62 protein-coding genes (2 of these 62 running past the window's edge) are annotated in these 54,878 nt (G+C 67.0%); 24 read left to right on the forward strand and 38 right to left on the reverse strand.

Annotation, left to right across the window (positions count from 1 at the left end; genetic code table 11):
* On the forward strand, positions 1-714 hold the 3' portion of the coding sequence (locus ACZYZ7_RS01965; protein WP_450068907.1) for a FadR/GntR family transcriptional regulator. The gene continues 75 nt to the left of window position 1, outside the view; 714 of the gene's 789 nt are visible here — the last part of the coding sequence; its start codon lies beyond the left edge, outside the window; its stop codon occupies positions 712-714.
* A 69-nt stretch (positions 715-783) separates the two neighbouring features.
* Here ACZYZ7_RS01965 and ACZYZ7_RS01970 read toward each other — a convergent pair whose 3' ends face one another.
* From ACZYZ7_RS01970 to ACZYZ7_RS01990, 5 genes are all read right to left on the reverse strand, one after another.
* On the reverse strand, positions 784-2,031 hold the full coding sequence (locus tag ACZYZ7_RS01970; protein WP_450068908.1) for a sulfotransferase family protein: 1,248 nt from the start codon (positions 2,029-2,031) through the stop codon (positions 784-786).
* A complete protein-coding gene (locus ACZYZ7_RS01975; protein WP_463740090.1) occupies positions 2,028-3,104 on the reverse strand; it encodes a DUF1214 domain-containing protein in 1,077 nt (358 codons plus the stop codon). The genes ACZYZ7_RS01970 and ACZYZ7_RS01975 overlap by 4 nt, the downstream gene beginning before the upstream one ends.
* Positions 3,101-3,655, reverse strand: a complete 555-nt coding sequence (locus ACZYZ7_RS01980; protein WP_450068910.1) for a TetR/AcrR family transcriptional regulator — start codon at positions 3,653-3,655, stop codon at positions 3,101-3,103. The genes ACZYZ7_RS01975 and ACZYZ7_RS01980 overlap by 4 nt, the downstream gene beginning before the upstream one ends.
* 232 nt (positions 3,656-3,887) lie before the next feature.
* On the reverse strand, positions 3,888-4,169 hold the full coding sequence (locus ACZYZ7_RS01985) for a hypothetical protein (protein WP_463740091.1): 282 nt from the start codon (positions 4,167-4,169) through the stop codon (positions 3,888-3,890).
* A 324-nt stretch (positions 4,170-4,493) separates the two neighbouring features.
* Positions 4,494-5,360, reverse strand: a complete 867-nt coding sequence (locus ACZYZ7_RS01990) for a hypothetical protein (protein WP_463740092.1) — start codon at positions 5,358-5,360, stop codon at positions 4,494-4,496.
* 102 nt (positions 5,361-5,462) lie between these two features.
* Between ACZYZ7_RS01990 and ACZYZ7_RS01995 the strand changes: the two genes are divergently transcribed.
* From ACZYZ7_RS01995 to ACZYZ7_RS02015, 5 genes are all read left to right on the forward strand, one after another.
* Entirely contained in the window at positions 5,463-6,323 is an 861-nt protein-coding gene (locus ACZYZ7_RS01995; protein WP_463740093.1) for a hypothetical protein, read from the forward strand.
* A gap of 116 nt (positions 6,324-6,439) precedes the next feature.
* On the forward strand, positions 6,440-7,192 hold the full coding sequence (thyX, locus tag ACZYZ7_RS02000; protein WP_135453791.1) for an FAD-dependent thymidylate synthase: 753 nt from the start codon (positions 6,440-6,442) through the stop codon (positions 7,190-7,192).
* 22 nt (positions 7,193-7,214) lie between these two features.
* Positions 7,215-8,117, forward strand: coding sequence for a 4-hydroxy-tetrahydrodipicolinate synthase (gene dapA / locus ACZYZ7_RS02005; protein WP_135453792.1), 903 nt, complete (start codon positions 7,215-7,217; stop codon positions 8,115-8,117).
* A complete protein-coding gene (locus tag ACZYZ7_RS02010) occupies positions 8,117-9,793 on the forward strand; it encodes a ribonuclease J (RefSeq protein ID WP_463740094.1) in 1,677 nt (558 codons plus the stop codon). Before dapA ends, ACZYZ7_RS02010 begins: the two co-directional genes overlap by 1 nt.
* Before the next feature lie 47 nt (positions 9,794-9,840).
* The gene (locus ACZYZ7_RS02015; RefSeq protein WP_463740095.1) at positions 9,841-10,515 is read left to right on the forward strand and encodes a hypothetical protein; all 675 of its coding nucleotides are present in this window, start codon (positions 9,841-9,843) and stop codon (positions 10,513-10,515) included.
* On the opposite strand, the gene ACZYZ7_RS02020 is transcribed toward ACZYZ7_RS02015, so the two are convergent.
* Together ACZYZ7_RS02020 and ACZYZ7_RS02025 are read right to left on the reverse strand one after the other, a co-directional pair.
* Entirely contained in the window at positions 10,501-10,938 is a 438-nt protein-coding gene (locus ACZYZ7_RS02020; RefSeq protein WP_463740096.1) for a hypothetical protein, read from the reverse strand. The genes ACZYZ7_RS02015 and ACZYZ7_RS02020 overlap by 15 nt on opposite strands.
* Positions 10,938-11,561 carry a helix-turn-helix transcriptional regulator gene (locus ACZYZ7_RS02025; protein WP_463740097.1) on the reverse strand — a complete coding sequence of 208 codons (624 nt, stop codon included), beginning with the start codon at positions 11,559-11,561 and terminating at the stop codon, positions 10,938-10,940. The genes ACZYZ7_RS02020 and ACZYZ7_RS02025 overlap by 1 nt, the downstream gene beginning before the upstream one ends.
* Positions 11,562-11,633: 72 nt before the next feature.
* On the opposite strand from ACZYZ7_RS02025, the gene ACZYZ7_RS02030 reads away from it, so the two are divergent.
* The gene (locus ACZYZ7_RS02030) at positions 11,634-12,041 is read left to right on the forward strand and encodes a group III truncated hemoglobin (RefSeq protein WP_135453797.1); all 408 of its coding nucleotides are present in this window, start codon (positions 11,634-11,636) and stop codon (positions 12,039-12,041) included.
* Here the strand turns inward: ACZYZ7_RS02030 and ACZYZ7_RS02035 are convergent.
* The 3 genes from ACZYZ7_RS02035 to ACZYZ7_RS02045 are packed head-to-tail and all read right to left on the reverse strand — an operon-like array spanning position 12,038 to position 14,045.
* Positions 12,038-12,907, reverse strand: coding sequence for an SAM-dependent methyltransferase (locus tag ACZYZ7_RS02035; protein ID WP_463740098.1), 870 nt, complete (start codon positions 12,905-12,907; stop codon positions 12,038-12,040). The two genes, ACZYZ7_RS02030 and ACZYZ7_RS02035, sit on opposite strands and share 4 nt — an antisense overlap.
* Complete coding sequence (locus ACZYZ7_RS02040; RefSeq protein ID WP_450068919.1) at positions 12,904-13,731, reverse strand: mycofactocin-coupled SDR family oxidoreductase; 828 nt, start codon at positions 13,729-13,731, stop codon at positions 12,904-12,906. The genes ACZYZ7_RS02035 and ACZYZ7_RS02040 overlap by 4 nt, the downstream gene beginning before the upstream one ends.
* Positions 13,731-14,045, reverse strand: a complete 315-nt coding sequence (locus ACZYZ7_RS02045; RefSeq protein ID WP_135453800.1) for a putative quinol monooxygenase — start codon at positions 14,043-14,045, stop codon at positions 13,731-13,733. The genes ACZYZ7_RS02040 and ACZYZ7_RS02045 overlap by 1 nt, the downstream gene beginning before the upstream one ends.
* 159 nt (positions 14,046-14,204) lie before the next feature.
* On the opposite strand from ACZYZ7_RS02045, the gene ACZYZ7_RS02050 reads away from it, so the two are divergent.
* On the forward strand, positions 14,205-16,787 hold the full coding sequence (locus tag ACZYZ7_RS02050; RefSeq protein ID WP_463740099.1) for a DNA translocase FtsK: 2,583 nt from the start codon (positions 14,205-14,207) through the stop codon (positions 16,785-16,787).
* A 34-nt stretch (positions 16,788-16,821) separates the two neighbouring features.
* Here the strand turns inward: ACZYZ7_RS02050 and ACZYZ7_RS02055 are convergent, their stop codons facing one another.
* Together ACZYZ7_RS02055 and ACZYZ7_RS02060 are read right to left on the reverse strand one after the other, a co-directional pair.
* Entirely contained in the window at positions 16,822-17,439 is a 618-nt protein-coding gene (locus ACZYZ7_RS02055; protein ID WP_463740100.1) for a hypothetical protein, read from the reverse strand.
* Between the two features lie 28 nt (positions 17,440-17,467).
* Complete coding sequence (locus tag ACZYZ7_RS02060) at positions 17,468-17,989, reverse strand: amino-acid N-acetyltransferase (RefSeq protein ID WP_210115505.1); 522 nt, start codon at positions 17,987-17,989, stop codon at positions 17,468-17,470.
* 42 nt (positions 17,990-18,031) lie between these two features.
* On the opposite strand from ACZYZ7_RS02060, the gene pgsA reads away from it, so the two are divergent.
* The 5 genes from pgsA (at position 18,032) to pspM (ending at position 21,401) form a co-directional block, all read left to right on the forward strand.
* Complete coding sequence (gene pgsA, locus ACZYZ7_RS02065; protein ID WP_135453803.1) at positions 18,032-18,637, forward strand: CDP-diacylglycerol--glycerol-3-phosphate 3-phosphatidyltransferase; 606 nt, start codon at positions 18,032-18,034, stop codon at positions 18,635-18,637.
* Positions 18,615-19,103, forward strand: a complete 489-nt coding sequence (locus ACZYZ7_RS02070; protein ID WP_090425257.1) for a CinA family protein — start codon at positions 18,615-18,617, stop codon at positions 19,101-19,103. The genes pgsA and ACZYZ7_RS02070 overlap by 23 nt, the downstream gene beginning before the upstream one ends.
* Before the next feature lie 98 nt (positions 19,104-19,201).
* Positions 19,202-19,543: a transcriptional regulator ClgR gene (gene clgR, locus ACZYZ7_RS02075; RefSeq protein WP_135453804.1), complete on the forward strand. Its 342-nt coding sequence runs from the start codon at positions 19,202-19,204 to the stop codon at positions 19,541-19,543.
* 203 nt (positions 19,544-19,746) lie between these two features.
* Complete coding sequence (pspA, locus tag ACZYZ7_RS02080) at positions 19,747-20,562, forward strand: phage shock protein PspA (protein ID WP_135453805.1); 816 nt, start codon at positions 19,747-19,749, stop codon at positions 20,560-20,562.
* A 20-nt stretch (positions 20,563-20,582) separates the two neighbouring features.
* A complete protein-coding gene (gene pspM / locus ACZYZ7_RS02085; protein WP_450068922.1) occupies positions 20,583-21,401 on the forward strand; it encodes a phage shock envelope stress response protein PspM in 819 nt (272 codons plus the stop codon).
* A gap of 7 nt (positions 21,402-21,408) precedes the next feature.
* Here pspM and ACZYZ7_RS02090 read toward each other — a convergent pair whose 3' ends face one another.
* Positions 21,409-21,843: a limonene-1,2-epoxide hydrolase family protein gene (locus ACZYZ7_RS02090; protein ID WP_135453807.1), complete on the reverse strand. Its 435-nt coding sequence runs from the start codon at positions 21,841-21,843 to the stop codon at positions 21,409-21,411.
* Between the two features lie 41 nt (positions 21,844-21,884).
* On the opposite strand from ACZYZ7_RS02090, the gene ACZYZ7_RS02095 reads away from it, so the two are divergent.
* The 3 genes from ACZYZ7_RS02095 to ACZYZ7_RS02105 are packed head-to-tail and all read left to right on the forward strand — an operon-like array spanning position 21,885 to position 23,516.
* On the forward strand, positions 21,885-23,057 hold the full coding sequence (locus ACZYZ7_RS02095) for a glycosyltransferase (protein WP_135453808.1): 1,173 nt from the start codon (positions 21,885-21,887) through the stop codon (positions 23,055-23,057).
* 9 nt (positions 23,058-23,066) lie between these two features.
* Positions 23,067-23,261, forward strand: coding sequence for a DUF3046 domain-containing protein (locus ACZYZ7_RS02100; protein WP_135453809.1), 195 nt, complete (start codon positions 23,067-23,069; stop codon positions 23,259-23,261).
* A gap of 51 nt (positions 23,262-23,312) precedes the next feature.
* Positions 23,313-23,516: a hypothetical protein gene (locus ACZYZ7_RS02105; RefSeq protein WP_135453810.1), complete on the forward strand. Its 204-nt coding sequence runs from the start codon at positions 23,313-23,315 to the stop codon at positions 23,514-23,516.
* Between the two features lie 10 nt (positions 23,517-23,526).
* On the opposite strand, the gene hypD is transcribed toward ACZYZ7_RS02105, so the two are convergent.
* The 18 genes from hypD to ACZYZ7_RS02195 all read right to left on the reverse strand — a co-directional run bounded on the left by hypD (position 23,527) and on the right by ACZYZ7_RS02195 (position 39,138).
* Positions 23,527-24,651 (reverse strand): hydrogenase formation protein HypD, encoded by a 1,125-nt coding sequence (gene hypD / locus ACZYZ7_RS02110; RefSeq protein ID WP_450068923.1) that lies wholly within the window; start codon positions 24,649-24,651, stop codon positions 23,527-23,529.
* A gap of 17 nt (positions 24,652-24,668) precedes the next feature.
* On the reverse strand, positions 24,669-24,941 hold the full coding sequence (locus ACZYZ7_RS02115) for a HypC/HybG/HupF family hydrogenase formation chaperone (protein ID WP_450068924.1): 273 nt from the start codon (positions 24,939-24,941) through the stop codon (positions 24,669-24,671).
* Positions 24,942-24,958: 17 nt separating this feature from the next.
* Positions 24,959-26,059 carry a hydrogenase expression/formation protein HypE gene (gene hypE, locus ACZYZ7_RS02120; RefSeq protein ID WP_135453813.1) on the reverse strand — a complete coding sequence of 367 codons (1,101 nt, stop codon included), beginning with the start codon at positions 26,057-26,059 and terminating at the stop codon, positions 24,959-24,961.
* Complete coding sequence (locus ACZYZ7_RS02125) at positions 26,056-26,730, reverse strand: D-sedoheptulose-7-phosphate isomerase (protein WP_450068925.1); 675 nt, start codon at positions 26,728-26,730, stop codon at positions 26,056-26,058. Before ACZYZ7_RS02125 ends, hypE begins: the two co-directional genes overlap by 4 nt.
* 4 nt (positions 26,731-26,734) lie before the next feature.
* Positions 26,735-27,496, reverse strand: a complete 762-nt coding sequence (locus ACZYZ7_RS02130; RefSeq protein WP_450068926.1) for a phosphoheptose isomerase family protein — start codon at positions 27,494-27,496, stop codon at positions 26,735-26,737.
* Entirely contained in the window at positions 27,493-28,242 is a 750-nt protein-coding gene (locus ACZYZ7_RS02135; RefSeq protein ID WP_450068927.1) for a DUF6390 family protein, read from the reverse strand. The genes ACZYZ7_RS02130 and ACZYZ7_RS02135 overlap by 4 nt, the downstream gene beginning before the upstream one ends.
* Positions 28,243-28,246: 4 nt before the next feature.
* Entirely contained in the window at positions 28,247-30,544 is a 2,298-nt protein-coding gene (gene hypF, locus ACZYZ7_RS02140) for a carbamoyltransferase HypF (protein ID WP_450068928.1), read from the reverse strand.
* Positions 30,541-30,795: a HypC/HybG/HupF family hydrogenase formation chaperone gene (locus tag ACZYZ7_RS02145; RefSeq protein ID WP_135453818.1), complete on the reverse strand. Its 255-nt coding sequence runs from the start codon at positions 30,793-30,795 to the stop codon at positions 30,541-30,543. The genes hypF and ACZYZ7_RS02145 overlap by 4 nt, the downstream gene beginning before the upstream one ends.
* Before the next feature lie 3 nt (positions 30,796-30,798).
* Positions 30,799-31,281, reverse strand: coding sequence for a hydrogenase maturation protease (locus ACZYZ7_RS02150; protein ID WP_450069252.1), 483 nt, complete (start codon positions 31,279-31,281; stop codon positions 30,799-30,801).
* Positions 31,282-31,294: 13 nt separating this feature from the next.
* Positions 31,295-31,414, reverse strand: a complete 120-nt coding sequence (locus ACZYZ7_RS02155) for a DUF6893 family small protein (RefSeq protein WP_135453820.1) — start codon at positions 31,412-31,414, stop codon at positions 31,295-31,297.
* A 12-nt stretch (positions 31,415-31,426) separates the two neighbouring features.
* Positions 31,427-32,746 carry a hypothetical protein gene (locus ACZYZ7_RS02160; RefSeq protein ID WP_450068929.1) on the reverse strand — a complete coding sequence of 440 codons (1,320 nt, stop codon included), beginning with the start codon at positions 32,744-32,746 and terminating at the stop codon, positions 31,427-31,429.
* Entirely contained in the window at positions 32,743-33,414 is a 672-nt protein-coding gene (locus ACZYZ7_RS02165) for a DUF6084 family protein (RefSeq protein WP_463740101.1), read from the reverse strand. The genes ACZYZ7_RS02160 and ACZYZ7_RS02165 overlap by 4 nt, the downstream gene beginning before the upstream one ends.
* A complete protein-coding gene (locus ACZYZ7_RS02170) occupies positions 33,411-34,043 on the reverse strand; it encodes a DUF5947 family protein (RefSeq protein WP_135453823.1) in 633 nt (210 codons plus the stop codon). The genes ACZYZ7_RS02165 and ACZYZ7_RS02170 overlap by 4 nt, the downstream gene beginning before the upstream one ends.
* Positions 34,040-34,954, reverse strand: a complete 915-nt coding sequence (locus ACZYZ7_RS02175) for a NifU family protein (protein WP_135453824.1) — start codon at positions 34,952-34,954, stop codon at positions 34,040-34,042. Before ACZYZ7_RS02175 ends, ACZYZ7_RS02170 begins: the two co-directional genes overlap by 4 nt.
* A gap of 3 nt (positions 34,955-34,957) precedes the next feature.
* A complete protein-coding gene (locus tag ACZYZ7_RS02180; RefSeq protein WP_450068931.1) occupies positions 34,958-36,754 on the reverse strand; it encodes a nickel-dependent hydrogenase large subunit in 1,797 nt (598 codons plus the stop codon).
* A 103-nt stretch (positions 36,755-36,857) separates the two neighbouring features.
* On the reverse strand, positions 36,858-37,913 hold the full coding sequence (locus tag ACZYZ7_RS02185; protein ID WP_450068932.1) for an NADH-quinone oxidoreductase subunit B family protein: 1,056 nt from the start codon (positions 37,911-37,913) through the stop codon (positions 36,858-36,860).
* Between the two features lie 87 nt (positions 37,914-38,000).
* Entirely contained in the window at positions 38,001-38,807 is an 807-nt protein-coding gene (gene hypB, locus ACZYZ7_RS02190; protein WP_463740102.1) for a hydrogenase nickel incorporation protein HypB, read from the reverse strand.
* A 1-nt stretch (position 38,808) separates the two neighbouring features.
* The gene (locus ACZYZ7_RS02195) at positions 38,809-39,138 is read right to left on the reverse strand and encodes a hydrogenase maturation nickel metallochaperone HypA/HybF (protein ID WP_450068934.1); all 330 of its coding nucleotides are present in this window, start codon (positions 39,136-39,138) and stop codon (positions 38,809-38,811) included.
* Positions 39,139-39,347: 209 nt separating this feature from the next.
* Between ACZYZ7_RS02195 and recA the strand changes: the two genes are divergently transcribed.
* Positions 39,348-40,403 (forward strand): recombinase RecA, encoded by a 1,056-nt coding sequence (gene recA, locus ACZYZ7_RS02200; protein ID WP_135453829.1) that lies wholly within the window; start codon positions 39,348-39,350, stop codon positions 40,401-40,403.
* Positions 40,372-40,935, forward strand: a complete 564-nt coding sequence (recX, locus tag ACZYZ7_RS02205) for a recombination regulator RecX (RefSeq protein WP_135453830.1) — start codon at positions 40,372-40,374, stop codon at positions 40,933-40,935. Before recA ends, recX begins: the two co-directional genes overlap by 32 nt.
* A 27-nt stretch (positions 40,936-40,962) precedes the next feature.
* Here the strand turns inward: recX and ACZYZ7_RS02210 are convergent, their stop codons facing one another.
* From ACZYZ7_RS02210 to ACZYZ7_RS02225, 4 genes are read right to left on the reverse strand one after another with little or no spacing between them, the layout of a single operon-like run.
* Positions 40,963-41,856, reverse strand: coding sequence for an amino acid ABC transporter permease (locus ACZYZ7_RS02210; protein ID WP_135453831.1), 894 nt, complete (start codon positions 41,854-41,856; stop codon positions 40,963-40,965).
* Positions 41,856-42,536 (reverse strand): amino acid ABC transporter permease, encoded by a 681-nt coding sequence (locus ACZYZ7_RS02215; RefSeq protein WP_135453832.1) that lies wholly within the window; start codon positions 42,534-42,536, stop codon positions 41,856-41,858. The genes ACZYZ7_RS02210 and ACZYZ7_RS02215 overlap by 1 nt, the downstream gene beginning before the upstream one ends.
* A 21-nt stretch (positions 42,537-42,557) precedes the next feature.
* Positions 42,558-43,370, reverse strand: coding sequence for a glutamate ABC transporter substrate-binding protein (locus ACZYZ7_RS02220; RefSeq protein ID WP_135453833.1), 813 nt, complete (start codon positions 43,368-43,370; stop codon positions 42,558-42,560).
* Between the two features lie 24 nt (positions 43,371-43,394).
* The gene (locus ACZYZ7_RS02225; protein WP_167858105.1) at positions 43,395-44,123 is read right to left on the reverse strand and encodes an amino acid ABC transporter ATP-binding protein; all 729 of its coding nucleotides are present in this window, start codon (positions 44,121-44,123) and stop codon (positions 43,395-43,397) included.
* Positions 44,124-44,281: 158 nt separating this feature from the next.
* On the opposite strand from ACZYZ7_RS02225, the gene miaB reads away from it, so the two are divergent.
* A complete protein-coding gene (gene miaB / locus ACZYZ7_RS02230) occupies positions 44,282-45,835 on the forward strand; it encodes a tRNA (N6-isopentenyl adenosine(37)-C2)-methylthiotransferase MiaB (protein ID WP_450069253.1) in 1,554 nt (517 codons plus the stop codon).
* Positions 45,823-46,500, forward strand: a complete 678-nt coding sequence (locus ACZYZ7_RS02235; protein ID WP_450068935.1) for an Rv2732c family membrane protein — start codon at positions 45,823-45,825, stop codon at positions 46,498-46,500. Before miaB ends, ACZYZ7_RS02235 begins: the two co-directional genes overlap by 13 nt.
* Here the strand turns inward: ACZYZ7_RS02235 and ACZYZ7_RS02240 are convergent.
* Entirely contained in the window at positions 46,497-47,852 is a 1,356-nt protein-coding gene (locus ACZYZ7_RS02240; protein WP_135453836.1) for a DUF349 domain-containing protein, read from the reverse strand. The two genes, ACZYZ7_RS02235 and ACZYZ7_RS02240, sit on opposite strands and share 4 nt — an antisense overlap.
* Positions 47,853-48,089: 237 nt before the next feature.
* On the opposite strand from ACZYZ7_RS02240, the gene ACZYZ7_RS02245 reads away from it, so the two are divergent.
* Genes ACZYZ7_RS02245 through hflX form a run of 4 tightly spaced genes read left to right on the forward strand, consistent with a single transcriptional unit; the run spans position 48,090 to position 52,007 of the window.
* On the forward strand, positions 48,090-48,776 hold the full coding sequence (locus tag ACZYZ7_RS02245) for a class III extradiol ring-cleavage dioxygenase family protein (RefSeq protein ID WP_450068936.1): 687 nt from the start codon (positions 48,090-48,092) through the stop codon (positions 48,774-48,776).
* Entirely contained in the window at positions 48,773-49,681 is a 909-nt protein-coding gene (miaA, locus tag ACZYZ7_RS02250; RefSeq protein WP_450068937.1) for a tRNA (adenosine(37)-N6)-dimethylallyltransferase MiaA, read from the forward strand. Before ACZYZ7_RS02245 ends, miaA begins: the two co-directional genes overlap by 4 nt.
* Before the next feature lie 4 nt (positions 49,682-49,685).
* Positions 49,686-50,552: a diaminopimelate epimerase gene (gene dapF, locus ACZYZ7_RS02255; protein ID WP_135453839.1), complete on the forward strand. Its 867-nt coding sequence runs from the start codon at positions 49,686-49,688 to the stop codon at positions 50,550-50,552.
* Positions 50,553-50,597: 45 nt separating this feature from the next.
* Positions 50,598-52,007 carry a GTPase HflX gene (gene hflX / locus ACZYZ7_RS02260; protein ID WP_450068938.1) on the forward strand — a complete coding sequence of 470 codons (1,410 nt, stop codon included), beginning with the start codon at positions 50,598-50,600 and terminating at the stop codon, positions 52,005-52,007.
* 19 nt (positions 52,008-52,026) lie between these two features.
* Here the strand turns inward: hflX and ACZYZ7_RS02265 are convergent, their stop codons facing one another.
* Both ACZYZ7_RS02265 and ACZYZ7_RS02270 read right to left on the reverse strand, forming a co-directional pair.
* Entirely contained in the window at positions 52,027-53,556 is a 1,530-nt protein-coding gene (locus ACZYZ7_RS02265) for a PE-PPE domain-containing protein (protein WP_450068939.1), read from the reverse strand.
* Between the two features lie 108 nt (positions 53,557-53,664).
* On the reverse strand, positions 53,665-54,878 hold the 3' portion of the coding sequence (locus ACZYZ7_RS02270; RefSeq protein WP_450068940.1) for a molybdopterin-dependent oxidoreductase. The gene runs 1,075 nt beyond the window's last position; 1,214 of the gene's 2,289 nt are visible here — the last part of the coding sequence; its start codon lies beyond the right edge, outside the window; the stop codon is at positions 53,665-53,667.

Below are 54,878 nucleotides of genomic sequence, written 5' to 3' on the forward strand. Positions count from 1 at the left end.
TCGTCGCGGGTGGATGAAATCACCGACCGTCTCGTCACCGCAGTGGCGATCGGCGAATACCTGCCCGGCTCCCGCCTGCCATCGGAACGGGAGCTCGCCGCGTCGCTGCGGGTCGGCCGGATGACCGTACGCGCGGCCCTGGCCAGGCTGGTTGAGCTGGGCTTGGTGGAGACCCGGCGCAGCGGCCGCGGCGGCGGCACCTATGTTCTGCAGCAGTGGCCGGAGTCGTCGACCGCCGCAGTCGGGCGCACCCTGACCACGCGGCTCGATGAACTACGGGACCGCTGCGATGCCATCTGCCGAATCCACGGTGCGGTATGCCGTGCGGCCGCGGAGGCCCGAACGGACCGTGACCTCGTGGTGCTGAGGGAACGGCTCGAGGCCTACCGCTACGCGGAGAGCGGTCTGGCCGCCCAGCAGGCGGACAGCGCGTTGCACCTGGCGATCATGGACGCGGCCGGCAATACCGTGCTCAAACAGATGCTGCTCGAGTTGGAAGCCTCCGTGAGCATCGCCGCACCGGCCCACATGTGGGGTGAATCGGCGACCATGCGCCAGATGGAGCTACGGGCGCTGAGCGAGCATGAACAGCTGATCGATGCGATCGCCGAGCGTCGCGGGGACGACGCCGAAGCACTGGCACGCGCACACCTGGCGATCGACTTCGAACACATTTCGGCCGCGATGCGGCGCGCCGGAGGCCTGGCCGACTGACGGTCGGCCAGGTTCGGCGGTCGAGGCATTGACGGCCTGTGTACAGGTCCCGACTGTGGCTAGGGTGTCCTAGCCGAGGAACCGCTCGCGGTAGTCCCGGAATCGCTCGGCCAGGGCGGCCGGATCGAGTTGAAGGTTCGCAGCGTCGTAGATGACCCCGCCGTAGCGTCCGCGCGGGTGTTCGGTGAGGAAGTCGCTCATCGCCGCACGCACGTCGTCACCGAATGGCCGGTCGGCGAGTCGGTAGATGTCGGCCAGCGTGCCCTGCTCGTCTGCCATGAACTCGTCGAATCGGACGTCGATGGACTGTCCGGCGGGCAGCGCGTCGCGATCGCGGATGCAGCCCGCGAGCAGATCGTCGATGCGCTGCAGCCAGTGCCCGGTTATCTTAGCCACATCGGGCTGCGTCACGGCCATCCGCATGGCGTAGCAGATCATGGTCATCATCGACAGCGTCACATCAACTGGATCACGGTGTGTGACAATGAAAGTCGCGTCCGGGAACGTCGCGGCCAGTGTCGGGAACTGTTCCAGATGCTGCGGTGACTTGAGTACCCAGCGGGTTCCGCCGCGGAGCCATTGCATCGCCTGCAGGCTGCGCTTGACGTACGCGTATGACGGCGCCTGGTCGTGTGCCTTGTAGTGGGCAGTGAAACTCGGCACGTAATAGGCGGTTTCGAACAGCATGCCGGAGATGTCGTTGGCCAGGAGCTGGATCTCCTCGTGGGCATGCTCGACGGTCATGTCGTGCATCCGGCGGAACTCCGGTATCGAGGTGTTCACCAATTCCAGGCCGGCCGCGCAGCGATCCCGACGCGGTGCCGGTGTGTCCTCGCCGGGGCCGGGCACCGGTTCGAGGCTCTCCCAGTAGGGCAGATAGCGCAGTGCAGGGTCGGCGGCGAGCAGGTTGTGTAGATGCGTGGTGCCGGTACGGGGCAGACCGCAGATGATGATCGGCCGTTCGATCGCGACGTCCTCGATCTCGGGGTGGTCGGTGATCAGCGCCTCCAACCGCAGCCGGTTGACCAGGTTGCCCACCAGCTGCTCGAACACGATCCCCACGCCCGTATCGGACAGACCCGCTTCGTCACGCAATGCGGTACACAGCACGTCGAGACGTTCCCGGAACGCCGGGTCGCCGAAATCGTCCAGCCCGGACCGCTCGGTTGCAGCCGTAAGCAACGCGTTCGGGTTGAGGTCCAGGTTCGCGCCGTAGGCGGCGAGTCCATCGCGAATCGGCTGGGCGGCCGGGGGATACACCGGGTTTGCCAGGTCGTCGAACCGGATCGGTGCCGGACGCTGCACGTCGGTGGTCACAGGGCACCGACCTCGGCCACGTGGACGACGCGGCACTGCGGCTGCGCGGGAGTCTCCTCGGGCAGGAACCAGCGCAGCCACATCAGGCCCGTGGAGCGCCCAGCCGTCGAGACCCAGTTCGGGTGGCCCGGGTCCTTCTCGCTGACGACGATCCGCCAGGACCCGTCCGATTCGTAGGTGACGTGTGCGCCGTTGATGGTGACACGCTCGTGGGTGTAGTCGAAGGTGTGCAGGAACGGATTCCACAAGCAGAGGTTCCAGAACACGCACTCCGGTGAGGTGCCCTCGATGATCAGGGCCTGATCCGACGTCAGATCGTAGGAGCCCATGGCGTATGCCGCATCGCCGGCGGACCACCCGTAGGCATTCTGGGGGACCGGGAACGGCGGGTGCAGCTGGTTGGCGGGCTCCACCTTGGTGGGCAGGAAGGAAACCTGTTCCTGCAGCCAGTTCTTCGCGTAGCGGAAGCGGCGGGCCAGCTCCGCGGCACTGTCCGAGCGCCGGGCGGGCGGATTGACCGTCTCGATCCGCCACTCCGGCCGGCGTTCGGTCGCGGAATCGTTCATATAGTTACGGGTCAAAGCGAATTCGGCGTCGGCATCCAGTTTGAGCCAGGCACCCGGGTGGGGGTCGGGGCTCATAATGAACTCGAAGTTCCCATCCTCGTCGAATTCCAGGTCGCGATTGTTGATGGTGCCGACGATGCGGTCGCTGTAGCGGCCCTCACCCGGCCCGCCGTAGACGGTCATCGACATGTACACCGCGTCGCCGCGGTTACCGGTGACGCGGTAGGTGCGGGCCGGATTCAGCGGGGCGAGCTGATAGAAGGCGTCCGCGTTGTCACCGCCCCATTTGAGATACGGGCTGGTGGCGTCGACCAGGATCGGCTTGTCGCGGTCGCCCCACACGTAGGCGTCGACGCTGACCCGCAGCACGCTGAACGCCAGGCGGTACCCGTCGAGCAGGTCGGGTTCGCTCAGCGCGGGTTCGGCGGTGAGCAACTTCTGCTCGATGGCGCGCACCGCGTCGAGAAGCCCGTTGAACGCCTCCGACAGTTCGGCCTTGTCGGTCATGGTTGGTCCTTCCTTGGTGGGTGGATACGTCCTGCTCCCTCGATCAGCAAGGAGCACAATCGATCTGCGGTGTCGTCGACGTCGATGTCCGGTTCCATGTGGGCGGTGTAGAACGCGGTGCCGATCAACGCTTGATAGACCATGTCGACGTCGACATCGGGGCGGATCCGGCCCTGCTCCACGCCGGACTCGACCAGGGATCGGAAGGCGCCCTTGGTCCGCTCGTCGAGCACTTGCTGGGTCCGGATGTGCAATTCCGGGTCGCGGCGACGTTCGGTGAGGATGCCGAGCGCGGCGGCCTCGACCACGGGATCACGCCAGAAGGTGAGCACCGCAGAGATGAAGCCACGCAGGTCGGTCTCGAAATCTTCGGAGACCGGGAGAAGTTCACCGCCGGGTGGCAGGCCGAAGGCGGCGTCAAAGACCAGATGGGTCTTCGACGGCCAACGCCGGTAGATGGTAGGCCGGCTGACGCCGGCCTCGCGGGCGATGGCCTCGATGGACAGCTGGTCATAGCCGTCACGTGCCAGCAGGCGACGGGTGGCGCTCATGATGTCGTGCTGAGTTTGTGGATCACGCGGCCGCCCCGGGCCTGTGAGTGAGGACACACGATTAAGTTACGATACGTCACGTAATTAGGTCAAGAGGCGAATTTGGTGCTCGGTGCTCGCCGTTTCCGACACCTGGGTGGTGGTCGTCGTCGAACAACAACCCCAGGGTCGAAAACGATGCGGAGCGGAGGGTGCGGTCTGGTCAGGTTCTGCAGGTTGCGGATCAGGCGGATCAGATCATCTGCAGTGCTGCGATATAGAGATCGGTCGAGGCGAACGCGCTGGTGGGCTTGATGCGTTTGTGGGAGACGCCGCCGAGTCGCCGCTCGGAGAAGATGATGCGACCATCCGGGCTGAACCCGATCTCCAGTTCGGTCGCCACGCCTGTTGCGCTGAGCAGAGGGTGTTCCCACACCATGGTGCGGTACTCGGCATTCGGGCCGCTGTCGAAGATCAGGTCCCAGTCTTTCTCGTTGGCGCGTTCTCGGACCAGATCAAACATTTCGTAGTGCACGGTCGTTCCTCTCATGATCACTTTCGGTTCGGTATTGCGGAGATGCGGTGCGCTGCAGGGACATCGAGTGAGCCCTCAGCTTCGTTCAATCTCGGTCGGTGGTCTGTCCGCCGATCGGCCCGCAGCCCGGACCAACTCCGGATCCGCCGATCGGGGGACAGATGGGGACGAAATGATCGCTGCCCCTCGATCAGCGACCATTCCGTCGGTCGGGGGTGAGCCGGTGTCCGGGGAACAGGACAGTAAAGAGGAAGGGTCCGACAAGTTCGGATCAGGTCGTCACGGCCGGCGCGTGGAGGTCGTGACCAGGGAGTCCAGCGACCTTCAGGAACTCTTCGCGCGCTCGTACTCGGCGGCGCCGGAGACGGCGAGCGCCACGGCGCCGGCAACGGCCGCGATGAAGGCGATGGCCACCAGCCAGCCGAACCCCGGTCGTGAAACGTCGCCCAGCAGCACCACGCCGACGATGCCGGGGATCACGGTTTCGCCCACCACCAATGCCGCTGCCACCCCGTTCACCGAGCCGACCTGCAGGGCAACGGTGAACAGATAGAACCCGCCGAGGCCGGCGACCAGAATTGCCCACAGCGCCGGGTCGGCGATCAACACACCCACGTTCAGGGGCTCGAGTCCGTCGACGACGCGCACCGCGACCGCCATCGCCCCGTAGAGCACCCCGGCGATCAGGCCGGCGGGCACCGCAGCGTTCCTGCCGAGGAGTCGGACCAGCGTGGCGCCCAGGCCAAGGATGATCGCCGACACCACCAGGACACCCCAATGCAGGATCGCACCGGGATCACGGTCGCCCAGATGCCCGGCGGTGGCCCCCAGGATGCACAGCGCCACAAGGACTATGGCGATCGCGGCCCAGTCACGCCGCAGTAGCCGGACGTGGAGCGCAAAAATGCTCAGCACGGCGGTCACGACGAGGTTGGCGCTGATGATCGTCTGCGACAGGAACAGTGGGATCAACCGCGCCGATACCAGGCTGCCCACGAAACCCAGAAGGTCGAGCGCCATACCCGCGATGAAGATCGGTGCGAGCATCGCGGTGACGGTCGACCGCAGGGTGGGGCCGTTCTCCGCGGTGTCGGCCGCCGCGCCGGAATGTCCCGCGGCATACGACTGCAGAACCGATGCTGTTCCATAACCCACGCAGGCGAGGAGCGCGGCGGCCACACCGATCAGCACCGCGAACCGTCCTGGTGTGCCGGTGCGAACGCGTCAGCGCGGGACATCTGGCGATTGTAGGAGGTGCGAGCTCACCGCCTTGGCCGGTAATACGCTCCGAGGGTGCAGATCCGTGGATTTCTATCGGCGCGATTCCGCCGGAGTTCGTTGACGTTCGGTGCGATCGCGACGACGGCCGCTGTGTCCGGGGCCGCAGTGCTCAGCGGCTGCACACCAGAGCATTCCGCCCCCGAGGTGCCGACGACGACCTCGGCCGGTGCCACCAGGACGACGGAACCACAGGCTTTGCCGGCCTGTGCCACCGTGTCGATCTCCTTCGAACCGGCGTTGGATGCCCAAAACATCCGCTGCGCACTGACTCTCGATGATCATTCGACCATCACCGTGTCCAGTGACCCGGCGTGGTCGTTCAGCCTGCAGAACGGGGGCAAAACCGTCCAGGAGTTCCGCGAACCCACCGACAAGATCGGCCAGACCGGGGTGGCCGCGCTGCTGCAGGACATCGACCAGAGCGGCACCCCGGTCCTGTTGGTGGTCACCGGACGTGGTGGCACGGGTGGTGAACCCATGGCGGTGTGGCGACAGACCGGCCAGTCCGCGCACTTTGCGCGGGCCGGCGAACTGTTCGGATTTCGGCAGTTCTATCGAACGCCCGAAGGGTTCTTCGGCAACTACGCCCATTCCGGCGCGGGCGCGGGAACCGTCACCCTGTACCGGTGGGACGCCGACACTCTCGCCGAGGCTGTCGCACTGGACGTTCAGGTCCCGGAGTGGCCCAAGAGACCCGACGACACCCGTGAGTGGATCCGCAACGGGAACGTTGATTGCACGCTCGACAACGACGACTATCCGCCAGGTGCCCTGGCCACCCGGACGGCCTCGATGAAGGCCGCCGGTGTCGACCCGGCGACCGCCGCACAGCAGTTCTGCACCCAACCGTGGGTCGCGACCATCTACCGATGAGTGCTCGTTTCACCAATTTTCTGCCGCGGGGACGTGAATCCGGCCGAGCAACAGCCAGGCGTGGAAGTCGGCGCGGTGGTGAGGAGCCCCCGAAGGCTCGACAGTAGGGTGGGCGAGTGGCCGAGATCGCGCCGCTGCGCGTGCAGCTGATCGCCAAGACGGAATTCCAGGCACCGCCTGAGGTGCCGTGGAGCACCGACGCCGACGGTGGGCCTGCACTCACCGAGTTCGCCGGCCGGGCCTGCTACCAGAGCTGGTCGAAGCCCAACCCGAGGACGGCGACCAACGCGAGCTACATCCGCCACATCATCGACGTCGGGCACTTCTCGGTACTCGAACACGCTTCGGTGTCCTTCTACATCAGCGGTATCTCCCGATCGGCCACCCACGAACTGATCCGGCACCGGCATTTCTCGTACTCACAGCTCTCGCAGCGCTACGTACCCGAGAACGACGCCGAGGTGGTGGTGCCGCCGGGGTTCGAGGGCGACCCCGAGCTGGTGGAGATCTTCACCGCGGCCGCGGACGCCAGCCGCGCCACCTACACCGAACTGCTGGCTCGCCTGGAAGCCAAGTTCGCCGATCAACCGAACGCTGTTTTGCGTCGCAAGCAGGCCAGACAGGCCGCGCGGGCGGTGCTTCCCAACGCCACCGAGACCCGGATCGTGGTCACGGGCAACTACCGCGCCTGGCGCCATTTCATCGCGATGCGGGCCAGCGAACACGCTGATGTGGAGATCCGCAGGCTCGCAATCGCCTGCCTGCGTGAGCTCGTCGAAGCGGCTCCGGCGGTGTTCTCCGATTTCGAGATTTCGACGCTTGCGGATGGTAGTGAGGTGGCAACGTCGCCTCTGGCCACAGAGGCTTGAGACCACCGGGTAATCTTGGCGCGTGAGTACGAGCGGAATCGATGTAACGGCGCAGTTGGGCACGGTGTTGACCGCAATGGTTACGCCGTTCAAGCCCGACGGCTCGCTCGATCTCGATGCGGCCGCTCAGCTGGCCAATCACCTGATCGACGCCGGCTGTGACGGCCTGGTGCTCTCCGGTACCACCGGCGAATCGCCGACCACCACCGATGACGAGAAGCTCGCGCTGCTGCGCACCGTGCTGGAGGCAGTCGGGGACCGGGCCCGCATCATCGCCGGCGCGGGCAGCTATGACACCGCCCACAGCGTGCACCTGGCCAAGGCCTGCGCCGCCGAGGGGGCACACGGCCTGCTCGTGGTGACGCCGTACTACTCACGGCCCCCGCAGGCCGGTCTGATCGCGCACTTCACCGCCGTCGCCGACGCCACCGATCTGCCGAACCTGCTCTACGACATCCCGCCGCGGTCCTCCATTCCCATCGCCTGGGAGACCATCCACGCCCTGGCCGCGCACCCGAACATCGTGGGCGTCAAAGACGCCAAGGGTGACCTGCACGGTGGCGGCCAGATCATCGCCGAGACCGGGTTGGTGTACTACTCGGGCGACGACGCCCTGAACCTGCCCTGGTTGGCCATGGGTGCCGTCGGCTTCGTCAGCGTCTGGGGTCACCTGGCCGCCGGCCAGTTGCGGGACATGTTGACCGCGTTCAACTCTGGCGATATCGCCACTGCCCGCAAGATCAACGTCTCGTTGGCCCCGCTGGCTGCCGCCCAGGCCCGCCTCGGTGGGGTGACGATGTCCAAGGAAGGCCTACGGTTGCAGGGATTCGATGCTGGTCAGCCACGACTGCCGCAGATCCCGGCGTCCCCGGCCGAGATCGAGGCGCTGGCCGTCGATATGCGTGCGGCTGCGGTGTTGCGATAGTGAGCACCGAACTCGCGCCCCCCAAGCCACTGGCCCCCGGCGGTCTGCGAGTTACCGCGCTGGGTGGAATCAGCGAAATCGGCCGCAACATGACGGTCTTCGAGCACCTGGGCAGATTGCTCATCGTGGACTGCGGGGTGCTCTTCCCCGGGCATGACGAGCCCGGCGTCGACCTGATCCTGCCGGATCTGCGCCACGTCGAGGACCGTCTCGACGATGTCGAAGCGCTCGTCGTCACCCATGCCCACGAGGACCACATCGGGGCGATTCCGTTCCTGCTCAAGCTGCGTCCGGACATCCCGGTGGTCGGCTCGAAGTTCACCATTGCGCTGATCCGCGAGAAGTGCCGTGAACACCGGATCAAGCCGGTGTGCGTCGAGGTCGCCGAGCGGCAGAGCAGCCAGCACGGCGTCTTCGAATGCGAGTACTTCGCCGTCAATCACTCGATTCCGGGGTGTCTGGCCGTCGCGATCCACACCGGTGCCGGCACCGTGCTGCACACCGGCGACATCAAGCTCGACCAGCAGCCGCTCGACGGCCGCCCGACAGACCTGCCGGGCATGTCGCGGCTCGGGGACGCCGGTGTCGACCTGTTCCTTTGCGACTCGACCAATTCCGAACACCCGGGTGTCAGCCCGTCCGAGAGTGAGGTCGGCCCGACGCTGCACCGGCTGATCCGCGGTGCCGAGGGCCGGGTAATCGTGGCCTGCTTCGCATCGAATGTCGATCGCGTACAACAGATCACAGATGCGGCGGTGGCGCTGGGTCGGAAGGTTTCGTACGTCGGACGCTCGATGGTGCGCAACATGGGCATCGCCCGCGAGCTGGGCTACCTGAAGGTCGACGACACCGACATCCTCGACATCGGCGCGGCCGAGATGATGCCGCCCGAGAAGGTCGTCCTGATCACCACCGGTACCCAAGGTGAGCCGATGGCCGCACTGTCCCGGATGTCGCGGGGCGAGCATCGCAGCATCACGCTGACCGCCGGCGATCTGATCATCCTGTCCTCGTCGCTGATCCCGGGCAACGAGGAAGCGGTCTACGGTGTCATCGACGCACTGGCCAAGATCGGCGCCCGTGTGGTCACCAATGCCCAAGCGCGCGTGCATGTTTCCGGCCACGCGTACGCGGGGGAGCTGCTGTTCCTCTACAACGGGGTACGTCCCCGCAACGTGATGCCGGTGCACGGCACCTGGCGGCACATGCGCGCCAACGCGGCACTGGCCGCGAGCACCGGGGTTCCGCCGGAGAACATCGTGCTGGCCGAGAACGGTGTCAGTGTGGACCTGGTGGCCGGTAAGGCCTCGATCTCCGGTGCGGTGACGGTCGGCAAGATGTTCGTTGACGGGCTGATCACCGGCGATGTCGGGGACGCCACCCTTGGTGAACGCCTGATCCTGTCTTCGGGTTTCGTGGCGGTGACGGTAGTCGTCCACCGCGAGACCGGAAAGCCCGCCGCGCCGGCCCATCTGTATTCGCGCGGATTCTCCGAGGACCCGAAAGCGCTGGAGCCGGTCGCCCGCAACGTCGAGCGGGAGCTGGAAAGCCTTGCTGCCGACAACATCACGGACCCGACCCGCATCGCGCAGGCGATCCGGCGCACGGTGGGCAAGTGGGTGGGGGAGACCTACCGTCGCCAGCCGATGATCGTGCCGACGGTCATCGAGATCTAGCCAAATTGGTGCACCGAGCGACTCGGCGGTGCAGTTAGATTGGCATGGTGAGCCGACCAGCGCCTGAGGTGCCATTCGGGCGACGCCGTCCGATTCCGCCGTTCAGCTCGGTGGACGAAGCAAAGCGTGCGGTGGAGTACCCGTTCTTTCTTCGATATCTGCTCGTCGTCGGAGGCTTCCTGTTCGCGGTGGTTTTCTCGTGGGCGGTGTATTCGCTCGTTGTCCGGGAGCGCGGACCCAGTACCACCGTCACCGTCGTGTTCGTGGTGGCGCTCGTCGCTGTCGTCGTGGGGTCGAAGCTCATGCCGTCCATCCTGGCGCGTCGCTTCTACGACCGGGTGACGCGGGGCGGACTCCTGTGCGACGTGTACCCGGCCGGTTTTCCCGACGGCAAGGTCGCAATTCTGATCGACGCACGGCTGCCCGATGCGCAGGCGGCTTACGTGCACGATGCGATCGTCTCGTGGCTCGGGCGGTTGGCGTCGGATCCGGCGGCCCGTATGCAGGCCGGCGACCTGTTCGCCGACGGTCCGATCCGCAGTGCCGACGAGCTCGCGGGCCCGGGCGCCAGGGGTGGATTTCTCGTGGCGCGGGACAAGAATCCGTCCGAGGGCTGGCGTCTCATTCTTCCCGAGGCGAGTCCGCGCGACCCGCACCGGCCGTACTCGAATGGTCTTGTGGTTCAGGTCAAGACGCCGAGCCTGGAGTCAGCCGGCAAGTAGCAGAATCCCGCCGGTCGGCAGGGCGATCACTTTGATGAGTTCGAACGCCACATAGACATAGTGCGCCTGTGAACGCCCCGCCGGCTCTTCGCCCGGGGCGACGGCGAGTACGGCGTTGGAGCGCTGAGTCAGCTTGGGACGCACGGCAATCAGTTGAACGGCGAGCGCCACGATGGCAATCGCGAAGACCGTGATCGCCGCTACGGACGGGCGGTGCAGGGCGAGGGTCACGATGATGGCGACGGCGAACGCGGTTTCCACCGTGTTCAATGCACGGAAAACCATGCGCCCGATGCCGAGTCCGATCTGCAGCGTCACGCCCGGTGCCCGGAACTTCAGCGGCGCCTCGATGAACGAGATCGCCAGCACCATGCCCAGCCAGCAGAAGGTCACGGCGACCGCGACAGCCAGACCGGCGTTCATCATGAATCTCCTTTCGGCCCCAGGTGGGCCACGCACAGATCCGGTTCGACGAACGCGTCGAGTCGCTCGACCGCAACCGGTGCCTGCCAGCTTTCCAACGCCCCCTGCATCAACCCCAGGTGGATCGGGCACACAACCGAGGCGCGGGTCTGGGCCAATTCGAGAAATGGGCAGTGGCGCAACCGGAGTTGATCATTCTCGGGTGGCTCCGGCGCGAAACCGATGTCATCGAGTGTCTGTACCAGGGCGTCAACGGGGGAGTCGATCGCCGGGCGCGGCATCGTGCGTCCCCAGGCACGCCCCATCTCCCGGGCTTTGGCGGCGGGGTCGTCGTCGGAAGCCAATCCATTGGCCAGGATCTCGGCGAGCATCTGGTAATGGGTGGGTCCGGTCGGGTCCATCCGGCGCACCGCCCGGTACAGCTGCGGGGGCCGCCCGGGGCTGCGGTGGTGAGGTTGGACACGTTCCACCTGCCCGCCGGCCTCGAGGTGCTCCAGGTGAAACCGCACGGTGTTGGTGTGAACGTCGAGTCGGGCGGCGATCTGCGCGCTCGTCATCGGCGTTGCAGAGGCCTTCAACGTGCTCAGCACGTCGACTCGGCGCTTCCCGATCGCGGGGATCATCGCTAGAGTTTATACAACAGGAGATTGTAGAAACTAGGGCGACGCGCGACCGGCCCGGAAGGGATCAGTCCGATGTCTGAAGACCTGGCAGGCCGCGAGGATGTCGAGCTGCTGCTGTGGCGCTTCTACAGCAACGCGCTGTCGGATCCGGTGCTCGCCGAACCGTTCTCCGAGCTGCGCGCCAAGGGCCTGCGATCCCATCTGCCTGTCATGTGCGATTTCTGGGAGACCGTGCTGTTCCGCGCCGGGCTCTACCACGGCAGCGCCCTGATCGTGCACCGTGAACTGCACGCCCGTCATCCGTTGTCGGCGCAACATTTCGTGCGCTGGCTGACCCTGTGGACCGACACCGTCGACGAGCTGTTCTCAGGTCCGTATGCCGAGCGGGCCAAGCTGCAGGCCGGCCGCATCGCCAAGGCCATGCATCGGCGACTGGCCGGTGTCGATGCCGCGGAACTCGACGCGCTGGTTGCCTGCTAGCGCTTTTCGGCGAAAGCCGTCCATTCCACCTGTGAGGCGGTCAGCTTCCGGCCGGCGGGTGAAATGTAGTGCGAGGTGAGGTACTCGGGCCCGGCCTGCTCGATCAAATTCCAGCCGTAGGGCTCGATGAACGACGCCACCCGGTCCGGGTCCAGCCCGAACTGCCACAGCCGGCTGCGGACGCGGAACCGCCGATACAGCGATTCGGCCCCGTACCGGTTGGTGCCGTCGATGAAATCGCTGCGGACATACGTGAATGCCAACTGGCTCCCCGGCGTCGCCGTGCGAAGGAACTCGAATGTCGCCGCGACACTTTCAGCGCTCAGATACTGCGTCACGCCTTCCCAGATGAAGAACGTGCGGTGTTCACTGCGGTGGCCGTGCCTGGCCAGTTCGGCGGCCAGGTCATCGCGTTCGAAATCCACCGGCACCAGGTGCACCGAGTCCGGCACGGTTCCCAGCGCGCCGCGCACCACCGAGCGTTTGCGCTCGATGTTGATCGGCAGGTCCACCTCGAACACCGGGATCGCGGTGTGCCGGGCGAGCCGGTAGCCCTTGGTATCCAGGCCTGCGCCGAGAATCACCACGGCGTCGATATTCGGCAGGGCCTGCGTGAGCTTGTCGCCGATGTAGCGCTTGCGGCAGGTCAGATTCGCCCACAGCCCAGGTCCCGAGCGTTCGGTCGCCCCGATCAGAAGTCTGCGGGCAACGGACCAACGCGCGGCCCGGGTGAACGCACGGAGTCCCGCCGGGAGGAACGACAACGCCAATTCGTCGTCGACGAGCCGTCGCCGCACCGGTTCGTACTGCTCGACGGCGGCGAGCACCATCGGGCCGATCGCGGTGGCGGCGACGGGATCGCTCATCGCTTGTTGACGATGCCGGCGTCCACGGGAAGTGTCACGCCCGTGACGTAACGCGCCTGATCCGACACCAGCCAGGCCACCGCATTGGCGATGTCCTCCGCCTGTACCACCTGCACCGGCAGTGCGTTGGAGAAATCGGTTGGGGCGTTGAGTTCCTCGGAGATGTGGCGCAGCCAATCCCGGGTGAACTCGTTGTTGATCATCGGGGTGTCCACTCCGGTGGGGTGGATCGAGTTGACCCGAATGCTGTGCGGGGCAAGGAAATTGGCGTAGGCCCGCATCAGGCCCACCACCCCGTGCTTGGCGGCGGTGTAACCGAGTGAGCCGCGGTCCCCGCCGCCGACACCAATCAGGCCGGCTGCCGAGCTGATCAGGACGATCGATCCACCGTCGCCCTGGGCGACCATGATCGGGATCGCCGCCTCGACGGTGTGGTGTACGCCGGTCAGGTTGACGTCGATGACATCGCGCCAGCCGTCGGGACCCGACTGCATCGGGGCGATCCCGGCATTGGCGACGACGATGTCGAGCCGGCCGAGCTGATCAACCCCGGTCTGCAGCGCCGCTCGCAGAGCTTCCTCATCGCGCACATCGGCTTGCGAAGCGACGATGCGCGCACCCGTCTCCTCTACGAGCTTGACCGTCGCCGCCAGATCCTCGGGGGTGGCCAGCGGGTAGGGCACCGACTCGATCTGGTGGCATAGGTCGATCGCGATGATGTCGGCCCCGTCGGAGGCCAGTCGCAGGGCCTCGGCCCGCCCCTGGCCGCGCGCAGCGCCGGTGATGAAGGCGACCTTGCCGGCCAGGGGAGCTTCGGTGGCCATTAGGCGCGCAGCTGTCCCTTGGCGGGGTCACCCGCGACGACGGGTTGCAACATTTTGATATCGGGGGCACCGTCGAGCAGTTCGCCGATGGAGCCGAACAGGGTGCCGATCGCCGGGGCGGTGCTGTGCGCCTTGAGTGCATCGGCGTCGGCCCACTGCTCGACGAACACGAAGGTGCCGTCGGCCTCATGCAGCGAATACAGCTGGCAGCCCGGCTCGTCGTGGACGGCTGCGACGGCGTTGGTGCAGGCCTCGCGCACTGCGTCGACGGATTCGGGCTTGGCCTTCATGGTGGCGACGACGACAACAGGCATATGTGCAGAACTCCTCGATGAGTGCCGAAACTGGACGAGCGTCCACCCTAGGCGATAAGCGGGTGGATTTGGTTCGTATGGCTAAGTGTCATTTGAGACCGTCTTGTGACCCGTGTGGCAGATGGTGATTGTGGGGCATATGCGACTAGGCTTGCGGTCATGGCTAACAAGACCGCCGGCCGATCCGGAGCGCGTTCGAGCAGGTCGAATGCCAGCTCGCGGGGCGGTTCGCGGCGTCCGGCGCCGGCCCGCAAGGGTCGCCCGGCTGCGCCACGGCGTAAGCCCGCCCGCCGGACCCAGGCCTCACCCGTCTCTGCCGCCGGCCAGAAGCTCGGCCAAGGTGCCCGCGCCGGCTGGTTGATGCTGGCCAAGGGGGCCGGTTCGACCGCCCGCTCGGTGGGGCGCGCCCGCGATATCGAACCCGGCCATCGCCGTGACGGTATGGCTCTCGCGCTGCTCGGCATCGCCGTCGTCGTGGCTGCCAGCTCCTGGTTCCATGCGGCCGGCCCGGTGGGGCAGTGGATCGACACCGCAGTGCGCACCCTCATCGGAGGCCCGGTTGTTCTGGTGCCCGTCGTCCTGGGCGCCGTTGCCGTCGTCTTGATGCGCACCGAACCTGATCCGGAATCCCGCCCCCGGCTGATCCTGGGATCGGCCATGATCGCACTGCCGATGCTGGGCCTGTGGCACCTGTGGTCGGGCTCGCCGCAGGATCCCGTCGCACGTCAGCATGCCGCCGGATTCGTCGGCTTCGCCATCGGCGGGCCGCTGTCGGACGGGCTGACCGAGTGGATCGCGGCGCCGCTGCTGTTCATGGGTGTGCTGTTCGGTCTGCTGCTGGTCACCGGGACGACGATCCGTGAGGTGCCCTCGACGCTGCGGAGCATGTTCAGCACCCGGGCGTTCCACGACGACGACTATGACGACGATTACGACGGGGACTACGCCGACGAGTTCGATGACGAGGACGGCTACGACGACCTGTCCGACGGCTACTACGACAACGACATCGCAGGCGGTGACACGCAGGCCCAGACCTGGCCGACAGCCGCGATCGAGGCGCCCAAGGCGCCGACCGGCACGCCGATGGACAACTACCCGCTGCCCGACGAATCTGACGCACCCACCGTCCCTGAGCCCGCCGTCAAACCGCGGCGCAAGAAGGCCGGAACCGAATCCGGGTCGAAGCCGGCCAAGGAGACCGACGACACCCTGGTGATCGACCGGGTGATCGAGGGTGATTACACCCTGCCGCCGCTGGACTTGCTGGCCGACGGTGACCCACCGAAGCGGGTCGGCCGGGACAACGACCGCATCGTGAACGCCATCACCGAGGTGATGGAGCAGTTCAAGGTCGACGCCACGGTCACCGGTTTCCAGCGCGGCCCGACCGTCACCCGGTACGAGATCGAGCTTGGGCCCGGCGTCCGCGTCGAACGATTCACGCAGTTGCAGCGCAACCTGGCCTACGCGGTGGCCAACGAGCACATCCGCCTGCTGGCGCCGATCCCCGGTAAGTCCGCTGTCGGTGTCGAGGTGCCGAACAGCGACCGCGAGATGGTCCGGCTCAAGGACGTGCTGAGCGCACCGACCACCCGCAAGGACCACCATCCGATGGTGTTCGGCATCGGCAAGGATGTCGAAGGCCACTTCATCAGCTACAACCTGGCCAAGATGCCGCACCTGCTGGTGGCCGGCTCCACCGGTTCGGGTAAGTCGAGCTTCATCAACTCGATGCTCGTGTCGCTGCTGCAGCGCGCGACACCGGACGAGGTCCGGATGATCCTGGTCGACCCGAAGATGGTGGAATTCCCGCCGTACCAAGGCATTCCGCACCTGATCACGCCCGTGATCATCGACCCGAAGAAGGCCGCCGCCGCGCTGGCCTGGCTGGTCGAGGAGATGGAGCAGCGCTACCAGGACATGAGCGCCAGCGGTGTCCGGCACATCGACGATTTCAACAAGAAGGTGCGCTCGGGCGAGATCACCGCGCCGCTGGGCAGTGAGCGGGTCTACAAGACCTACCCGTACATCCTGTGCGTCGTCGACGAGCTGGCCGACCTGATGATGCAGGCCCCGCGCGACGTCGAAGACGCGATCGTCCGTATCACCCAGAAGGCCCGCGCCGCGGGTATCCACCTGGTGCTGGCCACCCAGCAGCCGGTGGTGTCGGTGGTCACCGGCCTGATCAAGGCCAACGTGCCGTCCCGCATGGCATTCGGTGTCACCAACGCCACCAACTCGCGCGTCATCCTCGACCAGGTCGGCGCCGAGAAGCTCACTGGTAAGGGTGACGCGCTGTTCCAGCCGTCGGAAGCTCCCAAGCCGATCCGCGTGCAGGGCGCCTTCGTCAGCGACGAGGAAATCCAGGCCGTCGTCGCCTACACCAAGGAGCAGGCCCAGCCCGAGTTCATCGACGGCGTCACGGTCAAGACCGTCGAGAAGCGCGACATCGACAGCGATATCGGCGACGACATGGACGTCTTCCTGCAGGCCGTGGAACTGGTCGTGTCGAGCCAGTTCGGGTCCACCTCGATGCTGCAGCGCAAGCTGCGCGTTGGGTTCGCCAAGGCCGGCCGCCTGATGGACCTGATGGAGACCCGGGGCATCGTCGGGCCGTCCGAGGGCTCCAAGGCCCGCGAGGTGCTGGTGAAGCCCGATGAGCTGGCCGGCACGCTGATGCTGATCCAGGGCGGCTCGGACGCCAACGGCGCCGCCGCCGACGATCCGGACGGGTTCTAGACCGACGATTTGTGGAGTCTCACCCGTCGTCGAACTAGCCGCGCTTCCAGGTCGCGTCACGCAGGCCGGGCACCTGCTCGTTCAGCGCCTCGACCTGAGCGGAGTTCGCCTCTGGGCGCACCGTGACCGTGGTGGCGAAGGAATTGGTGTCACTCGAGGTGGCAGTTGCAGTCCGCACCGACTCGACGATGGGTGAGCGTGCCGCGCTCAGCCAGGTGGCCACAGTATCGGCGACCAGCGTCAGGTCCCACCCGGACTCCAGGCGGACCCACGCGGCGGAGTTACTTCGTACGGAGTAGTTGGGACGGGAGCCGCCTAGCGGGTAGGTCAGCGTCAACTCGGTGGAGTTGGCGCGGTCCAGATCCTTACGTAGGCCCTGTTCCACGAATGTCTTGGCCGCCGCACCGGCTTCCTCCGGTGTTGCCGAGGAAGCCACCTCGGCCCTGAAGTAAATGAGCTCCCCGACGGTGATGTTGTGGGTGTAGTCGAGGTCGACGGTGGATATGCCCGGCATGGACTGCAGCTGGCGTGTGATCGCCTCTGCGCCGGATTTGTGCCCGCCGGTGAGGTCGTTGATCAGGCTGCAACCGCCGGTACTGGCCAGGACGGCCACACCGGCTACGGCCAGCACCGCGCCTGTCGATTTCCGCAACAATCCCCCCCCTCGAACGGATACCGATCTACAGCGTCAACAGCATCCGGGTATTACCCAAGGTGTTGGGCTTGACGTAGGACAGGTCGAGGAACTCCGCCACACCCGTGTCGTATGAGCGGCACATCTCCTCGTACACCTCGGCGGTCACCGGCGTGCCGTCGATCTCTTCGAAACCGTGCTTGCCGAAGAAGTCGACCTCGAAGGTCAGCACGAAGATCCGGCTCAGGTGGAGGTCGCGGGCGACATCGAGCAACTGCTCGACCAACACATGGCCGACGCCGGTCCCGCGGACCTTCGGATGCACGGCCACCGTGCGTACCTCGCCGAGGTCGGCCCACAGCACATGGAGCGCGCCGCATCCGACCAGTTCGTCGTCGAGTTCGACCACCCAGAATTCCTGGACCGCCTCGTACAGCGTCACCAGGTTCTTCTCCAGCAGGATCTTGCCCGCATAGACGTCAACCAGGCTCTTGATCGCCGGGACATCGGACGTGCGGGCGCGGCGCACCACAGGGTGTTTGCGCGGCTCGACACTGCCTGGGTTCACAGGCGCAAGAGTATCGGTTACGGCAACCGATATTCTGTTGCGGTGCCGGGCCAACCTTCTACCGATCCGGTGGTCCCGCGTGCGCGCGTGGCCAACCTCGCCAACGTGCTCACAGGAGTGCGGATGGTGCTGGTTCCGGTCTTCCTCGTATTTCTGTTCGCCGGCGACGGCCATGAAACCGGCTGGCGGATCGCCGCTTTCGCGGTGTTCGCGGTCGCGGTGATCACCGACCATTTCGACGGGGCTTTGGCCCGCAGCTACGGGATGATCACCGAGTTCGGCACTCTGGCCGATCCGATCGCCGACAAGGCGCTGATCGGGGCAGCGCTGATCGGCCTGTCGATGCTCGGCGATCTGCCGTGGTGGATCACCGCGGTGGTGCTGACCCGTGAGATCGGGATCACCGTGTTGCGGTTCGCGGTGCTGCGGCACGGCGTGATCCCGGCCAGCCGCGGCGGCAAGCTCAAGACACTGGTGCAAGCCGTGGCCATCGGGCTGTTCATCCTGCCGCTGCATGCGTGGCCCGCCATCTGGCTCGATGTCGCCTGGGTGATCATGTGGGCGGCCGTGGTGTTGACCGTGCTCACCGGTGCCGACTACGTCATATCCGCGATCAGGGATTCGCGTGGACGATCCGCTGCTCACTGACGACGCCAGGGCCCTGGTCGCCGACCTGACGGTGCGCTCACAGAGCGTGGCCACCGCCGAGTCGCTCACCGGCGGGCTGCTCGCGGCGACGCTGGCGGGGGTGTCCGGGGCCAGCGCGGTTCTGCAGGGCGGCCTGGTCACCTACAACGAGGACACCAAGATCTGGCTGGCCGGAGTGGCTCCGCAGGTGCTCGATGCGGTCGGCCCGGTTGCGGCTCCCACCGCACGGGCGCTGGCCGTTGGGGCGCGGCAGCGTTGCGCAGCTACCTGGGGTGTCGGCCTGACCGGCGTGGCCGGGCCGGAACCGCACGGTGGGCACCCGGTGGGCACCGTGTTCATCGGCCTGGCCGGCCCGGTCGACACCGAGGTCATCGAGCTTTCGCTGTCCGGCTCACGCTGGGATATCCGCCGCGCCGCCGTCGACGAGGCCATCGCCCGATTGCGCTTCCTGGTCGAGAACCAGTAACCGAAATCTGTTCAACGGTTTCCTTCGGGAACCTTGCGGTGGCCGGCGGCGTTGGTCTTTTTAGCGAACCTGTGACAGGCGAGGCGAAGGAGAGCGCGATGACGACATTGCTGCGTGAGGTGATCGGCGACGTGCTGCGTAACGCCCGCACCGAGCAGGGGCGGACGTTGCGTGAAGTGTCCGACGCGGCGCGGGTGAGCCTCGGGTACCTCTCCGAAGTGGAGCGGGGCCGCAAGGAGGCTTCCAGCGAACTGCTCAGCGCCATCTGCGACGCCCTGGACGTGCCGCTGTCGCGGGTACTCACCGATGCGGGCGAGAACATGGCCGAGCGTGAACACGCCGGCGCCGCGGTCCAGGTGCCGGCCCACGCCAATGTCGCCCACATCGACGCGGCGACCAAGGTGGTCATTCCACAGGTCGTGTCGATGGCCGTTGCGTGACATGAGCACGGTCCCGGCGCCGGCCTGATTGCGCTGCTCGTCCCTTCGGCGCGAATTTTCGCAAAACACCCATGCGAACAGCGTGCGGGGCTGTGGCTGCATGTCCGGAACCGATAAGTTGGCATCAGAGGAATTGCGGCAACCTGAACGACAAGGCCCCATCAAGGGCCTGACAAGCCCGACAGATAAGGCGGAACGAACCAATGGCCAATCCGTTCGTCAAGGCGTGGAAGTACCTGATGGCGCTGTTCAGCTCCAAGGTCGACGAATACGCCGATCCGAAGGTGCAGATCCAGCAGGCCATCGAGGACGCCCAGCGTCAGCATCAGGCACTCACCCAGCAGGCCGCCCAGGTCATCGGCAACCAGCGCCAGCTGGAGATGCGGCTGAGCCGTCAGCTCGCTGACATCGAGAAGCTGCAGGTCAATGTCCGCCAGGCGTTGACGCTGGCCGATCAGGCCACCGCTGCCGGTGATGCGGCCAAGGCCACCGAGTACACCAACGCCGCCGAGGCGTTCGCGGCGCAGCTGGTGACCTCCGAGCAGAGCGTCGAGGACCTCAAGGCGCTGCACGATCAGGCCCTGCAGGCCGCCGGGCAGGCCAAGAAGGCCGTCGAGCAGAACGCGATGATGCTGCAGCAGAAGATCGCCGAGCGCACCAAGCTGCTGTCGCAGCTGGAGCAGGCCAAGATGCAGGAGCAGGTCAGTTCCTCGCTCCGGTCGATGAGTGAGGTCGCCGCGCCGGGTAACACCCCGAGCCTCGACGAAGTGCGCCAGAAGATCGAGCGCCGCTACGCCAACGCCATGGGCGAGGCCGAGCTGGCCCAGAACTCCGTACAGGGCCGCATGATGGAGGTCCAGCAGGCCAGCGTCCAGATGGCGGGCCACTCCCGGCTCGAGCAGATCCGCGCTTCGATGCGTGGTGACGCGCTGCCCAGCGGTGACGCCGCCCCGGCCACGCCGGCCTCCCCGGCGGCCAGCCAAACTCCTGCCACCCCCGAAAACCCGCTCGGCCAATAGCGATTCGAGTGTTGTAGATCATGGCTACCAAGACCGGCCGACCGGACGCCTGGAGATCGCTGGCGCAGCGGGCTATCGATACCGCGGCCGATCTGTCCGGTGCGCTGACCGAAAAGCTCAGCGCCGCCGCCGATCCGCGCGCAAAGCTGTTGCGCAAGCGGCGGTGGGCGCTGCGCTTCGGGGTGTTCTTCACCCTGTCGAGCGTGTTCTGGGTGCTCGTGACGGCGCTGCTGGCGTCGTGGAGCACACCGGTCTGGGGCCTGATCATCAGCGGAGCGATCGCAGCAGGCGCGGCCTTCCCGGCCACACTGTTCTGGCTCCGCTACCGGTGGTTGCGCGCGGAACCGCTTCCGGCGCAGCGGCCGGTATCCGGACGACGGTTGCCGCCCTGGGGTTCGGCGGCCCGCCAGCCCATGGCGGCGCTGATGGCCTCGGAGCGAGGCATGTTCTCGTTACTCGGCGTATTGGAGCGCGGCCGGATGCTTCCCGCGGAGGAACTGCGTGAGTTGACCGCGGTGGCCAACCACACTGCGCGGACGATGGCGGCCACCGCCACCGAGGTGGTCTCGATGGAGCGCGCGATCAGCAACGCCCCGCAATCGCGTCAGCATCTGGTGCCCACCATCAACGCGTTCACCGCCCAGCTCGGCCAGGGTGTGCGGCAGTACAACGAAATGGTCACTGCCGCAGCGCAACTGGTGTCGACAGTGAACAGCGGGCACGGCGCTGCGTCGCCGTTGTCGCAGCAGCGTTACCGCAGCGAGTTGACCGGTGCCACCGATCGCCTGGTCGGCTGGGCGCAGGCGTTCGACGAACTCGGTCAGCTGCGCCGCGCCTGAATCGCGGTTACAGCGAGGTGCGCAGTGCCGGCACGACGACGCCGACGAGGCCGCGCACCGTCGCCTTGAGCATGTCGAACATGTCGAAGTAGTCCCGCCACAGCGTGATTCGTCCTTCGTGCACCTCGAACACCCCGCATACCCAGAACTGCAGGCGCAGCGGCCCGAACACCAACGCGTCGGTGCGTTCGGTCAGCACGGCCGCGCCATCGGCGGCGATCCGGTGGATCTTCACCTCGAAGCCGACCCGGCCCGGCATCGACCGGAACAGCTTCATCGCGCGGTTGCGTCCGTACACAGTCGGAAACCCCACGTTCTGATACACCAGGTTCTGCGCCAGTGTGCTCTCGGCTGTGTCGAAGTCCTGCTCCTGCAGTGCGTTGAGGAAGGTCTCGACCGTGCTGGTCTGGGACGCAGCTGCGGTGGTGGATTGGTCAGCCATGCCCGCAGCCTAATGGTGCAGCGCTGTGGCAGGGTAGGCCGGTGCGCGTAGCTGTGGTCGCCGGACCCGATCCCGGACATGCCTTCCCGGCCCTGGCGTTGTGCCTGAAGTTCCTGGCCGCGGGGGATACCCCCACGCTGCTGACCGGGGTGGAATGGCTCGACACCGCGCGGGCCGCCGGTATCGACGCAGTCGAACTCGTCGGCCTCGACGCCACCGATGCCGACGACGATGCCGACGCCGGGGCCAAGATTCACCAGCGTGCCGGGCGGATGGCGCAGCTCAACGTCCCCGGACTGAGGGAGCTGCAACCGGATCTCGTGGTCTCCGATGTGATCACCGCCTGTGGCGGGCTGGCCGCCGAGCTGCTCGGATTGCCGTGGGTCGAGCTCAGTCCACATCCGCTGTACCTGCCGTCGAAGGGGTTGCCGCCACTGGGCAGCGGGCTGGCCCCCGGTGTCGGCCTGCGCGGACGGCTGCGCGACGCCGTCATGCGGGCGCTGACCGCGAGGTCCGTGCGGGCCGGCCTGGCCGAGCGCGCTGTCGTGCGCGCTGACCTCGGCCTTCCGTCGGTCGACCCCGGTCCGTTGCGGCGGTTGATCGCCACCCTGCCCGCGTTGGAGGTGCCGCGCCCGGATTGGCCGGCCGAGGCCGTGGTGGTGGGCCCGTTGCATTTCGAGCCGACCGACGCGGTGCTGACCGTGCCGCCGGGATCGGGGCCGGTCGTGATGGTGGCGCCGTCGACCGCGACCACTGGGACGCAGGGGATGTCGGAACTGGTCCTGGACTCGCTGCGGCCGGGTGAGACGCTGCCCGATGGGGCGCGTGTGGTGGTGTCGCGACTGGGCGGCGCCGATGTCGAGGTGCCGCCGTGGGCAGCCGTGGGACTGGGCCGCCAGGACGAGTTGTTGTCGCACGCCGATCTGGTGATCTGCGGCGGTGGGCACGGCTTGGTGTCCAAGGCACTGTTGGCCGGCGTGCCCATGGTGGTGGTGCCGGGTGGCGGTGATCAGTGGGAGATCGCCAATCGGGTTGTGCGCCAGGGCAGTGGGCAGCTGGTGCGGCCACTTTCCGCGGACTCGTTGACCGCTGCGGTCGGCACCGTGCTCGGGTCATCCTCCCACCGTGCGGCCGCTCAGCGCGGTGGCGCCTCGCTGTCCGAGGTGACGGATCCGGTACGGGTGTGCCATGACGCACTCGCGGGCACTGGGTAGGTTGGGCCCGTGCGGTTGACGGAATTCAATGAGCTCGTAGAAGGCCAGTTCGGCTCGATGCGGGGTCGTTCGCTGCTCGTCGACCACGTGCTCACTGCCCTCAACGGCCGCACACCCGCACAGGCCATCGAGGACGGGGTGGAGCCGCGCAACGTGTGGCGGGCGCTGTGCGCGGACTTCGACGTCCCGCGCGATCAGTGGTGAACGGTCAAGCCGGGGCTTTTCCCACCCGTACTTTCGGCGTATACCGGACTTATGGGTCTTGGTGATCATCCGATGCGGACACCGCTCTACGGTGTTCTGCTGGTGATCGCGGCGGTGCTGCTGTGTTGGTTGGTGGCGTCGACGTTGACCGGATGGCAGGCGGCGCTCGGCTACTTCCTGGCCGTCGCTGTCGGCGCATTCGGGTTCGTGTTGACGCTGCGGGATCTCGACAATTTTCCGAACTGGCGTCATTGATCCCGGATCGCTAATGCCGCAGCAACAGCTGCGCGGTTTCGCGATGCAATCTGCCGAAATTGTAATAGGCCGCGCAGGCTCCCTCGGGGGACACCATGCAGGTACCGATCGGGGTTTCCGGTGTGCAGGCGGTCCCGAACACCTTGCACTCCCACGGTTTGATGACGCCCTTGAGCACCTCGCCGCACTGGCAGGCCTTGGGATCGGCAACGCGCACACCGGGCATCTCGAAGATCAGCTCGGCGTCGTAGTGGGCGTAGTCGGGGTGGATCTTGAGCGCGCTCTGCGAGATGAAGCCGAGCCCGCGCCATTCGAAGTGCGGCCGTAGTTCGAAGGTCTCAGCCATCAGTTTCAGTGCCGCGGTATTACCTTCGGGCCGCACCACCCGGGTGTACTGGTTTTCCACCTCGCAGCGGCCGTCGCGGATCTGGCGCAGCAGCATGTGCACCGAGGCCAGGATGTCGAGTGGTTCGAAGCCCGCCACCACGATCGGTTTGTGGTAAACGGCGGGGACGAAGCGGTATGGGCGCAGACCCACCACGGTCGAGACGTGACCGGGCCCCAGGAATCCCGAAAGCCGCAGGTCAGGTGACTCGAGGATGGCTTTGATCGGCGGGACGATGGTGACGTGGTTGCAGAACACGCTGAAGTTTTCGACGCCGAGTGCGCGGGCGCGCACCAGCGTGACGGCGGTGGACGGCGCCGTCGTCTCGAACCCGACCGCGAAGAACACCACATGGCGTTCGGGATTGTCGCGGGCGATCTTGAGTGCGTCGAGTGGTGAGTAGACGAACCGGATGTCGGCGCCGCGGGCCTTGGCCTCGATCAGGTTGCCGTTGGACCCCGGTACCCGCATCATGTCGCCGAACGTGGTGAAGATGACGCCGGGCTGTTCGGCCAGCCACATCGCGTCGTCCACCCGGCCCATGGGGATCACGCACACCGGGCATCCGGGCCCGTGGACCAGTTCGATGGACTCCGGGAGCAGATGCTCGATCCCGTGCCGGTAGATGGTGTGGGTGTGGCCGCCGCAGACCTCCATGAACTTGAACTCGTCACCGGCGGCAAGCTCGGTGATCGCTTTCACCAGGGCGCGGGCGGCCGCCGGGTCCCGGAATTCGTCGACGAACTTCATGCGGACACCTCTTTGCGTCAGGCGATTTCGGAGGAATTGAAGGCGTCGATCTCCGTCGTGTAGTCGGCGCCCATTTTTTGCACCTGATCGAGCGTCAGCGTCGCTTCGCGCTCGTCGATCTTGGCCATCGCGAACCCGACATGCACCAGGACCCAGTCACCGACCTGCAGGTTGTCGTCGGCGAGCAGGCGGACGCTGATCACCCGGCGTACCCCGTTGACATCGACCTTGGCGAGGTAGGCCTCGGCGTCGACGATGTCGACGACCTGGCCGGGAATGCCCAGACACATGGGACTGCTCCTTTCACCTAGCAGATCCGGGGGAGCGGGTCGCCCACGAGCATGTCGACGATCCGGCTGCCGCCGAAGGCGGTACGCAGCGCGACGATCCCGGGCGGCTCTGCGACGATTTCGCCGACCACTGTGGCCCGGGCGCCCTGCGGATGCGCGTGCAGCGCGGCGACCGCGGCGTCCGCCTCGTCGGCCGGGACGATCGCGAGGAACTTTCCCTCGTTCGCGACGTAGAGCGGGTCGATGCCGAGTAAGTCGCAGGCACCCGCGACCTGTGGCTCGACGGGAATGCGGGCCTCGTCGAGGATCACCGCGAACGGTGAGTCCTTGGCCAGTTCGTTGCACACCGTGCCGACACCTCCGCGGGTGGCGTCGCGCATCCACCGGGTGGACGGTGCGGCGGCCAGCAGAATCTCGACGAGCTCGTGCAGAGGTGCGGTGTCAGAGGCAATGTCGGCATCGATGGCAAGGTCACCGCGGGCCAGCATGACCGCCATTCCGTGGTCGCCGATCGTGCCCGACAGTAGGACCCGGTCCCCGGTGCGGACGTTCTCCCGCGACAACCGTCTGCCCGCCGGCACGATGCCGACCCCGGCGGTGCAGATGTACATGCCGTCGGCGGCGCCCTTACCGACGACTTTCGTGTCGCCCGTGACGATCTGGACTCCGGCCCGCGCGGCGGCCTCGCTCATGTCGGCGACGATCTCGCGCAACTCGGCGATTGCGAAGCCCTCCTCGATGACGAAGCCTGCCGAGAGCCAAAGCGGGCGGGCGCCCGAGACCGCCAGGTCGTTGATGGTTCCGTGTACTGCGACGTGCCCGATGGAACCGCCCGGGAAGCGATGCGGCGCAACCACATACGAATCGGTGGAGAACGCCAGCGTGTCACCGGACGGGGTACGCAGCAGGGCGGCGTCCCCGAGCTGTTCGAGCTCGGGGTTGCGGAACGCCTCGACGAAGACCGCATCGACCAGTGCTGCCGACGATTTCCCGCCGGCGCCGTGCGCCAGGGTCACGACCTCGTCGATCAGGCGCGGGCGTCGCTGCCGGAACTTCTCGATCCGCTCCAGTACGCGGTCCTCGCGTTGGGCTGCGGTCGAGGCGGCGACGGTGCTCATGATGCGTACGCCCGTGCCATGTGGTCCTGCACCACTGTCCACAGCCGATAACCGAGCATCGCGTGGCTCTCCTGGATGCGGTGAATGCTCTGGCTGTGCACCGTGAAACAGAAGTCCAGATCCCCGGACTCCCCGGCCACGATCGCCATCCGTCCGCCGTCGTGCCCCGAGAATCCGATGGTGAGTACGCCACGCAACTTGGCCTCGGCGATGGCGGTCATGAGGTCTTCGGAGTTACCCGACGTGGACAGTGCGATGGCGATGTCGCGATCGCGGGCGTGCGCGATGATCTGGCGTTTGAAGATCAGGTCGAAACCCACGTCGTTGCCCAGCGCGGTGACCACCGCCTCGTCGGCGGCAAGTGACCAGGCCGCCACCGGTCTTCCCCTCGCGGGCCGGCTGAACAGGGAGGCCAGGGTGGCCGCGTCGGTGGAGCTGCCACCGTTTCCCAGGGTGTACAGGCGGCCCCCGCGCAGGAAGCGGTCGGCCATGGCGGCCCCGGCCGCGTTCAGGCCTTCGGTGTACTCCTGTAGTGATTCCTGTTGTAGCCGAGCGCTTTCGGCGGCCTTGCCGCGTGCCGAGGCCGCCAGGTCGTCGAGCAGCGCTCGGACGTCGGTCTCTTCCGATTCGATGAACGGGTAGAGGAAGCCCGTGCTCTCGGTGTTGGTCATGACTTCACCTGCCTTCCGGCGGCATCGCGATCGCCGTACCCGCGTGTATCAGGATCAGGTCGTTGACGGTGACCTGTTCGAGCACGGCGCTGTCCACCCATTCCTCTCCGGCAGCACTGCGGACCAGGGCCCGTCCACCGGCTTCGGTGGGTGCGATCACGACTTCGGCCAGACGTCCTTCGTCACCGCAGGTGACGCAGGACGGCCCGGTGTCTTCATTTGCGGGCGTCAACAGGCCGGGATGTTCGAAGCACACGTGGGTGAGCTCCCACAGCAGGTGGTAGATCAGGACGAACCGGCCGGTGGCCGGGACCATCGGGTCATCGGAGTCGACCCACAGGATGTGGTGGGCGGCACCGGCCGGGGGGCGCGGGCCGCAGCCGATCCACAACGTCGTGACACCCCATGCGGCGGCCCGCCGCATGGCATCGACCGCCGCCGGCTGGTCGGCTGAGGCGACGGCCAGGAGCAGATCTCCGGGCTGACTGGCGACCCGGGCCTGGGCCACCGGATCGGGCTCGACCAGCGCGACCGAGGGCAGCGCGCGCTTGCCGACGATGACCGGGTGGACGAACTCGACGGCCACGTGATGGGCGTGCGGTTCCCATTGGGGCGCAATGACCCAGAGTGTGGCGCCGTCGTGGAACTTGCGGGCCACATCCAGTGCTGCCGCGGCCAGATCGGCGGCCAGGTCCGTGTCCACGAAAGGCGCCCCCGGCGACCCGGTGACGGCCGGTGTGGTGACGGCCGGTGTCGTGGTACTCATGATCGACCTCCTGTGTTGATCAGGTCGAGGGTGGCGCGGGTGGCGTCGGCCAGCGCCGTGGTCTCGCCGGGCGTCAGCGTGTCGCACACCCAATCCCAGTGCGCGGACACGGTGTCACCCGGTGCGGGAATGTTCGTCAGGGATTTCCCGTCCCGGCTCCACCGGATGCGTTCGGTGACGGGCTCGCCGATCGTGAGGCGAGTGTCGTCCAGCACCAACGGGCAGGACTCGACGACGACGTGCTCGTCCTCGACCGCTGCGACTGTGCCCCAACGGATCCGGCAGTTCTGCAGGACATGAAGGGCGGTGCCCGGATCCCGGTCCAGGAACCGGATCCACGGGTATACGACGAACACGTGGAAGCTGTGGTGGGCCAGTGCCGCGCCGGCAGTCGTCCCGGTAGCGGGCACGGTGTCGAGCCCTCCCGTCACCTGACCCCGGAACGCTGCTCGCAGCTGGGCCAGCAGGATTGTCGGATCCACCCGGTCCAGGAGCGGTCCGCCGACCCAATAGCTTCGAACCACCTCGGCGTCCAGCGGGTCGGCACCGACTGCCTCGGCGATAGAATGCAGATACGGCCACGCGCCGTCGAATTCCTTTGCATGTGAAGCAAACTCGGCCGTGTTGTCCCCGGGTGTGACTGCCGGCCCGGTGGGGCCGCAGTACCCGAGTTCGTTGGGCGGGAAGGCATACCGGGCGAACAGCCGGTATCCGGTGGGCAGTTGTTGGGTCGGCAACGCGGTCATGGCTTCACCCCGCATTCCCGACCAGTAGCTGGCCCAGGGCGAGACCGCCGTCGTTCGGCGGCACCCGGCGGTGGGTGATCACTTCCAGGCCCTGTTGTTGCATTCCGGCCAAGGTCAGGCGCAGCAGCAGGAGGTTCTGGAAAACCCCGCCGGACAATGCCACCGGTTGCGCCGTGCAGCCGTTCGTCTCCATCAGTTCGCGTGCCAGTTCGACGATGAGCCCGGCGACAGCGTGGTGGAATCGGGCACCGATCACCGCAGGTGTCACACCGGCGCGCAGGTCGACGATGATCGCCGCGAGTACGGGGGCCGGGTCGATGGTGACGGGTGACGCGCCGGAGTCCACTTCGAAGGCGTACCGGCGAGCGCCCGCCTCGGTGCCACGCGAAATCCCTTCCAGCTCGATGGCGGCCTGCGCCTCGTAGGCAACCGTCTGTCGCACCCCGATCAACGCCGACACCGCGTCGAACAACCGGCCCATGCTCGACGTCGCAACGCAGCCGGAACCGGTCGCCAGTTGATGTGCCAGGGTCCGGAGCTCGTCGTCGGGGCACGCGCGGACCGGCGGCAGATCGGCATCCCACGGCAGCCCGGCCGCCCACAGGTGGGACAGCGCCATCCGGTAGGGGCGCAGCACGCTGATGTCACCGCCGGCCATCGGTACCCGCGTGAGGTGGGCAACCCGCCGATAGCCCTTGTAGTCGGCGACCAGTACCTCACCGCCCCACACCGTGCCGTCGGGTCCGTATCCGGTTCCGTCGAAGGCGAATCCGAGCACCTGCTGCGTTCCGTCCAGGCCGTGTTCGGCCATGACCGCGGCGATGTGGGCGTGGTGATGCTGGACCGTCCTTACCGGGTGGGACCCGGCATTGCGATGAGCCCAGTCGCTGGAGCGGTACCCCGGATGCGCGTCGCAGACCAGGGTTTCGGGTTCGACGCCGGTCAGTGCCTCCAGATGGTGGACTGCGCGCTCGAACGCCGACAATGTCGCCAGGCTGTCCATATCGCCGATGTAGGCGCTCAGCCAGGCGTACCGGTGGTCGGCCACCGCGATGGTGTTCTTGAGGTCGGCGCCGACCGCCAGGGTCGGCGGCACCGCGACCGGCAGGGCGACCGGCAGCGGCGCGTAGCCCCGGGATCTGCGGATGGCCAGCTCCTCGCCGTCGGCGACCCGGACCACCGAATCGTCGCAGGGCACCAGGATTTCGCGGTCATGCATCAGCCATCCGTCAGCGATGTGTGAGAGCCGGCGTCGCGCATCGTCGTCGGAGTAACAGATCGGTTCGCCACTGACATTGGCCGAGGTCATCACCAGAACCCTGGGGCCGGGCGGATCGCCGGGGAGCCCGAACAGCAGGGTGTGCAGTGGCGTGTAGGCGAGCAGGACGCCCAGGTCGGGGTTGCGGGGTGCCACTGATTCGGCGACCGGTGCACCGGGCGCGCGGGGCAGCAGAACGATCGGCCGCTGCGGTCCGCACAGCACCCGGGCTGCAGTGTCGTGGACCTCGGCGATCTGGCGCGCGGTGGGCAGATCGGGAACCATCACCGCGAACGGCTTGTCGCCCCGCTGTTTACGCCGACGAAGTTCGGTGACCGTGGCGGCGTTCGCGGCGTCGCAGGCGAGGTGGTAACCGCCGATGCCCTTGACCGCGAGGATCGCTCCGTCGGTCAGCAGGCGCCTGGCCCGCCGCAGCGCGGCTTCGCCGGTGAGCGCACCGGATTCGTGGTCCCACCGCAATGTCGGGCCGCAGCTCGGGCAGCACACCGGCTGCGCGTGGAAGCGGCGGTCGGCCGGATCGGCATACTCACGTGCACATTCGGCGCACATGGCGAAACGCGCCATCGTGGTGGCATCGCGGTCATAGGGCAGTGAGGCGATGATGGTGAACCTGGGCCCGCAGTTGGTGCAGTTGATGAAGGCGTGTCGGTACCGACGGTTGGACGGATCGCGTTGCTCGGCAGTACATTCCGGGCACATCGCCACGTCGGGGGAGGCGAGGGTGCGGCCGCCGCCGGACCTGGAGGTGTCGGCGATCGTGAATCCGGTGCCACCGCAGACGGGTATCGGCCGGGTGTCGACGGACTCGATCACCGCCAGTACGGGCGGGTCGGTGCGCAACCGGTACAGGAACGCCTCGAGATCGCCGGGGGCACCTTCGATCTCGATGACGGCGCCGGAACTGTCGTTGCGGACACAGCCGGTCAGCCCGAGCGCGGCCGCCGTGGTGTAGACGAACGGCCGGAAGCCCACGCCCTGGACGACTCCGTGAACGCCGATACGCAGCCGGCGCCGCGTGGTCACGGTGGCACCTCGGTGTTGCGGCCGCGCCCCAGCAACTCCAGGCCCCGCATCGCGGCCTCGGCGCCGGCGTGGTCGGTCTTCTCGACAGCGAAACCCATGTGGATGATCACCCAGTCGCCGGGGGAGAAGGTCTCGTCGGGCAGCATGCCGACATTGACCTTGCGGTGCTCGCCCGCGACGTCGACGAGCGCGAGCTGGTCGCCGTATCCCGGGAGCATCCGCACCACCTGGCCGGGGATTCCGAGGCACATGGCTCATCCCTCCCTGACCGGGGCCGACAACCGTGCCACGGCAGCTTCGACCGCCGTTACGGCGCCGGGAATCGCGGCCGCAACGGGCTCCGAGAGCCCGATACCGTCAGCCACGGTGGCCACCTCGCAGCCGATGACGACGGTGTAGGGCGGGCTACCTCCCAGCGCCCGCATGCTGGCGAACACCGCAGTGGGATCCATCGCGTGCGCGTCCAGACCCGAAGCACTCGACAGGCTTTCACGATCAGCCTCGAACACGTGCAACGCGCCGGGGCGGCCCCGGCTGGGCAACGCGTCGACCAGGACGAGGGAATCCCAGCCGTCGAGCAGGTCATAGGCCAGGTGCACACCTCGAATCCCGTAGTCGCACAGCCGAATATCCGGACCGGCGAGGCTCGGCGGCAGACGCCGCATCACCTCGGGACCGAATCCATCGTCACCGAGAAAGATATTGCCGATGCCGGCTACCAGAACTGAAGACGTGATCGCACCTCGCCCGCTACATCCGTCGCATCTTCAGATAGCGCCGGGCGTCGGGGATCGACCGGACCCCGACCAGTACCCCGGCGACCACGACCGCCGCGACGGCGATGACAGCGATCCAACCCACAACTTCCATCTCGAACTCCTCTCACTGCGCCAATGGCTCGACTTCGTCGGCGGCGAAGTACAGATAGCGGCCGTACCACGCGTGCAGATCCGCGGCCGGGTCGTCGTCGAGCACGACGCCGATGTGCCGCTCGCCCTCGACGTCCTCGTGGACCGAGGCCACCTGTGCGGTGCGGCCGGCGAAGAAGATGTCCTGCGCGTCGGCCCGGCGGGACGGGTGCAACCGCACCCGGCTGCCGCGGCAGACGCGCACCCCGTTGATCAGGACCGCATCGACGGCGGGATCCACGGCGTTGTCGGCCAGGGGATCCCACCAATCGATGCCGTCGGGTATCTGCGGAATCAGGCCTGGATCCGCGGCGTGCGGATCGCGCAGGACACCGTGCAGGTCGAGCATCGCCTCCGGGGACATCGAGTCACAGCGGTCGATGATCTCGGCTGCCCGGGGATCGGTGGCCCGGGCGCTGGCTTTCTCCTCGTCGGTCATCGTCATGACCCTCAGCGTCAGGATCTCGTCGATCTCGCACGAGTCGAAGAGGTCGCCCTGGCTCTGTTCGGCGATCTCCGGATGGTCGTAGAGGATGACCGGCGAAACGAGCATCAGGTCGTGCGTGCCCGGCTTCCCCGCGAGCACAGGGAAGCAACGATGGTGCCGACACCGCGACGCCGCCCCGGCGGCGGGTGCGTCCGGTTCCAGCAGTGAGATGAACTCTCCGTCGGTGACTTCGATGATCAGGTGTGTGCCGATCAACGACGCCGCGATCGCATCGTCCTTGTCGCGCGCGGGTCCCGCACAGTTGCGTACCGTCATCGTGAGCCGGATCAAGCCCGCGTCGGCTTCTGCGGCGACGGTGAACTCGCCGTGGAGCTCGCGACGGCGGCGAACGATCCGGCCACCGTCGACGCTCTCGATGTCGGTGCCCGCATCGACCGTGATGGGATGTGTCTGCGGCACCTCCAGATCGGGGATGTCGAACGGGCCGAAGGCGGTCTGATGTTCAACCGCCTCGTCCCAGGTCAGCCAGGACTGCCCCGCGGCGGTGAGCTCGTCGACCGGCTCGAAGCTGCCGTCGCCGCGGCGGCGTTCGGCGGTTCGGCGTTGCAGCTGCAGGAACCGGACGGTGACCGTGATCTGCGGGTGCCCGTGACCGCGGACCAGCAGTTGCGCCGACAGCGAGCTGTCCTCACCGATACCGGATTGCTCGGCATCGGCCGGGCCGAGTACGCCGAACTGCCAACGGCATTGGTTCTTGGCCGAGTTCGCCCGGTACGGGTAGAGCAGATAGCCCTCGTAGAGGACGGCGTCGGCGACCGCGAGGACCTGGTCCAGATTGCCGTTCATCGGATTTCCTGCCGTGCCAGCAGGGTGTCGATCGCTTCGTCGAACGACAGCATGCCCCAGCGTGTCTTGTAGGAGGCCAGCTCGTCGAGGGTGTCGCGGCCGAGCCGCAGCCATCCCGTGTTCGGAAAATGCTGTGCCATCAGCTGTTGCCACACCGTGACCGGCATGTCGAACGGGTCCTCGCGGTCCCACGGAATCTGCTGGACCGCGAATCCGCGGGCACCTGGCGTGAAGACGGTGCCGCTGAACAGGAATCGCAGCGGTACCGAGCCGCCGCGCAGTGCGTGCAGGTACTTCGCCGCCGCGACGTCGAAGTCGTAGGTTCCGCTGACCGGCAGCTCGACGAGGGTGGTGCCGGTGAATCCGGGCACCATCGCGGTGCTGTGCTGCCACAGGAAGGTGCGTTGTGTCGTGCCCCAGCGGTCCCGCGGGCCGAACAGGTCGAGCAACCCGGCGGCCTCCGCATCGGTGTAATCCCGCCGCCCCGGTTCGATGCGGATCTGGCAGCGCAGCGCGATCGCGTGTACCGGGGTCTCGCCGACGGCGGTGATACCGATCCGGGCGGTCAGGATCGGGCTCACCGCATACGGTTCGGGCGCCATGTCGAGGACCGCGAACGTGACGTCGGTCGAGACGTCGGGAGTGGGGGTGGCGTTGGGCCCGGTCATCTCGTCACCACCGTGCTGCGGTCGGCGAGACTGTCGAAGAATTCGTCGACGTAGTCGCGTACGTCCTGGCCACCGTCGAATCCACGCCACAACATCCGCAGCCGTCCGACGAACTCGTAGCAGGCGTCGATTGGTACCACATGACAGGTGGGCGACCGGGTTTCGTCGTCGGGTACCTGCACCAGCAATGCCTCGGTGTCCTCGGAGATCAGGTCCACCCTCGGATCGGAACGCCGGACACCGGCCCAGGCGTCCAGCGGCAGTTCGGATTCGGTTGCCCCGGCGGGGCCGGGATAGAACGCCACCACACGTCCCAGAGCCGAATTCCAGAAGAAGAACGCCAGACCGACCGGGATCTGCAGCGCCTCCCAGTCCCGCCGGCCCAGACCGAAGTCGGCGAGGTGAAGGTAGCGGTCTCCGATGGCCCGGTAACGCAGCTGGGCATGATCGTCGGTGAACAGCAGATAGCACCCGCGGCATACGCACATCAGTTGCCGCCCAGCCACATTGACCACGTGTTGATGCGGTTCGGTGATAGGTTCGGCGCACATTTCGCAGCTCTGGCCGTCCCGCCTGGGTCCGGGCGCCGCGGCGCGGATGCGGGCCAGCACGTCCAACGGCCCGGTCATGACGCGACCTCCTCGGCCAGCGCGATCGAGCTCACTCCGTCACGCGCCAAGAGCGGTATCGGCTCGAGGTGCGAACCGGATTCGCCGTCGGCGCCGATCCCGGCATGGACCACGTCAAATCCGGAACCACAGTTCGGACAGTGCAGCACCGAGCCGGTCAGCGTGGCGCCGGCCAGCCCGCGCGTGCACTGCGGGCAGCGATCCCGGTAGACGAACAGCTGCGCACCGATTCGGCAGGCCAGCACCGCGGTCGCGCCGACCTCGAATCCGCCGACCTCACCAGCAGCCAACTCGTCGAGTTCCGGAACCGGCCGCCAGGTGGCGTGCCGATGTCCGTCGGGGTGTACCCGGGCCAGCAGCGACTCCGCGGATATCAGATTCGGCTCGGGGCCGGCGGTGACCACGTCGATGGACGAGATCTCGGGCGCCGCCGCCCGGATCGCGTCCTCGATCGTCAGCTCGAGCGTGGCGGCCGACGACGGGCAGCTCTTGCAACTTCCGGTGAACCGCAGCCGCACGACCGGGCCGTCGACTTCGATCAGGTCGACATCACCGCCGTGGGATCCGAGGTAGGGACGGACACTGTCGAGCGCGTCGGCGATGCGGCGGTGCACCGGATACGGATGCAGCCCGTGCACCAGCAGCAGACTGGCCACCAGGTTGTCGGCAGCCACCGCCTCGGTGACCGCATCCGCCGGCTCGGGGGAATGGTCCGTGGCGATCCGCAGCAGCCGTCCCAGCGCCGCGCCGTAGAGGTCGGTGAGCTCGCGCACGAGCTGTTCGGCATTCTCCAGCGCGCCGGGACCCCGGGCCGCGCCGGCATCCAGCAAGGCCTGTATCCGATCACCCGCCGTGCGCCATCGTGTGTCGTCGTCAGAGTTGTCCGGGAACGGCGTCGTGGCGGGCGGCATGTGTCATTCCCCGGTAGCTGCTTGCGTGGGGGAGTGCAACAGGTCCAGTGATTTACCCTCGCCCAGGTACATGTGGACGCCACATGGCAGGCACGGGTCGAAACTGCGCACCGTGCGCATCACGTCGATGCCCTTGAAGTGCTCCCGGTCGTTCTCCTCGAAGATCGGCTGGCCCTGTACCGCATCCTCGTACGGTCCCGGCGTGCCATAGGTGTCGCGCGGGCTGGCGTTCCACGGTGTCGGCGGATATGGGTGGTAGTTGGCGATCTTGCCGTCCCGGATCACCATGTGATGGCTGAGCACGCCGCGCACCGCCTCGGTGAACCCGCATCCGATGCCCTCGTCGGGGACCTCGAAACGCTCCCAGGTCTTGGTGCGCCCGGCGCGGATCTCGCCCAGGGCCTGTTCGGCGAAATGCAGCGCACAGGCCGCCGCGTAGGCCTGGAAGTAGGTACGCGCCCGGTTGCGTTCGATGGTGTTGCTGCCCTTGTCGGGGATCTTCCACTCGAGCTCGACGGGTCCCTTCAGGGCGGTCTTCGGCAGATTGATCTGCACACTGCGTCCGGTGGACTTGACGTAGCCGATGTCGACCAGCCCGGCCAGCGCGGTGGACCACATGCGGGCCAGTGCGCCGCCACCGGTGTCCAAGGCCAGATGGTCCTTGCCGTCGTACCACCGTGGCGACATCACCCAGCTGTAGCTCTCGTCGAAGTCGCGTTTCTGCGGCTTGGGGTTGGTGTGCTGGTTCCACGGGTGACGCCGGTCGACCGGATTGCCCAGCGGATCGGTCTTGACGAACATCTCCTGATCGGACCAGTCGTCGTAGTAGCTGTGGCCCAACAGAATTCGGATACCGAGATTGATGTCCAGCAAGGAGTGCGTGACAAGCTTGCCGTCTACCACCACGCCGGGGGTGACGAACATGGCGTTGCCCCAGCTCTCCATGTCCTTGTAGGCGAAGTTGCACACCTCGGGATCCTGGAACGAACCCCAGCAGCCGAGCAGGGTCCGGCGCAGACCGACCTTGTCGTACCCGGGAAGGGCTTCGTAGAAGAAGTCGAACAGGTCGTCGTGCATCGGGACGACCTTCTTCATGAACTCGACGTAGCGCATCAGCCGCGTCACGTAGTCCGTCATCAACTGCACGGTGGCGCTGGTACCGATGCCGCCGGGGTACAACGTGGACGGATGGACGTGGCGGCCTTCCATCAGGCAGAACATCTCCCGGGTCCAGCGGCTGACCTGCAGCGCCTCCCGGTAGAAGTCGCCGGTGAACGGGTTGAGCGCGCGCATGATGTCGGCGATCGTGCGGTAACCGTGGGCGTCGGCGTGAGGTGAGGCGGTGGCCTCCGCCTTGGCCAGCACGCTCGGATTGGTCTCGGACACCATCTTCTCGCAGTAGTCCACGCTGACCAGGTTCTCCTGGAAGATGTTGTGGTCGAACATGTACTCGGCGGCCTCACCGAGATTGATCAACCACTCGCCGAGGTGCGGAGGCTTGACCCCGTAGGCCATGTTCTGGCAGTAGCACGAACAGGTGGCGTGGTTGTCGCCGCAGATCCCGCAGATGCGGCTGGTGATGAAGTGCGCGTCGCGAGGATCCTTGCCCTTCATGAAGATCGAATAGCCACGGAAGATCGAGGACGTGCTGTGGCATTCGACCACCTCGCGGTTGTCGAAGTCGATCTTGGTGTAGATGCCGAGGCTGCCGACGATGCGGGTGATGGGATCCCACGACATCTCCACCAGCTGACCTGGTTCGCGCTTCGCCTGTGAGGGTCCGGGAATTGTGGTCGTCATCGAACTTCTCTTTCGTGGAATCGATACAGAGGGCGCCGAGGGCTCCGTGTACCGGCAGCGGTGGAAGGCGTTGGGCAGCAGTGGGAATGCCCGCACCTGGGCACTACCAGGTGCGGGTCGCCCCGGTCTCCAGCTTGGTCCCGCGGTGGCGCCACCTGGGCTCTTTGTCGACGGTGCGCCCGGTGACTTGGCGCAGGTTGCGGATCACCGATCCGTACATCGACGATGCCGTGGTGGACACCTTGCCGCCCGGCGGTTCGTCCATGAAAGGCATGAACTTGTCCGGGAACCCGGGCATTGTGCATCCGATGCAGATGCCGCCGACATTCGGGCAGCCGCCGATACCGTTGATCCAGCCCCGCTTGGGCACGTTGCATTTCACTACCGGGCCCCAACAGCCCAGTTTCACAATGCATTTCGGCGATCCGTACTCGGTCGCGAAGTCGCCTTGCTCGTAGTAGCCGGCCCGGTCACACCCCTCGTGAACGGTGTTGCCGAACAGCCATCTGGGCCGCAACGCCTCGTCGAGGGGGATCATCGGCGCCTGATCGGTGGCCATGTAGAGCAGGTAGGTCAGCGTCTCGGCGAGGTTGTCGGGCTGGATGGGGCAACCCGGCACACAGACGATCGGAATGCCCGCCTTGCTCTTCCAGTCCCAGCCGAGATAGTCGGGAACCCCCATGGCTCCGGTCGGATTGCCGGCCATGGCGTGAATACCGCCGTAGGTGGCACAGGTGCCCACCGCTACCACGGCAGTCGCCTTGGGTGTCAGCCGATCCAGCCATTCACTGGTGGTCATCGGCTGATTGGTGGCGGGGTTGTTACCGAATCCGCACCAGTAGCCCTCGCTCTTGAGCTGCTCGTTCGGAATCGATCCCTCGACGACCAGGACGAACGGATCAAGTTCGCCGCGATCGGCTTTGAAGAACCAGGCGAGAAAGTCGTCGGCACCTCCACTAGGCCCACACTCGAAGTCGATCAGGGGCCAATGAACGGCGATCCTGGGCAAGCCGGGGAGTGCCCCAAGGGCAATTTCCTCGATGCTCGGCTGGGTGGCGGCAGTCAACGCCACCGAATCACCATCACAACTCAGACCGGCGTTGATCCACAGCACATGGATCAGCGCCTCTTCTGCTTTGACTGCTGCCTCGGTTGGCATAGGTCACAGCTTTCCGGGGCCCGGGCTGTGAGCCCCAACGTCTCGATCCAGACGCACGCCATTTTTTTCCGGCGCTGAAATTTGGGTTTACTCCGGGTGGAAAGCGTTGTCAACGGGGTGGGATTTGACGGCTGCGTCAAGCCAGTCGTACCAGACGTCCAGGCCGTCTCCCCGGGTGGCCGACGTCGGCAGGATGGTCACCCCGGGATTGACGGATCGGGCATGGCCGCAACAGGTTTCAATATCGAAGTCGACGTAGGGCAGCAGGTCGACCTTGTTGAGGAGCACCAGTCCGGCGGCAGCGAACATATGTGGGTACTTCAGGGGCTTGTCGGCGCCCTCGGTCACCGAGACGACCACGATCTTGCTGTGCTCACCCAGGTCGAACAGGGCGGGGCAGACCAGATTGCCGACGTTTTCGATGAACAGCAGGGTCCCGGGTGCGGGATCGAGCGTCTCCAGGGCACGCCTGACCATGGCCGCGTCCAGGTGGCAGCCCGCCCCGGTGTTGACCTGAACCGCTCGCGCACCCGCGGTCCGGATCCGTTCGGCGTCGAGCAGGGTCTCCTGATCGCCTTCGATCACCGCTATCGGCCGGGTGGGGCACAGATCGCGGATCGTGCGCTCGAGCAGGGTGGTCTTACCCGCGCCGGGCGAGCTGGTGACGTTGAACGCGGCGATGCCGCGTTCAGCCAGCCACTGCCGGTTCTGCTCGGCGATGAGATCGTTCTTGGCCAGCACTTTCTGTTCCAGGGAGATGGACTCCAGGGGTGGCTGGTGGTCGTGGTCGTGGTCGTGGTCGTGGGGATGCTGGTGCGGATGTTCGTGCGGGTGGTCGTGACCGGCGAGGGTGATGACTGCCCCGTCCTGGCCGCAGCCGCAGGTTGCACACATGTCAGCTCACTTCCATCGAGAGAATCCGCAGTTCCCGGCCGGCGGTCACCTCGACGTCGGCGCTTCCGCACGGGCACAAAAGGATCAGGTCGGGCAGGTCGAACTGCGCTCCACAGCTGCGGCAGTGTGCCGCTCCCGGGTGGATGTCGAGGTCGAGGCGGGCGCCGTCGGCCACCGTGCCCTCGGTGACCAGGTCGAAGCAGAAGAGCATGGAGTCCGGGACGACCGCGCACAACGCGCCCACCTCGAGCTTCACGCTGTGCACGCGCCGGCCTGCGGCGTGCTCACACACCGCGTCGACAACACTCTGGGTGATCGCCATCTCGTGCATCGCTGCCCCGTCTCCGGGCCGGATGCTCCCACGATAGGCCGGTTTGAGTGCACGTACGGCGTGTCTACTTGAATCGAACAGGTGTTCGTCTACTGTTGTCGGCATGCGATGGCGAGATGCTGGTCAAGCCGACTTGTCAGTGGCTGCCTCTAGCGTCACGGCCAACTGATCGAAACCGATCACCGAACATCACTAGGACGGAGACCCCCATGGCGCCCCAGGCCCCGGATCGCGAAAAAGCGCTCGAACTGGCGATGGCCCAGATCGACAAGAACTTCGGTAAAGGCTCGGTGATGCGCCTCGGCGAGGAGGTGCGCCAGCCGATCTCGGTGATCCCCACCGGCTCGATCTCCCTGGACGTGGCCCTCGGCATCGGCGGTCTGCCGCGCGGCCGCGTGGTCGAGATCTACGGCCCGGAATCCTCGGGTAAAACGACCGTGGCGCTGCACGCGGTGGCCAACGCTCAGGCCGCCGGCGGCATCGCGGCGTTCATCGATGCCGAGCACGCCCTGGATCCCGATTACGCCAAGAAGCTCGGTGTTGACACCGATTCACTGCTGGTGAGCCAGCCCGACACCGGTGAGCAGGCGCTGGAGATCGCCGACATGCTGGTGCGGTCGGGTGCGCTCGACATCCTGGTGATCGACTCGGTGGCGGCCCTGGTGCCCCGTGCCGAGATCGAGGGCGAGATGGGGGACAGCCACGTCGGTCTGCAGGCCCGCCTGATGAGCCAGGCGCTGCGCAAGATGACCGGCGCGCTGAACAACTCGGGCACCACCGCGATCTTCATCAACCAGCTCCGCGAGAAGATCGGCGTGATGTTCGGCTCGCCCGAAACCACCACGGGCGGTAAGGCTTTGAAGTTCTACGCCTCGGTCCGTCTGGACGTCCGGCGGATCGAGACGCTCAAGGACGGCACCGACGCGGTCGGTAACCGGACCCGGGTCAAGGTCGTCAAGAACAAGGTCTCACCGCCGTTCAAGCAGGCTGAGTTCGACATCTTGTACGGCCACGGCATCAGCCGTGAAGGCTCGCTCATCGACATGGGTGTCGAGCACGGCTTCATCCGCAAGTCCGGTTCCTGGTTCACCTATGAGGGTGAGCAGCTGGGCCAGGGCAAGGAGAACGCCCGCAAGTTCCTGCTGGAGAACGTCGACGCCGCCAACGAGATCGAGAAGAAGATCAAGGAAAAGCTCGGTATCGGTGCTGTCGTGACCGCCGAGGCGAAGGCTGATGACGTCCTTCCCGCCCCGGTTGACTTCTGAGCCGTCGGGTAAGCCCGAGGGGGAGCAGGCGCAGGATCCTCGCAAACGTGAGGAGCAGGCCAAGAACGTCTGCCTGCGCCTGCTCACCGTGCGGGCCCGTACCCGCGCCGAGTTGACCGAGCAGCTCACCAAACGGGGTTACGAAGAGGACCTCAGTGCCAAGGTGCTCAACCGGCTCACCGAGGTCGGTCTCATCGACGATGAGGACTTCGCCGAGCAGTGGGTGCGGTCCCGGCACGCCAACGCGGGAAAAGGCAAGCGCGCCTTGGCCGTCGAACTTCGAAAGAAGGGCGTGGACAACGAGGTCATCGACGCCGCGCTGGCCGACTTGGATCCGGCTGCCGAACGGCAACGGGCCGAGCAGTTGGTCCGTGACAAGTTGCGTCGCGAACGGCTCGACGACGATGACGGCGATGTGAAGGTGACCCGTCGGCTCGTCGGCATGCTGGCCCGTCGCGGCTATAACCAGTCGATGGCCTTCGACGTCGTCAGCGTCGAGCTGGCCGGCGAGCGGGAGCGCCGCCGGGTATAGCGGCCGCATTGTGTCGCTATACCCGGGTCAGTCCCGCTGGGCGTGCAGCACCTGCGCGCCCGGTGCGCCTTCCTGCTCGACAGCCTCGGCCTCCATCGGTGCGGGACCTCGATCAGATCGGCGCAGTCGCCGTTCCAGCCAGGTGGCGAACGAGGACAGCGTGAAGTTCACCGTGATCATCAAGACGGCGATCACAATCAGCGCCGGCAGGTAGTTGCCGTATGCCGACCCGATGACGGTGCCCTGGCGCACCATCTCCACAAAGGTGATCTGGTAGCCGATCGCGGTGTCCTTGAGCACCACCACCAGCTGAGACACCAGCACCGGAAGCATCGCGGTGATCGCCTGCGGCAGCAGGATCAGTCGCATCGTCTGTCCCCACGACATGCCGAGCGAGGCCGCTGCCTCACGCTGCCCGCGAGGCAGCGTGTTGATGCCGGCCCGCACGATTTCGGCGATCACGGCACCGTTGTAGAGGGTCAGGCCGGTGATCACGCCGGCCAGTGCCAGTTGCTTGGACGGGAACACGTCGTACATCGCGTAGAGGAAATACGCGAAGATCATCATGATCAGCACCGGGACCGCGCGGAAGAACTCCACGATCACGGCGCAGACCCAGCGGATCGGCGGAATCGGTGTCAACCTGCCCACACCGAGCAATACGCCCAGGATCAGAGCCAACACGATGGAGATCGCCGCGGCGGTCAGCGTGCCCTGCACGCCGGGCAGGACGTACGTCCGCCACAGGTCGGCGGTCAGGAACGGTTCCCACTTTTCGCTGGTGAGCTGTCCCTTGGCCGACATGCGTGAGATCACGATGCCGAGCACCACCGCGGCGACGACCACGGTCAGCGCCGTCAGGACGCCATTGCGGATTCGGGCCCGCGGACCGGGTGCGTCGAAGAGGACCGATGCGCTCATTACCGTGCCACCGCCAGTCGCTTGCCCAACCACCCGAACAACAGCCCCAGCGGCAGGGTCAGGATCACGAACCCGGTCGCGAAGATGGCGCCCACGATCAGCAGCGCGGCAGTGCTCTCGATCATTTCCTTCATCAACAGCGCGGCCTCCGCCACCCCGATCGCCGAGGCGATTGTGGTGTTCTTCGCCAATGCGATCAGGACTGATCCCAGCGGGATGATGACCGCTCGAAATGCCTGGGGCAGCAGGATGATTCGCAGATTCTGTCCGAAACTCAGACCCAGTGAGCGGGCCGCCTCGGCCTGGCCCAGCGGAACTGTGTTGACCCCCGAGCGCACCGTCTCACACACGAAAGACGCGGTGTAGACGGTCAACCCGAGCACAGCCAGACGGAAGTTGCTGTCCGCGATCGACGTCGGCGAATGTGGGTCCACCAGGGTGATGCCCAGCGTCTGGCCCACACCGAATGAGCAGAACAAGATGATCAGCGTCAACGGTGTGTTGCGCACGATGTTCACGTAGGCGGTGCCGAGCCAGTTCATTACCGGCGTCGGTGCCAGCCGCATCGCGGCCAGTACCGTGCCCAGGATCAGCGCACCGATCGCGGAGTACACCGTCAGCTGGATCGTGGTCCAGAACGCCGCGAATATCTGATCGCGGTGTGCGTCGAAAATCTCCACGGTCGGTGCGCTGTCTCCGACTCAGCTTCGGTCGACGGCGGGCGGCGCCGGGGTACTGATGCCGGCCGGGCCGAGGTTGCGCTCGAACGCTTCCTTCCAGGCCCCGCTGGATTCCATCTTCTCGATCGCGTCGTTGATCTTCTTGCGTAGTTCGGTGTCGCCCTTCTTCAGGCCGATGCCGTAACGCTCCTCGGAGAACGTGTCACCGACGATCTTGAAGGTGCCCGGGCTCTGCGCGGCGAAGCCGGCCAGGATCACCTCGTCGGTGGTCACCGCGTCGATGATGCCGTTCTTGAGCGCGTCGACGCAGGCCGAATAGGTGTCGAACTGTTGCAGCTGCACCTTCGGGTACTTCGTCTTGATGTTCTGCGCCGGGGTCGAACCCGATACCGAACACAGCTTCTTGTTGTTCTCCAGCGAGGCTGCCCCGGTGATGTCGTTCTCGTCGGCCCGGACCAACAGGCTCTGCCCGGTGAGCAGGTAGGGGCCGGCGAAGTCGACCTTCTCCTTGCGTGCATCGGTGATCGAGTAGGTCCCCACGATGTATTCGACCTGACCGTTCTGGATCAGCGTCTCGCGCTGCGGCGAGGGCGCTTCCTTCCACTCGATCTTGTCCTCGGGGTAGCCGAGTTCCTTGGCCACGTACTTGGCCACATCGACGTCGAAACCGGACATGGTGCCGTCGGGCTTCTTCTGACCGAGCCCCGGCTGGTCGTACTTGGTGCCGATGACGATCTTTCCGGAGTCACCGCCGCCGCCACACGCGGTCGCGGCGAAGGGGAGGGCGATCGCGAGCGCGAGGGTACCGACCAACTTGAACGGCACGAATGGCATGTTCGGGTTCCTTTCGGGACTGCGTCAGTGATGGAGGATCTTGCCGAGAAAATCTCTGGCGCGATCGGATTTCGGATTGTCGAAGAACTCGGCCGGTGGTGCGTCCTCGACGATGGCGCCGTCAGCCATGAACACCACCCGGTCAGATGCCCGGCGGGCGAAACCCATCTCGTGGGTGACCACCACCATCGTCATGCCCTCGCCGGCCAATGAGGTCATCACCGCCAGAACCTCATTGATCATCTCGGGGTCCAGGGCGCTGGTGGGCTCGTCGAACAGCATGACCTTCGGGTTCATGGCAAGTGAGCGCGCGATGGCGACGCGTTGCTGCTGACCACCGGACAGCTGGGCCGGGTACTTGTCGGCCTGGTTGGCCACCCCGACGCGATCGAGCAGGGCCATCGCCTTCTCGCGGGCTTCGGTCTTGGACTTCCGGCGCACCTTCATCGGCGCCAGCGTGACGTTCTGCAGGATCGTCTTGTGTGCGAACAGGTTGAAGGACTGGAACACCATGCCGACATCGGAGCGCAGCTGGGCCAACTTGCGCCCCTCCGCCGGCAGCACCTGGCCGTCGATCGCGATGCTGCCGGAATCGATGGTCTCCAGTCGATTGATCGTGCGGCACAACGTGGACTTACCTGAACCCGACGGGCCGAGCACCACCACGACCTGGCCGCGGCCCACTTCGAGGTTGATGTCGTTCAGTACGTGCAGAGATCCGAAGTGTTTGTTGACTCCCGACAGTGAGATCATCGGCACATCTATAAGTGCTGCATTGTCGACCTGCGGCTGCTCGCCGGGGCTTCCCATGGCAGGTGACCTTACCCAGGGAACGTCCAGCCTGCCCGGATCTCGTCAATCCGCCGCGTTAGCGTTTCGGGAGCCTCCGTACCATTGAGGCCGTGACGACGATGGTGAACCGGGACGCGACGGGCGACGCCGACGAGCGCTCGCGCGAGGAGTCCACGGCACCGGCCTCGCAGCGTGCCGTGCGCACCTATCAGGTCCGCACCTACGGCTGTCAGATGAACGTGCACGACTCCGAGCGGTTGTCGGGCCTGCTCGAGGACGCTGGATACCGACGGGCCGAGGACGGCTCCGACGCCGACATCGTGGTGTTCAACACCTGTGCGGTGCGGGAGAACGCCGACAACAAGCTGTACGGCAACCTCAGCCACCTGGCCCCGCGCAAGCAGGCCGATCCGAACATGCAGATCGCCGTCGGCGGCTGCCTGGCGCAGAAGGACCGCGACTCGGTGCTGCGCCGCGCCCCGTGGGTCGACGTGGTCTTCGGCACCCACAACATCGGGTCCCTGCCCGTGCTCCTGGACCGGGCCCGGCACAACCGCACCGCCCAGGTCGAGATCGTCGAGGCCCTGCAGGAGTTTCCGTCCACCCTGCCCGCGACGCGCGAATCCGCCTACGCGGCATGGGTGTCGATCTCGGTGGGCTGCAACAACACCTGCACGTTCTGCATCGTGCCCTCGCTGCGCGGCAAAGAGGTCGACCGGCGGCCCGGCGACATCCTCGCCGAGGTGCAGACCCTGGCCGACCAGGGCGTGCTCGAAGTCACCCTGTTGGGTCAGAACGTCAACGCCTACGGTGTGTCGTTCGCCGACCCGGAACTGCCGCGCGACCGCAGCGCGTTCGCCAAACTGCTGCGTGCCTGCGGCGACGTGGAGGGGCTGGAGCGGGTTCGGTTCACCTCACCGCACCCGGCCGAGTTCACCGACGACGTGATCGAGGCGATGGCGCAGACCCCCAACGTGTGCCCGACGCTGCACATGCCGCTGCAGTCCGGTTCAGACCGCATTCTCAAGGCGATGCGCCGCTCGTACCGGGCCGAGCGCTACCTGGGCATCATCGACAAGGTCCGGGCCGCGATTCCCGACGCCGCGATCACCACCGACCTCATCGTCGGCTTCCCCGGTGAGACCGAGGCAGATTTCCAGGCCACCCTCGACGTCGTCGAACAGTCGCGATTCGCGACCGCGTTCACGTTCCAGTACTCGATCCGGCCCGGTACCCCGGCGGCCGAGATGCCCGACCAGTTGCCGAAAGCGGTTGTCACCGAACGCTATCAGCGGCTGATCGAGCTGCAGGAGCGAATCTCCCTGCAGGAGAACCAGGCTCAGATCGGCCGGGCGGTGGAACTGTTGGTCGCGACCGGCGAGGGACGTAAGGACGCCGCCACCGCCCGCATGTCGGGCCGGGCCCGCGACGGCAGGCTCGTGCATTTCGCCCCCGGTGACAACGACATTCGGCCCGGCGACATCGTGACCACCACGGTGACCGGCGCCGCGCCGCATCATCTGATCGCCGATGCCCCGTTGGCCACCCATCGGCGCACCCGCGCCGGCGACGCCCACGCGGCCGGCCAGCGCCCCCGTACCGGCGTCGGCCTGGGGTTGCCGCGGATCGGTGCGCCGCAGACCCCACCGTCATCAGAAGGATGTGGCTGTTGAGCAACGAGAGCGACTTCGAGCGGTTCAAGGGCGACCTGGCCGCCGTCGAACGCAAGGTCACCCGGGAGTTCGACTCGGGTCCGCGTGCGATGGTGGTGGCGATCCTGGTGTTCGTGGTGCTGCTGTCGTTCGTGCTGCCGCACACCGGTTCCAGCAAGGGCTTCGACGTTCTGGTCGGTGACGCCACGGCCCTGGCAGACGGCATCTCACTACCGTCGCGGGTGTTCACCTGGCTGGCACTGGTGTTCTCGGTTGGGTTCTCGACCTTGGCGCTGATCACCCGCCGCTGGGCGCTGGCCTGGGTGGCCCTGGCCGGTTCGGCGGTAGCCAGTGCACTCGGGATGCTCGCGGTGTGGTCACGCCAGACCGCGGCGGGTCATCCCGGCCCCGGCATCGGGCTGATCATCGGCTGGCTCGCGGTAATCGTGCTCACGTTCCACTGGGCGCGGGTGGTGTGGTCGCGCACCGCACTGCAGTTGGCGGCCGAGGAGGATCGTCGCCGTCAAGCCGCCGAGCAACAGCAGCACGGCGTGCTCGGCATCCCCGGTGCGGGCACGCCCAAGCCCGACGTCACGAAACCTGACGTCACGAAGGCCGACGGCGCCAAGCCCGGCACCGACGGTGCCAAGCCCGACACCGCCGGCGAGAAGCCGGACCAGACCTAGCTGCGCTTGCCCAGCGCCTCGGCTGCAGCGTCGGCCCACTGGCGCCACTGCTCAGCGCTCGCCCTGGCCTCGGCGGCGTCTTTGGCCCGTCCTGCTGCTTCGGCCTTCTCGGCCTGGCGCTCGAACTGCTCGGCACGTGAGCGGAACTGATCGGCACGAGCCTGGGCCTCGGGATCGACGCCACCGGCCGGGGCGTCGCGGACCTTCTTCTCCACGGCGCGCAGTCGTCGTTCCAGATCGGCGGCGCGTTCGCGGGGGACCTTGCCGATCGCGTCCCACTTGTCGCCGATCGTCCGCAATGCCGCGCGGGCCGCGTCCAGATCGGTCGTGTCGATCTTCTCGGCCTCGGCCAGCAGCGCTTCTTTGGCGGTGGCATTGGCCTTGAACTCGGCGTCACGTTCGGCGTTCGCGGCGTTGCGGGCCCCGAAGAAGGTGTCCTGGGCGGCCTTGAACCGGTGCCACAGTGCGTCGTCAACGTCCTTGGCGGCGCGTCCCGCGGTCTTCCACTGCGTCAGCAGGTCCCGGAAGGCGGCCGCGGTGGCACCCCAATCGGTCGACCCGGACAGTTGCTCGGCCTGGTCGCAGAGCCCCTCTTTGAGCTGTCGGGCGCCGACGCGGCCGCGGTCGAGTTCGGCGAAGTGCGAGCCGCGACGGCGGTTGAAGGTCTCCCGGGCGGTGGAGTAGCGCTTCCACAGGGCGTCGTCGAGCTTGCGATCCAGCCCTGTGATGGTGCGCCACTCGTCGAGAATCTCGCGCAGGCGGTCACCGGCGGACTTCCACTGCGTGGAGTTCGCAGCCAGCTCCTCGGCTTCGACGGCCAGTGCTTCCTTGCGTGCGGTCTGGGCGGCACGGTGCTCGTCGCGCTGGGCCCGCTCGGTCTTGGCGGCCTCATCGGCGTGTTCCAGGATTGCCGTCAGACGAGCGCCCAACGCGTCGATGTCGCCGAGAACTGCTGCGGTGGGCAGACCTTCGGCCAGGGCGGCGGCCGCCGATTTGATCTTGCGGGCATCGCCGGTGCCTGAGGAGAGCCGATGTTCCAGCAGGGCCACCTCGGTGTGCAGATCATCGAAGCGCCGGCCGAAGTGGGCGAACGCCGACTCGGTGTCGCCGGCCTGCCACGAGCCGATGACGCGCTCACCGGATCCGCTGATCAACCACACCGTGCCGTCGTCGTCCACCCGGCCGAACCGGTGTGGGTCGCCGGTCGGTGCCACCGCGACCACGGGAGCAACCCGGCTGGGCCCAGGAACGGGGCGGGGTGGGCCTGGCCTTGGGATAGGCGAGGGCGTGGGCTTCGGCGTGGGCCCGGAGGTGGTCGGGGGGGTGGCTCCGCCTGGCTCACTGGTTGTCATATCCGCTCCTCGTACTCCGCGCGGTTCACCCGCGCATCTGCCGCGCGACGCGGCGCCTGATGCTGTTGCTTGTCCGCTATTCAAGCAGGTCGTGCTGTGCCGTGCCCACGGCTTTCGGCGCAATGCCCTGACAAACTCCGTCGGGCGGTGACGGATCGACCGCATCCGGCGGTGTCGAAGGCGCCGATCACCAGCACTCCTCGCAGCGCAGCACGGGCCGCGCATTAGTTTGGTGACGTGCTCAGCGCCATCGCGATCGTCCCCGCCACGCCGGTTCTCGTACCCGAACTCGTGGGTGTGGCGGCGGCCGAGGTGGCCGGGTTGCGCGATGCGGTGATCGCCGCGGCGGGTTCGCTACCAGCGCGTTGGCTGGCCGTCGGCGTCGGCCCCCGCGACGAGGTGTACGGACCCGACTGTGCCGGGACCTTCGCCGGCTACGGCGTCGACGTCCCGGTGGCGCTCGGCCCGGGCCCGGTGGGCGCGCCGGCCGAACTACCGCTGTGTGTGCTGGTGGCCGGGTGGATCCGTGGCCAGGCCGCACCCGATACCGACATCGAGGTGCACGCCTACGCTGCGTCCCACCCGGTAGGTGAAGCGCTGGCGCACGGCCGTGCGCTGCGCGGCCAGATCGACGAATCCACGGATCCCATCGGCGTCCTCATCGTCGCCGACGGGCTGCACACCCTCACTCCGGCGGCTCCCGGTGGTTACCTGCCGGATTCTCCTGCCACCCAGCAGGACCTCGACGACGCCCTGGCCACCGGTGACCTCGCGGCGCTGGCCGAGCTGCCCGAACCGGTACTCGGCAGGGTCGCCTACCAGGTGTTGGCCGGCCTGACCGGATCCGCTCCCGGCTCGGCACGTGAGCTGTACCGCGGTGCGCCCTACGGGGTCGGCTACTTCGTCGGCGAATGGCTGCCATGACGCGACCGATCGCGATCATCGGGCCCACCGGCACCGGGAAATCGGCGCTGGCATTGGCGGTTGCCGAGGGACTGGGCGGCGAAATCGTGAATGCCGACGCGATGCAGTTCTACCGCGGCATGGACATCGGCACGGCCAAGCTGCCCGTGGCCGGGCGCCACGGCATCCCGCACCACCAGCTCGATGTGCTCGAGGTCACCGAGACCGCCACGGTGGCGCGCTACCAGCGCGACGCCGCGGCCGATGTCGAGGCCATCGCGGCCCGCGGCGCCGTCCCGGTGATCGTCGGCGGCTCGATGCTCTACATCCAGTCGCTGCTCGACGAATGGACGTTTCCGGCGACCGATCCAGCGGTGCGGGCCCGGTGGGAAGGCCGGCTGGCCGAGGTGGGAGTGGCCGCCCTGCATGCCGAGCTGACCCGGGTGGACCCCGCCGCAGGAGCGTCGATCCTGCCCACCGACGGCCGGCGGATCGTGCGGGCCCTGGAGGTCGTGGAGCTCACCGGCCAACCGTTCGCCGCCTCGGCGCCGAGCATCGGCACGCCGCGCTGGGACACCGCGATCATCGGATTGGATTGGGAGACATCTGTTCTCGATGCGCGCCTGGAACAACGCACCGACCTGATGTTCGCCGACGGCCTGGTGGACGAGGTGCGGACACTGATCGGCCGGGGACTGCGTGACGGGGTCACCGCTGCGCGGGCGCTCGGTTACGCGCAGGTGCTGGCCGACCTCGACGCCGGGGGAGACGGCGCCGCCGCCCTGGAGCCCACTTTCATCGGCACCCGCCGCTACGTGCGCCGGCAGCGCTCCTGGTTCCGGCGCGACCATCGGGTGGTGTGGCTGGACGGGGCCGCCGACGGACTGGTGCACGACGCGCTGCGGGCGTGGCGGCACGTATCCTGATCAGGTGATCTTCGCCAAAGGGCACGGCACCCAGAACGATTTCGTGGTGCTGCCCGACCTCGACGCCGCGCTGTCGCTGACCCCGGCCGCCGTGGCCGCGCTGTGCGACCGCCGCCGCGGCCTGGGCGCCGACGGCGTGCTGCGGGTGACGACTGCCGGGGCCGCGCAGGCCGCCGGCGTCTTCGAGCGACTGCCCGACGGGGTTGCGGCCTCCGACTGGTACATGGACTACCGCAACGCCGACGGCTCGATCGCGCAGATGTGCGGCAACGGGGTGAGGGTGTTCGCGCACTACCTGCGCGCCTCCGGCCTGGAATCCGCCGACGAGTTCGTGGTGGGCTCGCTGGCCGGCCCACGCCCCGTGGTGCTGCACAGCGTCGACGCCACCACTGCGGACGTGACCGTCGAGATGGGCAAGGCCAACCGGTTCGGCACGGGAACCGCGGTGGTCGGTGGCCGCCGCGTCAGCGGTGTGGCCGTCGACGTGGGCAATCCGCATCTGGCGTGTGTCGGGCTGACCGAGGGGGAGTTGGCGGCGCTCGACGTCGCGGCGCCGGTGTCCTTCGACGAGCAGCTGTTCCCCGAGGGGGTCAACGTCGAGGTCCTCACCGTCCCGGTCGATGGTGCGGTGTCGATGCGCGTGCACGAGCGTGGTGTCGGCGAGACCCGTTCCTGCGGCACCGGCACCGTCGCGGCCACCCTGGCGGCACTGGCCCATCAGGGTGCCGACACGGGGGCGTTGCGGGTGCGCATCCCGGGAGGGGAGGTCACCGTGACGATCACCGAGTCCACCAGCTACCTGCGTGGACCGTCTGTGTTGGTGGCCCGAGGTGACCTGTCCGAGCAGTGGTGGAACGCTGAGCACAAGTAATTGGAGTGCGGGCGGCCCGATCCACGTGACAACCTGTAAGTACATATGACTCATCCAGAACATCCCGTCACCCCCAGCACAGGCGAGCTGGCCCTCGAAGACCGCGCATCGCTGCGCCGCGTCGCCGGGCTGTCCACCGAACTCGCCGACGTCACCGAGGTCGAATACCGGCAGCTGAGGCTGGAGCGCGTGGTCCTGGTCGGCGTGTGGACCGAGGGCAGCGCCGCCGACGCCGATGCCAGCCTGACCGAGTTGGCGGCGCTGGCCGAGACCGCGGGCTCGGAAGTGCTCGAGGGGCTGATCCAGCGCCGGGACAAGCCCGATCCATCGACCTACATCGGCTCGGGCAAGGCCATGGAACTGCGCGAGGTGGTACTCGCAACCGGAGCAGACACCGTCATCTGCGACGGTGAACTCTCACCCGCGCAGCTCAACTCGCTGGAGAAAGTGGTCAAGGTCAAGGTCATCGACCGCACCGCGTTGATCCTCGACATCTTCGCCCAGCACGCGACCAGCCGGGAGGGCAAGGCGCAGGTGTCGCTGGCCCAGATGGAGTACATGCTGCCCAGGCTGCGCGGCTGGGGTGAATCGATGTCGCGCCAGGCCGGCGGCCGCGCCGGCGGGGCCGGCGGTGGCGTGGGAACCCGCGGGCCCGGCGAGACCAAGATCGAAACCGACCGCCGCCGCATCCGTGAGCGGATGGCCAAGCTGCGCCGCGAGATTCGCGACATGAAGAAGATCCGCGACACCCAGCGCAGCCGGCGGCTGTCCTCGGAGGCCGCGTCGGTGGCGATCGTGGGCTACACCAACGCCGGTAAGTCCAGCCTGCTCAACGCCCTGACCGGGGCCGGCGTGCTGGTGGAGAACGCCCTGTTCGCGACGCTCGAACCCACCACGCGCCGTGGAGAATTCGACGACGGGCGGCCATTCGTGCTGACCGACACCGTCGGCTTCGTCCGGCACCTGCCCACCCAGCTGGTCGAGGCATTCCGGTCCACCCTCGAAGAGGTGGTCGACGCCGACCTGCTGGTGCACGTGGTGGACGGCGCAGACGACCATCCGCTGGCGCAGATCAACGCAGTCCGCCAGGTGGTCAACGATGTGGTCGCCGAATACGACATCGCTCCACCGCCGGAGTTGTTGGTGGTCAACAAGATCGATGCGGCCACCGACCTCGGGCTGGCGACGCTGCGGCGCGCACTGCCCGACGCGGTATTCGTCTCGGCGCACACCGGTGAGGGGTTGGACCGGCTGCGGGCCCGGATGGCGGAGATGATCCCCCCGACCGACGCGACGGTGGACGTGACGATCCCCTACGACCGTGGGGACCTGGTGGCGCGGGTGCATGCCGACGGTCGGGTGGATGCCACCGAACACACCGCCGACGGCACCCGCATCAAGGCGCGGGTACCGATGGCGCTGGCGGCGAGCCTGAGCGAGTTCGCCACTTTCTGAGCGCTTCTCAGAGCGGGCGTCAGGCCGCCGCAGGCTTCTTCTCGGTGGCGCCGGCCGGCTTGGCCTTGTCTTTGCCTGTGTCCTGGCCGCCCAGTGCCTTACGTACGGTGCTGCGGATCGACTTCGCCAGATCACGCGCCGGCCGGACGTCGCCGGCGCGCAGCTTCGGCCGTTTGGTCTCGGTGGTCGGCGTGCCTTCGGAGTCGGTGGTCGCCTTGGTCAACGGGTTCGCCTTGAGCACATTGAGTTCAGGCAAGTCGGGAAGCTTGGGCGACTCGGGTGCGATGGCGGTGGTGTGCGAAACCTTCACGTTGTCTTGCGCGTTGGCGGTATCCGCGGATTCGGTCGGGTCGGACCAGCCCGGCAACGGGTCGAGGCCAGGGTTGCGTGCTGCCTGGATTCCCTCTGGGATGTCGTTGATGAGGTCGGTGACGAGCTTCACCGGGTTGACCCTCGGCACCAGTTGGAACGGCGTCGGGCTGCCGTAATCGCCACGGTCATAGCCGGTTTCGATCAACGTCTGCATCATCGGTGAGACCAGATCGACGAGTGGTATCACCACGGCGGATGTTCCGGTCGCCGCGCCGAGGTCGATCAGCGGCTGCATGATCGGCAGGTACTTCGCCGGCAGGGTGATGTAGCGGGTGTCGCCGTGTACCTGGCAGTGAGTGGCCTCCGAGCAATTCGCTTGGGCATTCGCGACCGCGGCCTGCACTTGCTCGGGCGTGTATCCGTAAGGCGTCGCGCCGGCCTCGTCACTGCCCTTGGGGGCCAGGTAGGTGCCGTGCACGTATTCGAACCCGGCGAGCGCGTTGGCCAGGGACAACGGGTTGAGCACCCAGGACGGTGCGTCGGCGACGCCGTCGTACTGCAGCGCGATGTCATCGGTGTTGATCACCCCGTCGGGCGCGGTGTCGGTGGGCGTCGGATTGCCGAACGTCGCGTCCAGGATGGGCACGGTGCCGAGTGCTGCAAGCCGCTCGAACAAGCCGCCGTTGGGCCGGTTCGGGTTGCCGATCAGCACGAATGAGACGTTGGTGGGCAACGTCGGGTCGCCTGCGTTGTTGAGATATGCGAGATTGCGCTTGTAGATGCCGGCGACGGTGGCGCCCTGCGAATAGCCGAAGATCACGACCTCGTGGTCCGGGTTGTAGTTCTGCTCTTGGCCGGGAGCCGGTGGGGTCAGCTGTGCACCGTAGGCGGTGGCCAGACTTGAGAGACCGCTCTGCACCGAGACGTTCCACTTGGCGCCCTCCAGTCCGCCCCACCCGGCGAACGGGAACGGCCAGAACTGGGCGATGTAGGGAACACCGACGCACGTCACGTCGGTGCAGGTGCTGCCCGGCGCCACGTAGTACTGGACCGCGTGATCCTCGTAGTTCTGCGACAACGCCGGATTCGGTGTGCCGGTACCCGGAACCACCAGCACCGTGGCGCTGAGCACGACGTCGGCGGTGAAGGTCGTGGTGACCGCTATCGCGGCGGAACCGGACAGGGCCACGGCGCCGACCAGCAGCGACCTGGCAGCAGAACGGGGTGAGAATCGCATCGGCCCGGATCTCCTTCTGCTGACGCCGCGGTCAGCGCTGAAGGGATCCTTGCACCGGCACGCAACTGCTACCGGGAAAACGGCCGAAGTGGTGGCCGCCCAACGGTTTCAGCGTTCCCGGATCACCGGAGGCTCGTGAGCCCGCACCGGGGGCAGCGGGCGAGCGAACTTCTCGACCTGCACCAGGACGTGAGCGCCGGTGCATCCCCGCGCCAGCGACGAGGTGCCCACGTCTTCGGTGAGCACGTTGGGATTGCCGTGCACGCACATCGAACCGGGGTCGGCCGGATCGGCCGGATCGAACCAGGCCCCGGTCGACAGTTGCACCACCGCCGGGCGCAGTCGGTCATCGATCACCACGCCGGCCAGGCACGCCCCACGGTCGTTGAACACCCGTACCACGTCGCCATCGACGAGACCGCGTACCGCCGCGTCAGCTGGGTGGATCCGGATCGGTTCGCGCCCTTGGACTTTCGATGCCTGGCTGGCGGCACCACCGTCGAGTTGGCTGTGCAGACGGGTCGCGGGCTGATTGGCCAGCAGGTGCAACGGATACGCCCGGGCTCGCTGCCCGCCGAGCCACTCCGTCGGCTCGTACCAGCGGGGGTGGCCGGCGCAGTCGTCGTAGCCGAACCCGTCGATGTCGGCGGAGAAGATCTCGATGCGGCCGCTCGGGGTGGCCAGCCGCCGCCCGACCGGGTCGGCCCGGAAATCGGCGAGCAGTGTCAGCCCTGGCTCGGTGGGCAACCGCAAGCTGCCCGCGGCCCAGAACTCGTCGAATCCGGGAACCTCGAAATCCAGCCCGGCAGACCACTTTTCATACATGTGGACCAGCCACTGCCGCGCCGTTCGACCCTCGGTGAACCGCTCGCCGAAGCCGAGCCGATCCGACAGCGCCGAGAACGTGGTGTAGTCATCGCGGGAGTCGGCATACGGCTGCGCCAGTGCGGGCATGGCTACGAGCAGCGGGTCATTACGTGATCCCGAGTAGTCCTCACGTTCATAGGCGGTGGTCGAGGGCACCACGATGTCGGCATGCTTGGCCATCGCCGTCCAGTACGGATCGTGCACCACGATGGTGTCCACGCGGGACAGGGCGCGGCGCAATCTCGGAATGTTCTGGTGGTGGTGGAACGGATTGCCGCCGGCCCAGTACACACACTTGATGTCGGGGTAGGTCAGCGCCAGGCCGTTGTAATCGAACGGCTGACCCGGGTGCAGCAGCATGTCGGTGACCGCGGCGACCGGGATGAACGTCTGCACCGGGTTGGGCCCCTGCGGCAGGGCGGGTAGGCCGCAGCGCAGCGGCGGCAGCCCCGGCT

It is taken from the genome of Mycobacterium sp. IDUB_17, assembly GCF_055419465.1.

What these genes read in the sequence shown, in the direction of transcription:
- ACZYZ7_RS01975 (WP_463740090.1), bottom strand. Translation starts at nt 3,104, where the DNA reads ATGACCGACAAGGCCGAACTGTCGGAGGCGTTCAACGGGCTTCTCGAC.
- ACZYZ7_RS01980 (WP_450068910.1), bottom strand. Translation starts at nt 3,655, where the DNA reads ATGAGCGCCACCCGTCGCCTGCTGGCACGTGACGGCTATGACCAGCTG.
- ACZYZ7_RS02020 (WP_463740096.1), bottom strand. Translation starts at nt 10,938, where the DNA reads ATGAACGCCGGTCTGGCTGTCGCGGTCGCCGTGACCTTCTGCTGGCTG.
- ACZYZ7_RS02025 (WP_463740097.1), bottom strand. Translation starts at nt 11,561, where the DNA reads ATGATCCCCGCGATCGGGAAGCGCCGAGTCGACGTGCTGAGCACGTTG.
- ACZYZ7_RS02030 (WP_135453797.1), top strand. Translation starts at nt 11,634, where the DNA reads ATGTCTGAAGACCTGGCAGGCCGCGAGGATGTCGAGCTGCTGCTGTGG.
- ACZYZ7_RS02035 (WP_463740098.1), bottom strand. Translation starts at nt 12,907, where the DNA reads ATGAGCGATCCCGTCGCCGCCACCGCGATCGGCCCGATGGTGCTCGCC.
- ACZYZ7_RS02040 (WP_450068919.1), bottom strand. Translation starts at nt 13,731, where the DNA reads ATGGCCACCGAAGCTCCCCTGGCCGGCAAGGTCGCCTTCATCACCGGC.
- ACZYZ7_RS02045 (WP_135453800.1), bottom strand. Translation starts at nt 14,045, where the DNA reads ATGCCTGTTGTCGTCGTCGCCACCATGAAGGCCAAGCCCGAATCCGTC.
- ACZYZ7_RS02050 (WP_463740099.1), top strand. Translation starts at nt 14,205, where the DNA reads ATGGCTAACAAGACCGCCGGCCGATCCGGAGCGCGTTCGAGCAGGTCG.
- clgR (WP_135453804.1), top strand. Translation starts at nt 19,202, where the DNA reads ATGACGACATTGCTGCGTGAGGTGATCGGCGACGTGCTGCGTAACGCC.
- pspA (WP_135453805.1), top strand. Translation starts at nt 19,747, where the DNA reads ATGGCCAATCCGTTCGTCAAGGCGTGGAAGTACCTGATGGCGCTGTTC.
- pspM (WP_450068922.1), top strand. Translation starts at nt 20,583, where the DNA reads ATGGCTACCAAGACCGGCCGACCGGACGCCTGGAGATCGCTGGCGCAG.
- ACZYZ7_RS02090 (WP_135453807.1), bottom strand. Translation starts at nt 21,843, where the DNA reads ATGGCTGACCAATCCACCACCGCAGCTGCGTCCCAGACCAGCACGGTC.
- ACZYZ7_RS02105 (WP_135453810.1), top strand. Translation starts at nt 23,313, where the DNA reads ATGGGTCTTGGTGATCATCCGATGCGGACACCGCTCTACGGTGTTCTG.
- hypD (WP_450068923.1), bottom strand. Translation starts at nt 24,651, where the DNA reads ATGAAGTTCGTCGACGAATTCCGGGACCCGGCGGCCGCCCGCGCCCTG.
- ACZYZ7_RS02115 (WP_450068924.1), bottom strand. Translation starts at nt 24,941, where the DNA reads ATGTGTCTGGGCATTCCCGGCCAGGTCGTCGACATCGTCGACGCCGAG.
- hypE (WP_135453813.1), bottom strand. Translation starts at nt 26,059, where the DNA reads ATGAGCACCGTCGCCGCCTCGACCGCAGCCCAACGCGAGGACCGCGTA.
- ACZYZ7_RS02125 (WP_450068925.1), bottom strand. Translation starts at nt 26,730, where the DNA reads ATGACCAACACCGAGAGCACGGGCTTCCTCTACCCGTTCATCGAATCG.
- ACZYZ7_RS02130 (WP_450068926.1), bottom strand. Translation starts at nt 27,496, where the DNA reads ATGAGTACCACGACACCGGCCGTCACCACACCGGCCGTCACCGGGTCG.
- ACZYZ7_RS02135 (WP_450068927.1), bottom strand. Translation starts at nt 28,242, where the DNA reads ATGACCGCGTTGCCGACCCAACAACTGCCCACCGGATACCGGCTGTTC.
- ACZYZ7_RS02145 (WP_135453818.1), bottom strand. Translation starts at nt 30,795, where the DNA reads ATGTGCCTCGGAATCCCCGGCCAGGTGGTGCGGATGCTCCCGGGATAC.
- ACZYZ7_RS02155 (WP_135453820.1), bottom strand. Translation starts at nt 31,414, where the DNA reads ATGGAAGTTGTGGGTTGGATCGCTGTCATCGCCGTCGCGGCGGTCGTG.
- ACZYZ7_RS02160 (WP_450068929.1), bottom strand. Translation starts at nt 32,746, where the DNA reads ATGAACGGCAATCTGGACCAGGTCCTCGCGGTCGCCGACGCCGTCCTC.
- ACZYZ7_RS02165 (WP_463740101.1), bottom strand. Translation starts at nt 33,414, where the DNA reads ATGACCGGGCCCAACGCCACCCCCACTCCCGACGTCTCGACCGACGTC.
- ACZYZ7_RS02170 (WP_135453823.1), bottom strand. Translation starts at nt 34,043, where the DNA reads ATGACCGGGCCGTTGGACGTGCTGGCCCGCATCCGCGCCGCGGCGCCC.
- ACZYZ7_RS02175 (WP_135453824.1), bottom strand. Translation starts at nt 34,954, where the DNA reads ATGCCGCCCGCCACGACGCCGTTCCCGGACAACTCTGACGACGACACA.
- ACZYZ7_RS02180 (WP_450068931.1), bottom strand. Translation starts at nt 36,754, where the DNA reads ATGACGACCACAATTCCCGGACCCTCACAGGCGAAGCGCGAACCAGGT.
- ACZYZ7_RS02185 (WP_450068932.1), bottom strand. Translation starts at nt 37,913, where the DNA reads ATGCCAACCGAGGCAGCAGTCAAAGCAGAAGAGGCGCTGATCCATGTG.
- hypB (WP_463740102.1), bottom strand. Translation starts at nt 38,807, where the DNA reads ATGTGTGCAACCTGCGGCTGCGGCCAGGACGGGGCAGTCATCACCCTC.
- ACZYZ7_RS02195 (WP_450068934.1), bottom strand. Translation starts at nt 39,138, where the DNA reads ATGCACGAGATGGCGATCACCCAGAGTGTTGTCGACGCGGTGTGTGAG.
- recA (WP_135453829.1), top strand. Translation starts at nt 39,348, where the DNA reads ATGGCGCCCCAGGCCCCGGATCGCGAAAAAGCGCTCGAACTGGCGATG.
- recX (WP_135453830.1), top strand. Translation starts at nt 40,372, where the DNA reads ATGACGTCCTTCCCGCCCCGGTTGACTTCTGAGCCGTCGGGTAAGCCC.
- ACZYZ7_RS02210 (WP_135453831.1), bottom strand. Translation starts at nt 41,856, where the DNA reads ATGAGCGCATCGGTCCTCTTCGACGCACCCGGTCCGCGGGCCCGAATC.
- ACZYZ7_RS02220 (WP_135453833.1), bottom strand. Translation starts at nt 43,370, where the DNA reads ATGCCATTCGTGCCGTTCAAGTTGGTCGGTACCCTCGCGCTCGCGATC.
- ACZYZ7_RS02225 (WP_167858105.1), bottom strand. Translation starts at nt 44,123, where the DNA reads ATGATCTCACTGTCGGGAGTCAACAAACACTTCGGATCTCTGCACGTA.
- miaB (WP_450069253.1), top strand. Translation starts at nt 44,282, where the DNA reads ATGGTGAACCGGGACGCGACGGGCGACGCCGACGAGCGCTCGCGCGAG.
- ACZYZ7_RS02235 (WP_450068935.1), top strand. Translation starts at nt 45,823, where the DNA reads ATGTGGCTGTTGAGCAACGAGAGCGACTTCGAGCGGTTCAAGGGCGAC.
- ACZYZ7_RS02240 (WP_135453836.1), bottom strand. Translation starts at nt 47,852, where the DNA reads ATGACAACCAGTGAGCCAGGCGGAGCCACCCCCCCGACCACCTCCGGG.
- miaA (WP_450068937.1), top strand. Translation starts at nt 48,773, where the DNA reads ATGACGCGACCGATCGCGATCATCGGGCCCACCGGCACCGGGAAATCG.
- hflX (WP_450068938.1), top strand. Translation starts at nt 50,598, where the DNA reads ATGACTCATCCAGAACATCCCGTCACCCCCAGCACAGGCGAGCTGGCC.
- ACZYZ7_RS02265 (WP_450068939.1), bottom strand. Translation starts at nt 53,556, where the DNA reads ATGCGATTCTCACCCCGTTCTGCTGCCAGGTCGCTGCTGGTCGGCGCC.